Source organism: Catelliglobosispora koreensis DSM 44566, from assembly GCF_000379685.1.
GTDB lineage: Bacteria > Actinomycetota > Actinomycetes > Mycobacteriales > Micromonosporaceae > Catelliglobosispora > Catelliglobosispora koreensis.
In genome coordinates this window covers 703,989-761,659 of record NZ_KB903249.1, presented here as the reverse complement: position 1 = coordinate 761,659, position 57,671 = coordinate 703,989, and the positions used below count along the sequence as shown (strand labels likewise).

General features: G+C 63.3%; 45 protein-coding genes and 4 pseudogenes (2 of these 49 cut by a window edge). 24 read left to right on the top strand and 25 right to left on the bottom strand.

Annotated features, from left to right (window positions below):
- The 5 genes from A3E1_RS38740 to A3E1_RS46880 form a co-directional block, all read right to left on the bottom strand.
- Positions 1-41 carry the 5' end (the start) of a PrgI family protein gene (locus A3E1_RS38740; RefSeq protein ID WP_020519365.1) on the bottom strand. It extends 919 nt beyond the left edge of the window, so only the first 41 of its 960 coding nucleotides appear in the window; the start codon lies at positions 39-41; its stop codon lies off the left edge, out of view.
- Positions 42-156: 115 nt separating this feature from the next.
- Positions 157-1,119 carry a hypothetical protein gene (locus tag A3E1_RS38735; RefSeq protein WP_020519364.1) on the bottom strand — a complete coding sequence of 321 codons (963 nt, stop codon included), beginning with the start codon at positions 1,117-1,119 and terminating at the stop codon, positions 157-159.
- Positions 1,116-1,445, bottom strand: coding sequence for a pilin (locus A3E1_RS0103540; RefSeq protein WP_020519363.1), 330 nt, complete (start codon positions 1,443-1,445; stop codon positions 1,116-1,118). The genes A3E1_RS38735 and A3E1_RS0103540 overlap by 4 nt, the downstream gene beginning before the upstream one ends.
- A 320-nt stretch (positions 1,446-1,765) precedes the next feature.
- Positions 1,766-2,527, bottom strand: coding sequence for a hypothetical protein (locus A3E1_RS38730; RefSeq protein WP_157631284.1), 762 nt, complete (start codon positions 2,525-2,527; stop codon positions 1,766-1,768).
- Positions 2,528-2,773: 246 nt separating this feature from the next.
- On the bottom strand, positions 2,774-2,929 hold the full coding sequence (locus A3E1_RS46880) for a hypothetical protein (protein WP_020519361.1): 156 nt from the start codon (positions 2,927-2,929) through the stop codon (positions 2,774-2,776).
- 35 nt (positions 2,930-2,964) lie between these two features.
- On the opposite strand from A3E1_RS46880, the gene A3E1_RS44380 reads away from it, so the two are divergent.
- The 3 genes from A3E1_RS44380 (at position 2,965) to A3E1_RS38715 (ending at position 5,845) form a co-directional block, all read left to right on the top strand.
- Positions 2,965-3,828: a helix-turn-helix domain-containing protein gene (locus tag A3E1_RS44380; RefSeq protein ID WP_020519360.1), complete on the top strand. Its 864-nt coding sequence runs from the start codon at positions 2,965-2,967 to the stop codon at positions 3,826-3,828.
- Positions 3,829-4,433: 605 nt separating this feature from the next.
- Positions 4,434-5,444, top strand: coding sequence for a hypothetical protein (locus tag A3E1_RS44375; protein WP_157631283.1), 1,011 nt, complete (start codon positions 4,434-4,436; stop codon positions 5,442-5,444).
- The gene (locus A3E1_RS38715) at positions 5,441-5,845 is read left to right on the top strand and encodes a flavoprotein (protein WP_020519358.1); all 405 of its coding nucleotides are present in this window, start codon (positions 5,441-5,443) and stop codon (positions 5,843-5,845) included. Before A3E1_RS44375 ends, A3E1_RS38715 begins: the two co-directional genes overlap by 4 nt.
- Positions 5,846-6,583: 738 nt before the next feature.
- Here A3E1_RS38715 and A3E1_RS38710 read toward each other — a convergent pair.
- From A3E1_RS38710 to A3E1_RS0103500, 3 genes are read right to left on the bottom strand one after another with little or no spacing between them, the layout of a single operon-like run.
- Complete coding sequence (locus A3E1_RS38710) at positions 6,584-7,171, bottom strand: hypothetical protein (RefSeq protein WP_020519357.1); 588 nt, start codon at positions 7,169-7,171, stop codon at positions 6,584-6,586.
- A 3-nt stretch (positions 7,172-7,174) separates the two neighbouring features.
- Positions 7,175-8,845 carry a DEAD/DEAH box helicase family protein gene (locus A3E1_RS0103505; RefSeq protein WP_020519356.1) on the bottom strand — a complete coding sequence of 557 codons (1,671 nt, stop codon included), beginning with the start codon at positions 8,843-8,845 and terminating at the stop codon, positions 7,175-7,177.
- On the bottom strand, positions 8,845-11,202 hold the full coding sequence (locus tag A3E1_RS0103500) for an ATP-binding protein (RefSeq protein WP_020519355.1): 2,358 nt from the start codon (positions 11,200-11,202) through the stop codon (positions 8,845-8,847). The genes A3E1_RS0103505 and A3E1_RS0103500 overlap by 1 nt, the downstream gene beginning before the upstream one ends.
- A gap of 417 nt (positions 11,203-11,619) precedes the next feature.
- On the opposite strand from A3E1_RS0103500, the gene A3E1_RS44370 reads away from it, so the two are divergent.
- The 3 genes from A3E1_RS44370 to A3E1_RS0103485 are packed head-to-tail and all read left to right on the top strand — an operon-like array spanning position 11,620 to position 17,641.
- On the top strand, positions 11,620-12,843 hold the full coding sequence (locus A3E1_RS44370; protein WP_020519354.1) for a sigma-70 family RNA polymerase sigma factor: 1,224 nt from the start codon (positions 11,620-11,622) through the stop codon (positions 12,841-12,843).
- Positions 12,843-15,902, top strand: a complete 3,060-nt coding sequence (locus tag A3E1_RS0103490) for a helicase C-terminal domain-containing protein (RefSeq protein ID WP_020519353.1) — start codon at positions 12,843-12,845, stop codon at positions 15,900-15,902. Before A3E1_RS44370 ends, A3E1_RS0103490 begins: the two co-directional genes overlap by 1 nt.
- Before the next feature lie 14 nt (positions 15,903-15,916).
- A complete protein-coding gene (locus A3E1_RS0103485; RefSeq protein ID WP_020519352.1) occupies positions 15,917-17,641 on the top strand; it encodes a hypothetical protein in 1,725 nt (574 codons plus the stop codon).
- Here the strand turns inward: A3E1_RS0103485 and A3E1_RS0103480 are convergent.
- Together A3E1_RS0103480 and A3E1_RS0103475 are read right to left on the bottom strand one after the other, a co-directional pair.
- Positions 17,631-18,029 carry a very short patch repair endonuclease gene (locus A3E1_RS0103480; protein WP_026208046.1) on the bottom strand — a complete coding sequence of 133 codons (399 nt, stop codon included), beginning with the start codon at positions 18,027-18,029 and terminating at the stop codon, positions 17,631-17,633. The genes A3E1_RS0103485 and A3E1_RS0103480 overlap by 11 nt on opposite strands.
- Positions 18,030-18,080: 51 nt before the next feature.
- Complete coding sequence (locus A3E1_RS0103475; protein ID WP_020519350.1) at positions 18,081-19,370, bottom strand: DNA cytosine methyltransferase; 1,290 nt, start codon at positions 19,368-19,370, stop codon at positions 18,081-18,083.
- 547 nt (positions 19,371-19,917) lie between these two features.
- Here A3E1_RS0103475 and A3E1_RS0103470 point away from each other — a divergent pair.
- A complete protein-coding gene (locus A3E1_RS0103470) occupies positions 19,918-21,519 on the top strand; it encodes a hypothetical protein (RefSeq protein ID WP_020519349.1) in 1,602 nt (533 codons plus the stop codon).
- A gap of 212 nt (positions 21,520-21,731) precedes the next feature.
- Here the strand turns inward: A3E1_RS0103470 and A3E1_RS49055 are convergent.
- The 3 genes and pseudogenes from A3E1_RS49055 to A3E1_RS49045 form a co-directional block, all read right to left on the bottom strand.
- Positions 21,732-22,295: pseudogene (locus tag A3E1_RS49055) on the bottom strand (IS3 family transposase); the annotation flags it as partial.
- Between the two features lie 32 nt (positions 22,296-22,327).
- A pseudogene (locus tag A3E1_RS49050) lies at positions 22,328-22,474 on the bottom strand (IS3 family transposase); the annotation flags it as partial.
- 152 nt (positions 22,475-22,626) lie between these two features.
- Positions 22,627-22,923: a transposase gene (locus tag A3E1_RS49045; protein ID WP_026208045.1), complete on the bottom strand. Its 297-nt coding sequence runs from the start codon at positions 22,921-22,923 to the stop codon at positions 22,627-22,629.
- Between the two features lie 383 nt (positions 22,924-23,306).
- On the opposite strand from A3E1_RS49045, the gene A3E1_RS0103455 reads away from it, so the two are divergent.
- Positions 23,307-23,684, top strand: coding sequence for a hypothetical protein (locus tag A3E1_RS0103455; RefSeq protein ID WP_157631281.1), 378 nt, complete (start codon positions 23,307-23,309; stop codon positions 23,682-23,684).
- Complete coding sequence (locus A3E1_RS0103450) at positions 23,684-24,376, top strand: hypothetical protein (protein ID WP_020519345.1); 693 nt, start codon at positions 23,684-23,686, stop codon at positions 24,374-24,376. Before A3E1_RS0103455 ends, A3E1_RS0103450 begins: the two co-directional genes overlap by 1 nt.
- A gap of 390 nt (positions 24,377-24,766) precedes the next feature.
- On the opposite strand, the gene A3E1_RS0103445 is transcribed toward A3E1_RS0103450, so the two are convergent.
- Entirely contained in the window at positions 24,767-25,486 is a 720-nt protein-coding gene (locus A3E1_RS0103445; RefSeq protein WP_211215845.1) for a hypothetical protein, read from the bottom strand.
- A 1,027-nt stretch (positions 25,487-26,513) separates the two neighbouring features.
- Complete coding sequence (locus A3E1_RS49040) at positions 26,514-26,744, bottom strand: toll/interleukin-1 receptor domain-containing protein (protein ID WP_026208043.1); 231 nt, start codon at positions 26,742-26,744, stop codon at positions 26,514-26,516.
- A 183-nt stretch (positions 26,745-26,927) separates the two neighbouring features.
- Between A3E1_RS49040 and A3E1_RS0103435 the strand changes: the two genes are divergently transcribed.
- Positions 26,928-27,542, top strand: a complete 615-nt coding sequence (locus tag A3E1_RS0103435) for a hypothetical protein (RefSeq protein WP_020519342.1) — start codon at positions 26,928-26,930, stop codon at positions 27,540-27,542.
- A gap of 290 nt (positions 27,543-27,832) precedes the next feature.
- On the opposite strand, the gene A3E1_RS47655 is transcribed toward A3E1_RS0103435, so the two are convergent.
- Complete coding sequence (locus A3E1_RS47655) at positions 27,833-28,168, bottom strand: hypothetical protein (protein ID WP_169454361.1); 336 nt, start codon at positions 28,166-28,168, stop codon at positions 27,833-27,835.
- Between A3E1_RS47655 and A3E1_RS49035 the strand changes: the two are divergent.
- From A3E1_RS49035 to A3E1_RS0103410, 4 genes and pseudogenes are all read left to right on the top strand, one after another.
- A pseudogene (locus A3E1_RS49035) lies at positions 28,082-28,645 on the top strand (DUF4262 domain-containing protein); the annotation flags it as partial. The gene A3E1_RS47655 and the pseudogene A3E1_RS49035 overlap by 87 nt on opposite strands.
- Before the next feature lie 462 nt (positions 28,646-29,107).
- The gene (locus A3E1_RS48240) at positions 29,108-29,218 is read left to right on the top strand and encodes an LPXTG cell wall anchor domain-containing protein (RefSeq protein ID WP_245571071.1); all 111 of its coding nucleotides are present in this window, start codon (positions 29,108-29,110) and stop codon (positions 29,216-29,218) included.
- 771 nt (positions 29,219-29,989) lie between these two features.
- Positions 29,990-30,988 (top strand): hypothetical protein, encoded by a 999-nt coding sequence (locus tag A3E1_RS0103415; RefSeq protein ID WP_157631279.1) that lies wholly within the window; start codon positions 29,990-29,992, stop codon positions 30,986-30,988.
- Positions 30,989-31,180: 192 nt separating this feature from the next.
- On the top strand, positions 31,181-31,651 hold the full coding sequence (locus tag A3E1_RS0103410; RefSeq protein ID WP_020519337.1) for a GNAT family N-acetyltransferase: 471 nt from the start codon (positions 31,181-31,183) through the stop codon (positions 31,649-31,651).
- 671 nt (positions 31,652-32,322) lie between these two features.
- Here A3E1_RS0103410 and A3E1_RS0103405 read toward each other — a convergent pair.
- Genes A3E1_RS0103405 through A3E1_RS0103395 form a run of 3 tightly spaced genes read right to left on the bottom strand, consistent with a single transcriptional unit; the run spans position 32,323 to position 37,433 of the window.
- On the bottom strand, positions 32,323-35,643 hold the full coding sequence (locus A3E1_RS0103405) for a S8 family peptidase (protein WP_020519336.1): 3,321 nt from the start codon (positions 35,641-35,643) through the stop codon (positions 32,323-32,325).
- On the bottom strand, positions 35,577-36,851 hold the full coding sequence (locus A3E1_RS0103400; RefSeq protein WP_020519335.1) for a CU044_5270 family protein: 1,275 nt from the start codon (positions 36,849-36,851) through the stop codon (positions 35,577-35,579). The genes A3E1_RS0103405 and A3E1_RS0103400 overlap by 67 nt, the downstream gene beginning before the upstream one ends.
- Before the next feature lie 9 nt (positions 36,852-36,860).
- On the bottom strand, positions 36,861-37,433 hold the full coding sequence (locus tag A3E1_RS0103395; protein ID WP_157631278.1) for an RNA polymerase sigma factor: 573 nt from the start codon (positions 37,431-37,433) through the stop codon (positions 36,861-36,863).
- Between the two features lie 596 nt (positions 37,434-38,029).
- Between A3E1_RS0103395 and A3E1_RS48775 the strand changes: the two genes are divergently transcribed.
- Positions 38,030-38,152, top strand: coding sequence for a hypothetical protein (locus A3E1_RS48775; protein ID WP_281167356.1), 123 nt, complete (start codon positions 38,030-38,032; stop codon positions 38,150-38,152).
- 30 nt (positions 38,153-38,182) lie between these two features.
- Here A3E1_RS48775 and A3E1_RS46875 read toward each other — a convergent pair whose 3' ends face one another.
- From A3E1_RS46875 to A3E1_RS0103370, 3 genes are all read right to left on the bottom strand, one after another.
- Complete coding sequence (locus tag A3E1_RS46875) at positions 38,183-38,437, bottom strand: hypothetical protein (protein WP_157631277.1); 255 nt, start codon at positions 38,435-38,437, stop codon at positions 38,183-38,185.
- 665 nt (positions 38,438-39,102) lie between these two features.
- The gene (locus A3E1_RS0103375) at positions 39,103-40,464 is read right to left on the bottom strand and encodes a HAMP domain-containing sensor histidine kinase (RefSeq protein WP_020519330.1); all 1,362 of its coding nucleotides are present in this window, start codon (positions 40,462-40,464) and stop codon (positions 39,103-39,105) included.
- Positions 40,461-41,162 carry a response regulator transcription factor gene (locus tag A3E1_RS0103370; RefSeq protein WP_020519329.1) on the bottom strand — a complete coding sequence of 234 codons (702 nt, stop codon included), beginning with the start codon at positions 41,160-41,162 and terminating at the stop codon, positions 40,461-40,463. The genes A3E1_RS0103375 and A3E1_RS0103370 overlap by 4 nt, the downstream gene beginning before the upstream one ends.
- Before the next feature lie 267 nt (positions 41,163-41,429).
- On the opposite strand from A3E1_RS0103370, the gene A3E1_RS0103365 reads away from it, so the two are divergent.
- From A3E1_RS0103365 to A3E1_RS0103345, 4 genes are all read left to right on the top strand, one after another.
- On the top strand, positions 41,430-42,311 hold the full coding sequence (locus A3E1_RS0103365) for a polyphosphate polymerase domain-containing protein (protein WP_020519328.1): 882 nt from the start codon (positions 41,430-41,432) through the stop codon (positions 42,309-42,311).
- A 5-nt stretch (positions 42,312-42,316) separates the two neighbouring features.
- The gene (locus A3E1_RS0103360; protein ID WP_020519327.1) at positions 42,317-42,994 is read left to right on the top strand and encodes a DUF4956 domain-containing protein; all 678 of its coding nucleotides are present in this window, start codon (positions 42,317-42,319) and stop codon (positions 42,992-42,994) included.
- Positions 42,994-44,679, top strand: coding sequence for a CotH kinase family protein (locus tag A3E1_RS0103355; protein WP_020519326.1), 1,686 nt, complete (start codon positions 42,994-42,996; stop codon positions 44,677-44,679). The genes A3E1_RS0103360 and A3E1_RS0103355 overlap by 1 nt, the downstream gene beginning before the upstream one ends.
- 540 nt (positions 44,680-45,219) lie before the next feature.
- Positions 45,220-46,311, top strand: a complete 1,092-nt coding sequence (locus tag A3E1_RS0103345; RefSeq protein ID WP_040390487.1) for a winged helix DNA-binding domain-containing protein — start codon at positions 45,220-45,222, stop codon at positions 46,309-46,311.
- A 51-nt stretch (positions 46,312-46,362) separates the two neighbouring features.
- Here A3E1_RS0103345 and A3E1_RS38695 read toward each other — a convergent pair whose 3' ends face one another.
- Together A3E1_RS38695 and A3E1_RS0103330 are read right to left on the bottom strand one after the other, a co-directional pair.
- Complete coding sequence (locus tag A3E1_RS38695; RefSeq protein WP_211215843.1) at positions 46,363-48,732, bottom strand: DEAD/DEAH box helicase; 2,370 nt, start codon at positions 48,730-48,732, stop codon at positions 46,363-46,365.
- A gap of 161 nt (positions 48,733-48,893) precedes the next feature.
- Complete coding sequence (locus A3E1_RS0103330; RefSeq protein ID WP_020519321.1) at positions 48,894-49,886, bottom strand: aldo/keto reductase; 993 nt, start codon at positions 49,884-49,886, stop codon at positions 48,894-48,896.
- 681 nt (positions 49,887-50,567) lie between these two features.
- Here A3E1_RS0103330 and A3E1_RS48770 point away from each other — a divergent pair.
- The 5 genes and pseudogenes from A3E1_RS48770 (at position 50,568) to A3E1_RS44365 (ending at position 56,096) form a co-directional block, all read left to right on the top strand.
- Positions 50,568-50,699, top strand: a complete 132-nt coding sequence (locus A3E1_RS48770; protein ID WP_281167355.1) for a hypothetical protein — start codon at positions 50,568-50,570, stop codon at positions 50,697-50,699.
- 114 nt (positions 50,700-50,813) lie between these two features.
- Positions 50,814-52,130: a ricin-type beta-trefoil lectin domain protein gene (locus tag A3E1_RS0103320; protein ID WP_026208039.1), complete on the top strand. Its 1,317-nt coding sequence runs from the start codon at positions 50,814-50,816 to the stop codon at positions 52,128-52,130.
- Between the two features lie 185 nt (positions 52,131-52,315).
- Positions 52,316-53,182, top strand: coding sequence for a S1 family peptidase (locus A3E1_RS38690; protein ID WP_020519319.1), 867 nt, complete (start codon positions 52,316-52,318; stop codon positions 53,180-53,182).
- Positions 53,183-53,195: 13 nt separating this feature from the next.
- Positions 53,196-53,606: pseudogene (locus tag A3E1_RS0103310) on the top strand (carbohydrate binding domain-containing protein); the annotation flags it as partial.
- Positions 53,607-54,056: 450 nt separating this feature from the next.
- Positions 54,057-56,096, top strand: coding sequence for a NucA/NucB deoxyribonuclease domain-containing protein (locus tag A3E1_RS44365; RefSeq protein WP_157631276.1), 2,040 nt, complete (start codon positions 54,057-54,059; stop codon positions 56,094-56,096).
- Positions 56,097-56,281: 185 nt separating this feature from the next.
- Here the strand turns inward: A3E1_RS44365 and A3E1_RS0103300 are convergent, their stop codons facing one another.
- Positions 56,282-57,671, bottom strand: the 3' portion of a protein-coding gene (locus A3E1_RS0103300; RefSeq protein WP_020519316.1) for a copper resistance CopC/CopD family protein. Its footprint extends 359 nt past the window's final position; the window shows 1,390 of its 1,749 coding nt (coding positions 360-1,749); the start codon falls outside the window, past its right edge — the gene reads right to left on this strand; it ends in the stop codon at positions 56,282-56,284.

Here is a 57,671-nt window from a genome sequence, read left to right as displayed (position 1 = left end):
ACTGCATTCGCTGCGGCGGTCTCGCCGGGTTGCACTCCCATCGGTGATCACTCATCCTTTCCTTCGCTAGCAGTCAGCAGTCAGCGGAGCCTTGATGCGCCGGTGTGCATCGAACGACGACAGCGGTGGTGCCTGCAGCACTCGATGGGTGCGGGGCTAACGCCAGGCGCGGCTGGCCAGCATCTGGCGGTTACCTGCGGGAAGCCGCATCCGTGAGGGGATACGCGTCCACCGCATTGTTTGCTGCAGCAACATCACAGGGGCCATGCGCCGCCACGAGACGCTGCTGTGCATCACATAGCGGCTCATCAGCGACGGGATTTTCAGCACCGTCCACAGCAGACAGGCCACGATCAGAAGATTGAAGACCTCGTTGGCCGGCTGGCGTAGCCCCGGAGCGGGCAGCTGCGCCTGCGGGTCGAAGAACACCGACAGTCCAATATGGAGCACCACGGCTTGCGCGGTGGTGGTGCCGACGGTGCCCAGCAGCGCGCGCCACCACAGTTTCGCCGCCCCTTCGGTAAACGGCAGCCCATGCAATGCCAGCGCGACCGGCGCGATGCCAGCCAGCACCACTAGCAGGCCAAGGCGCACAATCCACTGCATCGCCATCGTGGCGACCTGAACGGCGACGAGCACACCAATGATGATCAGCAGGACCGCTGAGGCGCCAACGGTTTGCGTCTCACCCGACAGCAGCCCGGCGGTGATGCCGCGCAGCGTATTGAGTGGATTAGCCGACGTGACCTGCTGGGCGGTTAGCGCGGCCGTGACCGCGTTGGCGACAGAAATGATCGCTGAACACAGCGGCAACGCGAAGTTGGCGGCGATCAAACCCACTGCCAGGCGCGGGGCGAGATCGCCGATGGTGTAACGGATGTGCACGGTTTCTCGGGTCATCACCACGATCGCCGCTGTCAGGATCGCCAGCACATAAGAGGTGTTGACGACGGCGAGGCTGGTGCCGGCGAACATGCGCACTTGCGGCAGCCCGGTGACGTCCGGTGACATGAACACCGTCGCCGACAGCAACTCCCACAGCAGGTTCAGCGCCCCCGCCAGCATCCGGGCGATCCAGGCGACGATCGCTTCGATGAGCTCGTCGGCCAGGATGCTCATGGACTGACCCAGCCGGACACAATGCGCAGCAACACCGGTGCCAGCAGCGCCAGGCCGTAGCCGATCAGTGCCGAACGCAGTGCGGTTTTCGCCTTCTCAATCTGCATCGGATCCCCGCCAGCGGCCACGTACCGGACCGCCCCAGCGGTCAGGAACAAGGTGGCGATCGCCAGCAGGAGCCCGAGAACCCATTGGGTGATCCTGCCGATCACGGTGTCGAGGGTGACTGGTGGGGCGGGCTCGGCCAGCAGGGCCGCCGCCGCCGCCAGGGCTGAGCCGAACGTGTCGCCCAGCAGTGCCGCCCTGGTGAAAAGGTGGAATGTCATCGGTATCGCACCTCCTGCCCTCCGCATCGGAGGGATCTGGGAAACGTTGGAATCACCAGCAGCCACACACCTAAGGCACGCCTGGTGCGCGTGCGGCGGCGATGTGTGAGAAACCTGCGCGGTGGCGCAAAGTGTGAGCCGGCGCCGGCACGCGAGACGGCAGCGATCCATCAGCGCTTCGTATGGCTGCCCGCGATGTGAGCTGCCGGACAGCCCGGCGCTGGGGTGAGGGTTCCGGCGCCACGGCGGGGAACTTCCGCAGCCGCCGCAACCCTCACCTATAGGAAAGGCATGTGTTGGGTGCCCAACGCACCCAACAGCTACCCAACACGACCCAACACAGCCGCGTCTGGCAGCGCCGCATGGTGCAAGGCCCCGCTGGTGATCGCGTCACGCAGCCGGTGTTCGGCGCGGCGCCGCCACCGGACGGCAAGGTCCGGGTGGACCCCGGCCATCGCCGCCGCATGCGGTAGCGGGAGCTGTTCCAGGCGGGTCGCCCCAATGACATACGCCTCACGGGCATCGATCACCCGCGCCAAGACAGCACGTGCCAGAACCCAATCCGGGTGTCCCCACGGCCACACAGGTTCGGCTGGCCCGCCAGGTGACACCCGGACCTGCACGAAGTCCGCCGACGCCGGCACGGCTGCGTGGGCGTAGCGCCAGGCGGCATCCATCAGCCGCCCACACACCCGCCGTCGTGCAGGATCAAACCGGTCATCGTGCAGCCGGGCCAGAAAGCCCGCCAGGACTTCACCGTCCACATCGGCCTGTTCACCAGCACGGCCGCATCCCAGACGCACAGCCAGGCGCCGCAGCCCAGGCAACGCCATCCCTGCGGCCACCACCTTCGCTGCTCCCCCGCTACGGGCATGCTCGACGAGCACCCGCCACACCACATCGCGGACCTGCGATGAGGTCGCCGGATCAAGCAGCATCCGCCGCACCCGCTGCAACGTCCAGCCGCCAGGCAGATCGGGCCAGCACGCCGCCACTACCGGCGTCAGCCAGGACGGCAACGGACCCCGTACCCCATCAAACGCATGCCCCACCGCGTCCAGCGGCGACACCCCAGACCACACAACGTCCCCCTCTAGCCCGACATCCTGCGCACCACCTGATTGCGGTACGCGACGCCTGCTATTGGTTCGCCGCCACCCAACCCACGCGACCTCCGGCCACAGCACGGTGGCCTGGCCCAACACACCTGTTGGGCCAGGCCAAGCCAACCGTGACCCACGCACCCGGGTCCGCGGCCCACCCGGAACACGTTGGGCACAGATACAGGCCGTGTTGGGCCGTGTTGGGCCCGCCCGCAGTCCACCGTGTCACAACGGAGCTAAACCCGCGTCCACATCAGACGACAGCACACCCACGCCGTCCGCCGCTTCCCGCACATCGGCCCGGCGCGGCACGTATATGGAGCGTTGGGTCGTGTTGGCCAGCCGCCCGGCACCCAACACACCCAACACCAGGCCATTCACAGGCAACAAAATTCGCCTGCCTGAAAGGCCCCGCCGTGAGCATCCAAGCCATCACCTGGACCCTCAACAACGCCCCCAATGTCCCACCATCCCTCGTGGCCACCCTCCTGGCATTGGCCAGCCACGCCGACCCCAACGGCCAAAACGCCGCACCATCACAGGCCCGCCTGGCCCACTACACCCGCAAAACCAGCCGCACCATCCGCCGCGACCTGACCACCCTGCAACACCTCGGCCTCATTCGCCGCGGCGACCAAAACACCGTCGCCTACCTACCACCGGACCGGCGGCCCATCGTGTGGGACCTCGCCGTCGAACAAACCCGCCCCACCCCAGAACCCCACAACGGCAACCACCGCGCCAACCGCGGCACAGCCCGGCACCAGCAGACCGGCCACCGGCAGGACGCTTGCGCCCGCCCGGCCGCCCACTCCCCTTGGCACCACGCCACCGCCGGGCGCACACGCCCACCCGCACGCCACTACGCCACCAGCCCAAACAGCCCACGGGCGGACGCACACGCCCACCGAATCTTTACGGAGGAGGAAAAAACCACCAGCCCACACACCCACACCGCCGAACACATCCTGAGAACCCTCAGCCCCACGTGGCGCATCGGCGCACACACCGTCACCCAGCTCACCCCCGCCATCGCCGCGGCGCTGCGAAGCGGCTGGAGCCCCGAACAGCTACACCAGCACCTGTCGGCGAACATCGCAGGGATCCGCTGCCCGCAAGCCGTCCTGCGCGCCCGGGTCCATGACCTGCCACCCCCAAAACCCATCCGCCCCCACCACAGTCCACAAAGGACCGGCCGCTGCCGCGAGCACCCCACCGAAAACGCCAAACACTGCCGGGCATGCCGATCAGAAGCAATCGCCCGCCCAGACGATCGATGACGTGCACAGCAGCCAGCCCGAATCCGGTACCTCTGTTTGCGGCGAGGCCGCGGTAACGGCGATTGTCCTAACGCGGCACTGCACCTCAGAGCGTCGAATATCGGGATGCGACACCGGATGTGGTTGCTGCAACATGCAGATTCGTCCATGATGCGAAATGGCCGTCTAACATCGACGTTCGCTGGTGCAATCCTTCGGCAGGGGGTCAGATGGCAACGCCGAACGATCTACTGCGTACGGCTCGCTTGCGCATTAAATCGCCAAGCGGATCCGGCAGGGACATGTCGCGGCAGGAGCTGGCAGACCTTGCGAACAAGCACATCGCGACCAATAGCGGACGTCAGGGCGCGATAGACGCGGAACATATCGGCAAGCTGGAGCGAGGCGAGCATCGGTGGCCCAACATCCACCACCGCGCCGCGTTCCGCGCTGTCCTAGGGGCGCACAGCGATGCGGAACTCGGCTTCTACATCGATCGCCGGCCTAGACGGCCAGAATCTGCCGCACCTCTGCCATTTGTGTCGTCAGCGTCGGATTTGCAGCTGTGGGCACCTGATCTGCTCCGGCCGCATACTGGGGGCCATGGCTTCGGGGAAGGCGGCGATATGCAACGTAGGCGTTTCATCACGCACGCTGCCAATCTGGTTGTCGGTGGACAAGCCTGTGTCGGTGTCCTGCGGTTCCTGCATGACCATGCTCAACGACGAGCTGGGGACAGCCGGTCGCCGCTGTTGGTCTTGCAGCACGAAACCTACGAACTGAAACGGGCTTATCAAGCCAGCCAATATCAGGATCTGCTGGCCAGGTTGCCAATGCTCTTAACCCTGCGGCACGAGCTGGAAACCGAAGGTTCCCAGGCGTTGGCACAAGACTGGCAAGCCACAGGCGTGCATCTCTACCACCTGCTGGCCAGCGTATTGATCAAGCTGAACGATCCGGCGCTTGCCCTGTTGGCGGCCGAGCGAAGTGGGCTGCTGGCCCAACAGCAGGGTGACAGCCTCACGCCCGCCATCAGCGCCCGGATTCTCACTCATGCGTTTGCAGCCAGCGGTCACCATGAGGCCGCCGTGGTCGTCGCCCAGCGAGCCGCACAGCAGCTGGAGCAGGCATCCGTTTTCATGACCGACGACGGGCTGTCGGTCTACGGCGCTCTGCTGTTGAGGGCAGCTGTCGCCGCAGCCAGTGCCGGCGACCGGGCCACCGCCTATGAGCTGATGCGCGATGCGGCACGGGCCGCGACACTGCTTAGCCACGACAACGGCAACGCGCAGTGGACTGCATTCGACCGGACCAACGTGCTCCTGCACGAGGTCAACATCGCGCTGCGCCTAGGCGATCACCCGACAGCGCTGGCCATCGCCGACCGGATTGACCTGCGGGCGGTCCGGCTGCCTGAACGCGGCGCCTGCCTGCACATCGACGTGGCCAGCGCTAACGCTCATCTCGGACGATACGACCAAGCCCTGGCAGCCCTGGACACCGCACGCACCATAGCGCCGCAGGAGCTGCGGAACCGCAGCGCCCGCAGGGTCTTCACCCACCTGCAGTCATGCACCCGCGGCGCCATGCACGACCGGGTCCTGGCCGCCAGCCATCACGCTGGAGTACCCCGGTGACCGGCAGCAAGACCATGAGCATTGTTGTCACCGGTGCCGGACCTGCTAGCGATATCGGTCGGCTCGTCGCCGTCGCAGTCCGTCATGGCTGGAACACCAGTGTCCTGGCCACACCCAACGCTCAAGCCTTCATCGACGAGCCCATGATCGAACAACTGACCGGCGCGCCCGTGCGCTGGGACTACACCACTCGCCCGAACGGCTCCTCGCGGGCGGTCGGCCGCCCGGATGCGCTCATCGTCGCCCCGGCCACGTTCAACACCATCAACAAGATCGCGGCAGGGATTGCTGACAACTATGCGCTGACCATGATCGCGGAACAGATCGGCCAGGGAACGCCCACGCTGGAGGCAGGATTGGTTGAGCCCACCGACCAGCTCAGAACGCCCATTGGACAGTGAACCTCTCGGAAACCCGACTTAAGTGGCTGCAGCGACTGCTGTAAGTGCGCGTATTAGTTTGGAATCTAGACCTGGGACAGTGGTTTGTCTTATTCCAAGCCGCGTAAGCCGGGTGCGCATGGTCCCGCCAGGAGTCTTAGCCGAAGTACACAAAGGGGATAACGCAGTCGCCCTAAGGACTTTTATGGAGGCGTATTTGCGCGATTTTGAAGCTATGCGCGAGCTGGAACGAGCACCTGGCAGTAGGGGCATGTGGCGGTTCAACAGGAGCTGACTAGTGTTGGCATCGGCTAATCCACTTACCGTGACGTTGTGGAGTGAACATGAGCGAGATCCTGCCGAGATGCCACGGTTGTGGGGCGGCCGCGGGCGAGGTACATGATCGCGTCTGTGATGTGGCGCGCTGTCGGGCAACCGGCCTGCAGTGGGTTACCTGCGCTCATACTGCCGCCTCGTCCGTGCCGCATGAACGAGATGTCTGGACGGGCCGCTGGCCTGGCGAAGAGGATTGCGAACGGCTGGGCTGGTACGTGTGCTTGGAGCCGGGCAGGGGCTGGGTGCCCTGCGACGCGACGGATGCCGGGGCTGAGCCTGACTTGAATCGGCTTTTCGCGGAGGCTGTGTGGGACGCGCCGTCCGGCCATTGGGTGCCCAAATCATAGGAGACTAAATCGTCTTGTGTCGGATGTGAATGCCCGGTGAGTTCTCTCGTCGGCTTGGACGGCTTTGAGCGTGCGCTCAGCGTATTTGGCTAATCGGCCTGATCAGATGGGTAACGCCTATGCCGCAACGAGTGCCGAAGATCTCATGGCGACGGCGCATCGCTGGCTCGATGTCCGCGTCCGAGCGGAGGCACACGATGATTAATGGTGTTGTGCGGTTGTCGAGGCCCTCATTGAGAGCCGCCCAAAGTAGATCCTTGAAGAACTTCGGCTTTCCCCAGCAGACGTATCGAAGGCCACTTCCATTGGTAGCCATGCAGTGGGTGGGCCGGTCACCAACACTTCCAGCGACAATCGACCAGGAGCCGCCCAGGAGCCTGGGTAGGAATTCTTCGGCGGGCGTGTATCCGCGGGCCGTGAACTTGGCGAACCGGCCGAGGCCCTCCAAGGCGCGGCTGTACTCCTTGAGCGGTATTTCCTTGATCCAGCCATGAACGTCCGAGGTGTAGTCACCGAGGCGTCGGCCAATGTTTGTGTCGTCGGCCCACCGTTGGTATTGCTCGGCTTTGCGGTGATCTGGAAGGCGCTCCCATTCGAGCCTGTCGGCGTCGGCGTACAGGAGCTTGACGACCTCATCTCGCACACTGAGGGGAACCTGTTGCATCGCTTAGCCTTTCTGGATGGCTGTAACTTCGGGGAACTGGAGCCTGTGTTCGTCGTAGGCGGTCTCAAGACTTGCCGCGTCCAGTATCCACTCGTCCATAAGCGATTCAACGCGCTGGTCAGAGAATGTTATCGATGACTTTGCGTGCAAGGGCAATACTTCAACAGAGTCGGCTTCAAGGTCCCGGCGGAGCTTGAGGGTCGCGGCAATTCGACGCAGGTCGCTGACGAAGTCTAATACAACCACCGATGTCTTGCCGTCGCGTAGCCGAAGGCCTCGGCCGAGCTGCTGAACAAAGATCCGGCGACTGTGGGTTACCCTGGCGAAGCACAGGATGTTCACATCGGGAATATCGACACCTTCATTTAGAATGTCGACAGCCGTTAGCAATGGGACGCTGCCTGAACGAAATTCCAGGAGCCTGGTCTGGCGCTGGCGTGCGGTCAGCCCGGCATGAATCGCGCGGACGCTTCCCCAGGGTGAAGCTCCATTTAGGAGAGACGACATTCGTTCTGCGTGCTCGATTGTCCGGCAGAAGATTATGCCGCGTGGCCGGGTGACGTTTGACCACGCCACGGTTAGCTCGTCACGGATGGCGTCGTCGCGCTGGGGAAGGAACAGGCGAGCGTTGAGTTCGCTGAGGCTGTAACTATATTGGCTGGCGCTGCGGACCATGTCCCAGTCAATGTCATCGACGAACAACCGGTAGTCGACCTGAGCGAGGTAGCCGCGGCGCATGCCATCCTCTATGCCGAGGGTATAGCTGGCCTCACCGAAGTGCCGCGTGAGGTCGTAGCCGTCGCCGCGCCATGGTGTGGCTGTAACACCGAACTGCGCAGCCGCAGAGAGTATCGAAAGCAGCTCGGCGAACTGTCCGTCCTCGGCGATGTGGTGGGCCTCGTCCACCATGATCAGTTTGGGCCGATAGCCCGCCTTGGCCGCACTAAGCGCGGAGGCAACGGTTGCGCACGTAACCCCACTTAGATCGTCTGGCCTTTCGTCTCCTGTAACCAGGCGGGTCCGAATCGCTTTTGGAAGGTGCGGCCAAAGTGCTCGCTCAAGTTGGGCGACGAGATCCTTGGTGTGCGCGATCACGAGGATGTCGTCTACTGGGTACCTCTTGAGGTGCTGATCGATAACGTTGCCACCGACGACGGTCTTTCCCATTCCGGTGGCCAAGACAAGCAGAGCCCTGCCGTCCTTGCTGAGGCTTGATTGGAGGGCTCTGACGGCTGTCCGCTGGTAGTCGCGCAGGTCGCGGCTAGGGAGGCGGTCCGCAGCGCGATCGTAGGCGCGGCGCAGGACGTCCCCGGTCCAGAATTTGATGGGCGGTGCTAGTGCGGACAGCTCGCCCGCGCGTTTCCTAGCCGCCGGACCAGGCTGGCTAGTTGTGACGACCGCCGCCTCATTGGCTCGATAGAGCTCACGTGCGCGGGCGACCTCGTCGACAGCATCGGCGCCAATCGCGCCCCGAAGTTTCCATTTGCATTGCAGCACCCAGTCTTTGCCGTTGTGACGGCCGATGATGTCCCCACCTCCATCACCGGCGCCGTCGATCGTGGCGACGTCGGTGAATCCGAGGTGCCACAGCAACCGCTCGACTTGTCTCGGAAATTGCCGTGGCCCCAAGTCGCGCAGGTGAGGCAGGTCCATAAAGACCGTTTCGGGCAACATCATTCCGCCTCAGCGAGTTCGCGCTCAACCAGGTCGCAACTGAGCCGCACACGCAGAAGTTCGTCGACGTGAAGCTTCGGGGTGTGATCGGCCATCAGAGCGAGTTCCGAGACAAGGCTTGTAATGCGCGAGACCGCCAGGGCGCGCGCTGTGTCGTCGGTTAGCGCGGTGTGCTCGCGGGAGAAGACGCGGCCGTCGAGGAAGACATCGGGCCGCCGTTCGATGAGCCGGACAAGGGCCGCGGCCGGGATGTGGCGGACGAAGTCTCCGGTCTGGATTACGTCGTCCCAACTGATGCCAGAGGCTTGGCCAACGGCGAAGCGCCGCTGCGCCTCGTCTTGATCGCTGGGAGAAAGCAAATTCCAATAGCCGGTGGGCGATCCCTTGATCTCGCGGAGCATCTCATCGCGTATGCGGCTGAGGAGCTGACGTGACCGCTCGGAAAGTGCACCGGTTGTAATCCGGCGGTCTCGAGACGCTCGTGCCTTGATACGGTCGAGAACTACGGACATTGGCTGCTTGGCGCCGGAGGCGCGCGTGATGACGTACTCGGCCACGATCACTTGGACGAATTCCGCCAGATCTAGGCCATAGTCGGTCAGCATTTTATGGATGCCTGCCAGGAAGACCTCGAGCCGAGGTGCTCTCGTCATATGTGCGAAGGCCGGAACCAATCGCCCTACCGGGTCTTCGAGCTGATCGGCGCGGACAATGTAGACCGTGGCATCGACCTTTCCGAGGTCTTCGGCATCGAAACGGCCACCGATTCCCGGCATGACGGTTGAGTTCTCGCGGTAGACCCCCAAACGTTGCTCAAGGGTCAATGGCTGTGGCCCTGGACTGGCCGCGCTGCCTGAGGCCGATGTGGCGGGTGTGCCACTGGTTGTTGCCCCTGTTGGTTTCCAAGTGCCCGACGAGGATGACGCGCCATTCGCGCCGGGATCTGTTAAACCCATCTCGTCAAGGACGTCGGTCTCAGGCCTGGCAGACGGAACGGGCGTGCCCGCATCATGCTGCTTCGCCGCCTGGTACCAGACCTCATCGCTCTGATAGTCCGGATCCCCCTTTCGGAACTTTTCGACCCATTCGGTTACGCGATCACGTAGCGCGGTCTTGCCATCGCCCGGCAGCAGGTATTTGAGTCCGGGCTTATCTGTGCGAAAGCCGGCGTAAAGCTTGGCTAGCGGACTCTTGTTCTCGCCGAACCCGCGCCTTTCCGCGATCTTGGGGCGCAATGGTGCCTCGCCGCGGATGGTGCGAACGACTTTGCGCCATTCGACAGTGTCGTATTCGAACGCGTTCTTCTGGTAGTTGACGCCGACGTGGTCACAGTGAATCTCGCCGACGATCCGGCCTTCGTTGCGCGGGTTATCGACGGGATATTCCTTCTCGGGGTCCTCGTTGCCGCTCGGGTCGATCCAGTCGAAGATTCGCTGATCGCGCATGAGTATCTTGCGGCCGTTGCGAAGGAAATCGATGCCGAAGTCGCTAGTGTGCAGGTATCGCTGGACCCCAATCCAGCCCCAGATTCGCTGCTCTCTCAGCTCAAGTAGTCCACCGCTAGGGCAGAAGACACACTTCTCGTGATCACGCGATTGCCACTTCCCGCACACGAGGCAGGCCTTCATGAGATCGAGGCGGACATCGATCGGCTGGATCGCCTTGATCTCCACACCATCCCGCATGACAGAACGGTGCTCGCCCCACACACAAGGGCGCCTCGGCACGACGGACTTCCCGCTGACCGTGATGTCAAAGTCATGTTCGCGCAGCAAATAGCTGTACACATCGCCAAGTTTGTTACGGATCTGCTGGTGGTTTTGCGACAGCGCCTCGTGGCGTTCGCGCTTTAAGGAGCTAATGATCACAGTGGTGCCATGCTGTGCGGGGTCGTCCTTGGGCTCGTACGAAACCGGAACGTCGTATTTACCACCCGCTGCTAGTGCGGGAAGGTCAAGGGTGACGACAGTCCAATAAGGATCTCCTGTGCGAGTCGTTCGGACCTGCGTCCGCTGGCCCAGCCGAGCGGTGGCGATGTTGAACCCCATACCAAAAACGCCGAGTGAGCCGTGGGCTGCATTCGAGGTCCAGCCCGCACGGATGGCGTTGTTCAAAATGGACAGATCCATGCCCCGGCCGTTGTCTGACACCCACACTTCCGCACTGCGGTGATCGCTGTTTTTGCTGGGCAGCGAAACAGTGACGCTCGGCCTTTCGCCGACAATTCCCGATCCGAGAAAATCGTCGAATGAATTGTCAATTAGCTCGGCCAGACATTGCCACGGGCTGAATTCAATATCCCCGAGAACGGTCAGAATTCGGGGGTCCGGGGTGACGTCAATGGCGTCAGTTTGCATTCTCGCTCCCATCAGGCTGAGGTTCCACGCCGGCCGCTTCTGGCGATCTCCGCCACGTTGGCGGGGGTCGCTGATGCTGTCTTGGCGGGAGCGTAGCGGATGAGTGCGACAGTCTGAAAACCCCAAAGGAGCGGGAAAAACATGCTCGACCATGATCAGGGGGTTCGATATTTGCTGCCTGCGGCTGAGAAGTTATCATGCTCCACAGTGGACAGTCAAGCAATCGGATCAAATGAATATTGTTGTCACCAAGACGGGGTCAACCAGGGCGACACACTCCGTTCTCTCTTTGCGTGACAATTGTGAATCGCTATTGCGCATAACAATTTGAGACCGGGAAACTCGGAAACCGACTCTCCACGAGAGAGTGTTCTTTGGTGTCGAAACACCTATTTGAACGGTGATTGAGGTTTGGCAATGCGAGCTGACCTGGTAGCGCGATGCGTCGAGGTACTGTCCGAAGACGCCGAGCGCCTGGGTGAACTGACCTGGGCTCAAGTCGTGGCGGTCACGTCACGGCGCGAGCTTGACGCCGGTGAGACCAGCGCGGTGTTCCTTGGCCTCGCTGAGGCCGGTATTGAGGTGGAAACACCTGATCGGGACTCAGGAAACGACACGCTAGAGCCAGCCGCGCTGCGGAGTCTGAATTCCCAGCTGCCCCAGGCGATGCGTGATCACCGCATCCTGACCGCCGATGAGGAGGTCGGTTTCGGCCGACGGATCCAGCTGGGACTGCGGGCGCGTGAGCGGCTTAGTGAACTTTCAGTCCCCGATGAGAATCTGGTGCGGCTTGCCAGCGATGGCGACGATGCGCGAAACGAGCTCATTAGGTTCAACGTGCGGCTTGTCATCAACATCGCACGCCGACACCTGCATTTCGCCGGGGAGCTGGACTTTGAGGACCTCGTGCAGGAGGGCTTCACCGGGCTCAACCGCGCGGCCGAGAAGTTCGATCCGGCCTTAGGCTACAAGTTTTCCACCTATGCCACGTGGTGGATCCGTCAAAGCATCGACCGGGCGATCGCAAACATCGGCCACTCGATCCGCCTGCCGGTTCATGTGTGGGAGAAGGTGCGGCAGATCCACATACATATTCGCGACTTCGAACGCCGCAATGGCCGGGCCCCGGCCCTGGCCGAGATCGGTGCCGCGCTGTTGATGGACACCGGGCACATCCAGGGGCTACTTGATACATCCGCACCGCTGGTCCGGCTGGATACCCCCATTGGAGAGGCAGGCGAGTCAAGCCTAGCCGACTACCTACTTGTCGAACGCGGGCCTGGGCCCGAAGCACAGGTCGTAGAACAGTCATTAATGGACGATCTCAGCGATGCGCTTCGCGAACGTCTGGATGAGCGCTCATTGCATGTCATCGCGATGCGGTTCGGCTTCCTGGACGGTGAGGCTCATACCCTCGATGAGATTGGCCAGGTACACAACGTGACACGCGAACGCGTCCGCCAGATCGAGGGCAAAGTCCTCGGCATTCTTGCCAGCGACAAACGCGTGCTGGGTATAGCCCAGAGCCTGGGTTACGGACTACCGCGGCCCGGCGTGCCGTATCAACGAGCCCAACTCGGGACAGCCCGCAACACCGTGCCCCTGCCCGAATCCGTGACCGCGACTGCCGGAGTTTCTTGATGACCATCGACTACAAAGAACGGTTCGTCGCCTTTCTCGACGAGCGGGTAACGAGTGCCGGAACCGGCACGCACGAAACCACCCTCGCTGTTGATCCGTCAGGTGTGTTTTGGCTGGGCCGGCTCGCCCCGGAGGCCGACGCCATGACCGACACCAAACGCGAACGCCGTATGGACCCATGCTCAGTTGGCATGCGGCTTCGCCCAGCCGCGCCCGGACCCTGGCGATTCGGTGTGAAAATCCGCGCTTGTGGCTGGAACCAGGCCGCTGCGGCATCCAAAAAAGACGGCGTCGAAGAGCGATGGGAAAAGAGCGAACTCGCTGCGGTGACCGTGGCCATCAACACCCCCGAGGCAGGCGGCTCCGCTGATTTCGGCCACACAGAGATAACCGCGGCGCTCCGGCAAGCTGGAATAACGTCGGCAACAGCCCATATCGCCGTGACCGACGAGTCGTGGCGGGGTGCCCCAGAGCTTGTGGTGGCGCTGGTAAACACGACCGATGCAGGCAAGATACCGAAAGGAGAACGGTACCTGTTTGAGGTGCAGCTGACAGTGGTTGGTCTGGAAACAACACCGTTTCTGCTCGAGTCATTGCCTGATAGCTTCCGCTACCGCAGGGAAATGCTGGCTCTAGGCATCAACTGCGGGGTGGAACTAGTACCCGGCTCTGGCCTAGTAACGAGGGACACCATCGTTGTCGACACACCACGGCCGGTCTTCGCCTTCGACGGCACCGCACCGGAGAACATTGACCTCTCCTTCGCTGGGCTCACCAGCGACCCATTGCCGCGGCTGCGGGCGCTGGTCGACGCCTATGCCGTTTGGGGCGAACAGGCCTGGGCCGAGGAAACACTCGCCGAGCGCGCCAGCCTGGAATCGTGGAGCCGGGAAATGGTCGAAGAGGCCAGGCAAGGCCGGGAGGCATACCTCGAGGAGCTGGACCGGCTCGGCCGCGGGCTCAAGGCGCTTGAAGACAACCCTCGGCTGCTCCACGCGTACCGGCTAATGAATCAGGCGATCGGCATGTCGGCGCAACGACGCAACTACAGCCACTGGCGGCCCTTCCAGGTGGGCTTCCTTCTCGGAGTGCTACCCAGCATGGTCGACGGACATCGGGACTGGGACACCGTCGAGATCGTCTGGTTCGCCACCGGTGGTGGGAAGACCGAGACCTACCTTGGCCTGCTTGTGCTTGCCGTCTTCTACGATCGCCTACGCGGAAAGCACGCAGGCATCACCGCCTGGTCCAGATTCCCCCTGCGTCTGCTGTCGCTTCAGCAAACCCAGAGGTTCGCCGACGCGCTTGCCGCCGCCGAGCTAGTCCGCCGACGTCACAAAGTCGGCGGCGACCCCATCGCAATGGGCTATTACGTGGGAGCCACCAGCACACCCAATGAGATTCCACCGGAAAAGACCCCCCACAACGACATCGATGTCGAAGACGACACGATGCCAACCAAATACCAAGTGCTCATGCGCTGCCCATTCTGCGGCTCGGAAAACATCACGATGCGGTTTAACCGCAGGCTATGGAAGCTTGAACACATCTGCGGAGCCACAGACTGCCCACTGACCGGCGAAGCACTGCCCATTTACATCGTGGACGCGGAGATCTACCGCTTCCTCCCCAGCGTTGTCATCGGCACCCTGGACAAAGCGGCGCTGATCTCGATGCAGGCCGCGATGCGCGGATTCGTGCACGCACCAGCGGGACGCTGCAGAACCGCAGGTCACGGCTTCACCTACGCTAAGCGCACAACTAGGCCAACCGGTTGCCTCGTCCCCGGCTGCAAAGAGATCAGCGAACCGATTCCCGCCGCCGACAAAGCGATCTTCGCCCCGTCGTACCGTCTGCAGGATGAGCTCCATCTGCTCCGCGACTCGCTGGGAGCCGTCGACTCGCACTACGAGGCAATGCTTGATGACCTGCAGCGCAAGAACACCAATATCGCACCGGCAAAGATCATCGCTTCCTCGGCGACGCTGACCGGCTACGACCGGCAGACCCGGGTCCTTTATGGACGCATCGGTCGCGTCTTCCCTGTTCAGGGACCACGTGCCGGTGAAAGCTTCTGGAGTGCGCGTACGCCAGCGCTGCTGCGCCGCTATGTCGCGGTTTGGCCGCGGGGCGTGACGCTGGAATGGGTATCCGACCGGACAATTACCGTGCTGCAGCAGACGATCCGGGAACTGCTCAGCGACCCGGCCGGCGTTTGTGCCCGGGCAGATATCGATCCGTCACATGCCGTCGAGCTGATCGGCCTGTACGGTACAAACGTCATCTACGGAAATACCGTTAAGGATGTCGAGGCCGCCCGAAGGTCGATGAACACCCAAGTTCCAGTTGAACCCCTAAACGCCGTCTCTCTTCTCGGGCAAACACCTTTTCAGGAGATCCGCGACGCGATCGAGCACCTCGACAAGCCGCCGACGGAGTTCGGCGACCGGATTCATGTCGTGGCCGCGTCCTCGATGTTCTCCCACGGTGTTGACATCGACAGGCTCAACGTCATGACTGTGCTCGGTGTGCCTCTCACGACGGCTGAGTTCATTCAGACAACAGCACGTGTTGGCCGCACACACCCGGGCCTTGTCTATGTCGTGCACAAGATCGGCCGCGAACGGGATGCGAGTGTTTACAGCCACTTCCGGCCATTTATCGAGCATGGCGACCGCCTTGTAGAGCCAATCCCGGTGACCCGATCCAGCCGCCGGGTCCTTGAGCTCACAAGTGCGGCGGCTATCGAGGCAAGGCGCCTGTTCTTCCACGAGCCGCGATCGGCCAAGCAGCGTCTTACCACGGTCGACCTGATACGCGAGCATCATCGGACCACAGTGACGACAGTCGATGACGAAGCGAAGGCACTACACGAAATGCTGGGCATCCGGGAGGAGGAACATCTCCTAGAGACGGATCTCCGCAAGTTGATCGAGATGTACTTCATCCGGCTGCAGGATTTGGGATCCGGTTCGCGATGGCCGCAGCAGCTGCTGCACCGCGAGCCGATGACCTCATTGCGTGATGTCGAAACCCAAATCCCCATTAGTGACGACTGACCGGAGAGCCAAGAATGAAGGATAAGCGCAGTGGCACACAGGTCCTCTTCGGATTCTTGCCCGAGCAAACAGCTGACTTGCAAGGCCGTATCTGGAAGACGGTCGACTGGCGCGACCCCAAGAAGGTAGATGTCGATGAGACCGCGATCCGGCGGCGTTTGGAAGAGGAGATATACGGCTGGAACAAGGACCGGAGTGCGATCGCGACGTTGAACGCGGTAGATCTCGAAGTGGTGGAGATCAACGGCGGTCGCGGTGTCAAAGTTGAGCGCTTTCCAAACGTGTTCGTCTGCCGCTCATCGAATTGCCGGCGCGTCGAGAACCGCGACGACCGCGACTGCCGTTGTGGCCAGAAACGCTGGGAACAAGTGCATTTCGTTGGCTATCACGAATGTGGTCGCCTTGAACAGCCATTGGTTCCGCGGTGCCAGCAGCATGACCAAGTACGGATGGACTTTCAGCCGACTATCGACGCGAGCAAAATCCGCTTCATCTGTCCGGTGTGCTCAAAGCTTTTGCGCCAAGGGTTCGGGTTCCGCCGATGTCCGTGCGGGCGCAAGTGGGATGGCCGCGAAAGCGAGTTCATGGCGTACAACGTGCACCGTTCTACCAGCGTCTATACGCCGCAGAGCTTTGTCCTGATCAATCCCGGCACCAGCAAGAAGCTGGCCGAGATCACGGAGTCCGGTGGTCCCAGGCGGGCGTTGACATGGGTGCTCGGGGGAATGGCCGAACGGCATCCCAGTGGGCGTATGCATACAGCTGGATCTCTTGTGGACCAATTGGTGGCCACCGGGATCGAAAGGTCAATTGCCGAGCAGATGGCAAGCGTCGCGTCCGGCGCCGGCCAGCTTGCCGGCGAGGACGATCTGGGCTTAATGGCAACCGCTCCTGTCGAGCGGATCCACGAGGCCGAGCGTGCCGCTGTCGACATCGCGGTGGCTACATTCGAAGGCCGGTCACGTATCGCTGAACTTGACAGGCACGGAGTCCCAGAACAGATCCGGCGCACCTATCGCGACGACTACCCAGCGGCTGTCGCCCGAGCAGGGCTTGACACTGTCGAGCTCGCTGACCGTTTCCCTGTCATGCGTGCCGTTTACGGCTTCACCCGCGGCGGGTCAACGCCCGGACAGGTCAACCTCAACCTCTTCTCCAGCAAGAAGGGACGGCGTGTCTTCGCTGATCCTCAGCAATCAGAAGCGCTAATGTTCCGGCTCGACCCGCTCCGGGTCGGACGGTGGATGCGGGCCCGCGGCCACGCCATCCCGGAGACGGCTGATAAGAAGGCGGCCCGTGCGGCCCTGGCCGCTAACATCAGCCTGCCGAACCGTTTTGACGATCCGTCAATCGTGAATCCTGGGGTCGATCTACTAACACTTATTCACTCATACGCGCACAGGGTGATCCGGCAGCTATCCGTTTTCGCCGGGGTCGACAGGGAGAGCCTCGGGGAATACTTGCTACCGACGCATGGTGTCTTCTTCGTGTTTGCGGCAGCTCGGGGCGATTTCGTGCTCGGAGGGCTTCAGGCGGTCTTCGAAAATGACCTCCACACGTTTCTTCACGCGGTGGTTAACGCGGAGCACCGGTGCCCGCTGGACCCGGCCTGCGAACGCAACGGAGGGGCATGCGTAGCATGCACACATCTGGGAGAGCCTGTGTGCGGCCATTTCAACAACTACCTTGGCCGTGACGCGCTTTTTGGGCCGGCGGGCTACTTCGCACTCAACTCATAGGTTGCCGTGATGCGGGACGCCTGGCGAGGACGGCTTCCCGCACCCGCAACGCGGCGTCTTCGAGGTTCTCGTGCTCCCAGATACGGATGACGTGCCAGCCCGTCTCCCTGAGCCGTTCATCTGTAGCGGCATCGCGCAGACGTGTCTGGGCAAGCTTTTCCGCCCAGAATTGCGCATTGACCCGTGCAGGCCGATGGTGCTCCGCGCATCCGTGCCAGAAACACCCGTCGAGGAACACCGCGACTTGCGACCGGGCGAAGACCAAGTCTGCTGTACGTCGGATTGTCGAGATTGGACGGATGCCGACTCTGTACCGCAACCCCAAGGCGTGCACGGCACGCCGTAGCCTGAGCTCCGGCCGAGTATCTCTGCCTTTGTTGGCCCGCATAACATTCCGGACCGCAACAGACGATGCCTCCGGCCGGATCGCGTTCACAGCCTACTTCTTACGGCTTCGTGTCTTGCCTTTAGTCTCAGACAAAAGGCTCACCTCCGCTGCGGTACCGGCAGCCTTCGCCAGGTCATCAGCCACCGATTTCGCAACTGCTTCGGCGAGACGCACAGGGACCGCATTGCCGAGCTGTCGCATCTGCGGGCCACGGCTGCCATCCAAGCGCCAGTCGTCCGGGAAGGTCATTAGCCGGGCGACCTCACGCACCGTCAAGTAACGCACCGGTTTGCCAGGAAACTTAATCGCACCTTCTCCGCCAGCGACGCCGTGCACTCCGGCTTTCACTGTCTTTGATGGACGGTCAGGGTCACTGGGCTGATGACCGCGGTAAACACGGGCGCCTGGCCAGCCAACATGGTGAAGGAAGCCCGGTGTTTCTTCGCGGTTTAGTTTGGGCTCAGGCAACGGCTTACCGCCGTTGGAATATCCGCTGATAGCGTCTCGGACGGTGAACCATGGCTGTCGCTGGTCCTCAATCGCGGCCTCGATACCGAATCCTCGGCGACGTTTGATATTGTGGCGTTCCCAGTAGGCACCAGTCGCCTGATCGTGGAGAAGCGCGGCCTCACTGTGTGTTGGGTCCGGAGCGGCCCATTCCTCTAATCCGAGGTCTGCCCGGTAGGCGACAACGAATACACGCTTCCGGTATTGCGGGACGCCGTAATCAGCGGCGTTGAGTAAAACCGCTTTGACCACATACCGTTCCGTTGGATCGCTGTTTTTTCTGCGAAGCGCGTCTTGCAAACGCTTGTCATGGTCATACCATTCCTCGCCCGATACGCGCTTTTCGAACGGTGCGCGCAGCTCGCGGAGGATGTACTCGAAATACGGTGCGAAGGATGGACGCATCAGGCCAGCAACATTCTCGGCAATGACCGCCTTCGGCCGGGTTTTCTGTATAACCTTAAACAGCTCCGGCCAAAGATTCCGTTCGTCGCCGATCTTCTCCGACATCCTGTCGAAGTCAGTAGCGGCGTCACGCTTGGATGAACCACCGATACTCCAAGGCTGACATGGCACCCCGCCCGCGATGACGTCCACCTCCCCGTGCCAGTGGCTGAAGTCGACCTCCTGGATCCCACATGCCTTGAGCGGCCAGCGACCCAATGGGAGATGGCCGGCGTCAGCCGGGACAGCCTTGTTAAGCAGAAGTGACGCACAAGCTCTTGGATGGTTCTCGACCGCTAGCAGATGCTCGAAACCCGCTTCCGACATTCCAAGGGCGAGGCCGCCGCCGCCAGTGAAGAGCTCAATGCTGGTCCACCGGTTGGCCGACACGCCGGACCCTCCTATTCGTACTGGTGTCCGCAGGTAATTCCAAGAACATACCCGGACATCCATTTTCGGCAACAACTGTGGGACCTGACATCACAGGACCGTTTGGATATTAATGGTGTCACTCCGGGGCAAAACCGTTGGGTATGCCTACCGCCCCGCTCGGTATCTTCGCACGCCGCGATCGACAGCGGGAGCTAACCAAACCCTTAGGTCGGTCCGCCCTGGCCAATCTGCCCGGCGGCTGCGCCCGAGTCATTGTTTGCCCAGCGAAAGAATGGTCAGCACAGAATCTTGAAGGGTTTCGGACGCTCGTGCGATTTCGACGGCTTTCTGCTCAAGGTCCGGGTCGAGGCGTGCCCATGACCGATGGGGCACTCGACGCCGAGGACCTGAACGTGGTGAACCCGGCGGTGCGGAGTTTCTCAACGAGCCCGCTCGGGACTAACGGTCAGGCGACTCGGGAATCGCGCAGAACGTGGAGTGAGTCGATATAGCTGCGGCGGCGCTTATCGAGGCGGAGACTGGACGTAGCAATGCCGGGAGAAATATGAAGTCGCCGGACAAAGTAGCGCCTGCCGCAGAGCGCTTTGAGGAACACACGCATGCGAAGTTCGAGCCTGCGGACGGTTATGTGATCGTACACGGGCTCTTGAGGCTTCAAGAGCCGGTGCCGCTGGCACTCGACGCTATCTACGAAATCGATGCGCGCCGCGATACCCGATTCGAGTATCCCCAAATTGTCGGTTTAGAAGCAGTGGTTCCGATCGCGCGCTCGGAGAGGCTCCCCCAGCCGCTCTATCCCGGAACCATGCGCACTCGGATAGTCACAGCCAGAACGATTCATCCCGGTCTCGTTGCAAGCAAGGAGACCGAAGACCTTGCTCTAGCCCTGTGGGGTGGACGGTCGGCACCGTCACGTCGGCGCAGACGGACCTGGGCAAGAAAAGCCGGCCCAAAGAGCACGTGGCCGACTGCCTACCTTGAAATTTCTGCCCGCTGGTCTGTGACCATTGGCTGTACTCGCTGTATTCAGGTATCAACCGACAAAACAGCAATGGCTGCGGTCGACGTCGCGAATATGACCGGGCGTGCGGGATCGTTCGCCTTCCCCATCCCCGTGGACCCTCTGCCTTCTGCTTTGTTCCGGGAACAATATTCGTTCGGGATAGATATTTTCGATCTCCACGACGCCCTCGTTGAGGCGCGGCCAGTAGCCCGGATGCGGACCTTCGATCCGCGCCTTGCGGTCCTCGAAGGCATAAAGGAGAGAGATGCTGAAGACGGGCGACGGCACAGAGAGTTCGGAGCTGCGGAGATCGAAGACCTGTTCTTTGCTATAGGAGCGATGCAAAACGCCGAAGAGATGGCGGCAGCCGTGAGTTTTGTCGGTGACGCCTCTCGAAGCCTATATGTAGATGACAACCCATCGACGAGCGTTCTGCTTTCCGGGCAGGCGTGCGAAAACATGCTGACCTTAATTCTGCTCCATATTTGTTGGTGGGAACGCATATCTTGGATGGACGCAGGGGAACGTTGGCGGACAAGCATCCATCGGCGGCTCCAAGAGCATTACACCGAGTTCGCCGCAAATTGGAAGCTCGAACTCGAACAGCCGGGCCCGATGCAAGATTGGAGGCGCCTTGTCGCTGACAAGCGTAACCGCATAGCAGGTGGTCGCAGGGCAACCTACTCAGAGGCTGAGGCGGCTTTGACTGCCACCAGACGCCTGAACAAGTATCTAAGAAACTTGGCGAGCACGGCACCAGCAAAAGAGCGATTTCCGGCCCTCGCACGGGTTCTCGGTGGCCCGATGACCTCACCCCCAATACTCGACCAAATGGCTGCTCACAAGGAGTACGACCGTGTGACCGGTGATCCGATACGGTCCCTCAAATATTATGTAGCGCTGGCGAATAGGCATCGTGCAACCCTGTTGCGTAACCCTATAGAGCCGAGTGCAAACCATTCTGAGCTCCTGGTGACCCTGAACGCAGAGGACGATCGCGTTGATTGGTGGGCATATGACCCGGAGTGCCACTTCGTTTCGTCGGCCGCAGTTCCCAACCTGAGCCCGGAGCAGCTCTCAAACCTACTAGCTAGGAAACGATCACAGATGCGCCCGGAGCGTTTGGCCGAGACGTTGCTATGAAGTCAGACTTTCAACCAGAAGTGATTTCCCAGGATCGATGGGAGGACGCGCTAGAGGCGCTGCCCCATCTAGAAACTGAACGACCTATTCCTTAGGGGCGGCCAGAGAATGGGATTTTTGGGAGTCACCCGAGGCGGCAATGCGATCGGGTTTGTTCGAATTAGGCGTTCATATATGCACTGAGGTTTACCCCGCGGAGTGGACACACGGTTTCATGCGGCTAGCGCCAGCATAGTGGTTGATGGACGGTGGTTTTCGTATGCGGCTGGGCTGAGGTAACCCAGGGTTGAGTGCCGTCTTTCGTTGTTGTAGAAGGCAATCCAGGCGAACACGTCCAGGCGGGCGCGCTGCGAGGTAGCCCATCTGGGGCCGTGGGGCAATTCCCGTTTCAGGGCGGCGAACCAGCTCTCGGCGACCGCGTTGTCGGTGCTTGACCCGACCGCTCCCATCGAGCGGCGGATCCCATACGCGGCACAGGCTTTCGCGAATTTCTCCGAGGTATGTTGCGACCCGTGGTCCGCATGGAAAATGACACCCTCGACGTCACCGCCGCGGGCGGCGACCGCGTGGCGCAATGCGGCGACGACCAGATCGGCGCGCACGTGATCAGCCATCGAATAGCCGATCAGTCGGCGTGAGTACAGGTCGATCACGGTGGCCAGGAACATCCATGACCTGCCCACCCGCAGATAGGTGATGTCGCCACACCACTTGGCGTTGGGCCTGCTGGCGGTGAAGTCCCGGCCCAGCAGGTCAGTGCTGGTGCGGCCCTCCGGTCGGCGATCGTGGTCCGCATACGCCGCCGCAGATGCAGGCCAGCGATGCCATGTCGGCGCATCAGCCGGGCAACCCGTTTGCGGTTGATCGCCCGGCCCTGGCTGCGCGGCCCGGCATGGATCCTAGGCACTCCATACGTGCCACCAGAGGCGGCATGTTCAGCGCGGATCACAGCCACCACCTCGGCGTCAGCGGCTGCTTTCTGCTGCCGCACAGCAGTTCCGGCCAGCCACTTGTAATACGCTGACCGGTGTACCCCGAGTACCTGGCATAGCCGCTGCACACCGAAAGCCTTGCGGTGCTTAGAGATGAAGGCCCAGCGGCAGGCGTCTACTTCATCTCCCTGGCGAAAAACTGGGCTGCCTTACGCAAAATCTCGCGCTCCAGCTGCCACTCACGCTCTGCTTTACGCAGGCGCTGCAGCTCGGAGCGTTCATCACCACTGAGGCCAGCGTTCGGGCCGGTCAGCGAGTCAGCCTCATCAGCGGCCTTAATCCACTGACGCAGCGTCTCGTGATTCACGCCGATCCGGTCAGCGATCACCTTGACACTACTGCGATCCGAGGCGCGGTACAACGCCACGGCGTCTTGCCTGAACTCGTCGGAATACCTCGACGGACGTCCCACCTGGACATTCCCTTCCTGGACCAACAGATCCAAGTTTGGGTGTGTCCACTCGCCGGGTCAAACCTCAGCCAGCGCGGGTTTGGTTAATCCGTAGCTGATGGTGGATGGCTGGGGATTGCGGCCATCGTTTGTCGTAACGGAACGCCGTGAACTTGTACCTGGCGGACTTGGCGCAGCGCGCTGGCAGCGGTGAACTCACCTGTCGCCTTACCGACAACGTGAGTACCTTTCGAGTATGGCGTCACCCTATCGAGGGATTTAACTGTCCCCCGTGTCGCACCCGGCTTCTACCGTCAGCGGCGATCTACTCAGGCTCCGTCATCGCAGCGATCCGCCTGCTGATGCGGCAACAAAGAAAGGCACCCCTGTAGATGTTGGATGAAATGACGACAGCGATCATCACCGGTGCGGCGGGCAACATTGCCGCGAATTTGGTCAGCGGGCACGTGGATTCACTAAGGCAGTGGATCGGCAAGGCCTTCGGCAGCGGCTCGGACATGCCACTTCAGGCGCTTCAGGACGACCTCGCGGCGCTGCGTGCACAACTGCGGTCCGATCGCGACGTCCAGGTCAGGTGGGTGATGCTGCTGACCAGGTTGCTGCACACCAGCCCAAACGCCCGTCCCTTCATCGAAGAGATGGCCCGCCAGCCGGCAGCGTCAAACCTTCACATCGGATCGCAGACCAACAATGGCTCCGGAACCTTCGTAGGCGGTAACAACTATGGCCCGATCACCGTCCCGTCCAGCCAGGGGGCCTGATGACCCTCACCCAAATCGCCGGCGACGACAGCGAACCCGGCCCCAGGCAGCAGCACAACCACGGCCCCGGCGTTTTCATCGCCGGAAACAACCACGGCCCGATCCACGCGCTCGACAAAGAAACCAAGGCGCTGCTGAAAAAGGTTTCCAGCCAGACACCCGAACTGGCCTCCAAACTCGGCCACCTGCTTGAAAAAGGTGTCATCTCCCGCGACGAGCTTCATGCCCTAGAACGCGTTGCCTGGAGCATCAACGAGGACGTCGCACGATCACTGCTGTTCGCAGGACGGAACATCAACGAAGACGTGGCGCGGATGTTGAGCCATGCAGCCGAGGGCATCAACGACGAGGTCGCGGCCTCGCTGTCAGCTTCGGCCGCGCAGATCGAGAAGCAAGTTTCCTTGTTCGGCGAGACAACATACTCCCTTAGCCACGCTGCGGACAATGCCGAAAGCGCCGCACGCAGGTTAGAGGCCTCACTTGCGGCAACCGGGCGCCTACTAGCGAACGATCAGAACACCGGCCTGGTCAGCAATCTGGAAGCGATCTCGATGCATCTCGGTTTTCAGCTCGAACTGGCTAGCCGCATCATCCAGACCGAGCAGACATGGTGGTCCAGACTCAAAACAAACCTGATCTGGTTCTTAGCCGGAACGCTGGCTATCGCGTCCATATACATCGCAACCCACTAGGACCCAGGCCTGCGCCATCGCTGCCCAGGGGCCGCTGGCGCAGGCCTGCAGGAATTGCTGTTGGAATACTAGCTGGTCTGGCAGCCGAGGAATTGCACGAGTTCTGCGGGCTGTGGTGGCTTGCAAGCATCGGTCTCTTTGCGTGCTATGTCGCCTGGCCTGCCGCTGTTGCTCCCGCCGTATAGCCACCAAGCGGATCCGTTCCATTTCAGCACCACGAACTTTGGGGAAGAACGAAACGAGTCACCGCATGCAAATACGTAGAGCTGTAACGGGCTCGATGGCGGCTGGCTTGAAGATACTTCGCGCTAACCCTGGCTCACCTAGCGTGACCTTCATGCGGCAAGGCAGCACACAGCTGCTTCTGAGACAATGGTGGTCTCTACACGCTTATGGGTAAAGGCTTTTGGTGCTTGCGACTGCTTCTGCGAGGGTGGATGACACCAGGAGCTGATCGAGCAGGACCCACAGGCGGCTAGCCCGGTACTGGGCACCGTTTGGTATTGGCTCGTGCGGGGGCAGCTGTGGACCCAGACGGTATATCGCGTGTGGCCTTGCCGTGTCAGCGGTCACAGGGATGTCTGGCCATCGATCGCTGAGGCTGCCGATAACATCGGCGTGCATGACTCGGTGAATCGCGCGGACAGCTGAACCCCAGCGAAACGCCAGAAAGTTGGGTGGATCGGCCGGCCAGCCGCTGGTGCCGTACGGATGGAAGTAGATCTTTTCCTCGGTGACGAACTGGCGGAATGTCCGGGAGCCTCCGTCACCCGGCCGGTCACTGCTCACAGAGACGCAGTAGGTCCAGCTATCTGCCACAGACTTGATTCTGATCACCCTCCTGAGATAGGTGCGGAATTCCCTGAGCCATTGGTGTTGTGTGCCAAGCGATTCCGCTTTAACGGCGTCAATGTCCGCCAGCACATCACGCCAAGCCAGGTGGACCACCGGAACCCCGTCGACCTGCGATGGAAGCTGCACCTGTGCCAACGCCTGGCTCGCCTGAGACAACGTAACCAAAGCCCCACCGCCCCACGCCCGCACCCGCCCGGCATATTTGCCCAGCTGCCCAACCGTTGGCAACAGCCAGGCACGTTTGGCCTCTACCACTATTAGGTTCCCTGGCCACGAAACCTCTAGATCGGTCCGTCCCTGTGGCCCGCGGACCTCCAATGCGACACCCACGTCAGACCGATCCGGACTGGCTACAGCTGGGCACGCACGCATCAGGAAGGCAGAAAGCAACGCCGGGCAGCGATTCAGCGTGAACCCCAGCGCCGCAGTCAGATCATTCTCGGCATCACCAAGAAGATCGAAAACCGATCCAACCTTCACTCCATGACGCCTCAAGCCCCCCATCACCCACCTGCCAGCGAAGTAGGCAACAGCGAACCCTTCAGCGGCACGGGCCTCAGCAGATGTAGTCCCGGCACATGACCTACCTTTCCCCATTTGCACCAGAGACGGATACAGCCATCTGTCCAATACCGAGCACGGACCACGGACCGTCTGAGGCCCGAAAGGAATGCCCTGCATTCGCAGCCCGGACAGAAAGGTCTGCCCTTAAGGACAAGCCCACCTTTGAGGCCAGGTTGCCGCTGCTGGTATCTCGTGCGCCGCCATCGGTTATGGAGGCCAGCCAGCGCTGGTACGAGCGCCATCGACACGAGCCCAGGAGCAAGATGATCCACGTTGTCCACTTTGGCCCCTCCGCTCTTAGGCAAGGTCGTGGGCTTGGACGATGCGGCAGCCGGGACTTTGGGGAGGCGTCATGTCGCAACCGGCGTCGTCCACCGCGGTAGCGACTTGGCGCCCGCAGCATGGACCTTCAATACGAGCCAGTCCTGGCCGCTGGCACGTGGCAGCCAAGGGAGCAGTTCCTTAACCGGTTCGACGAGAGTGTGACAGGGCCGTGCTCCTCGCCCGGCCAGTGTTTCCACTCCTTTTCGCTGGCCGTCCGCTTGCCTATCTGCAAGACGTCTGGCAATACCGTGTCCTGGCTCTGCAGTCCGCAGCCCTCAGACATCGAAAGCTCAGATTCTGTACGAACTGCTGACAGCAGTTCGTACCGGAGGAAAGTCCTTACTGCTCATATCATCCGGATTCGCCTGCCAACGCAGGCAACCATTGCGACGTCTCAGCCGCCGGGGACATCAGCACAGCCATACCGAAACTTTGCCTCTATAGCGGCCTCGATCATACGTTCCCAATTGGCGCCGACATCAATCCGCTGGTCGAACCAGACTCGGACCCCTGCGCCCTCAATCCGTTGGGCGACAAGCTCCGTCACCTCATGGTCAACGTGGGCGTAAGAGATGAAGAAATGACTCGCCACGACGAAGACACTAGCTACTGCGGGCAACCGCATCGCGTTGACTTTGCCAGGCACGGTCTTGCATCCCAGGTGATGGTGTTCCACTTAGTCCGAATTAGACAGACTGAACTCTGACCATCACGGTACGCTCTCCAATGTAGCAGCAGGTCTGTACGGCGATGGATCTCTCGCACTTGAGGCCGGTGATGGGACGCCGAAGGAAAGGACGGGCAAACAATGGTCGTACCAAAGGCCGAAGGCTACTGGACGAAACATGGGCGCTTCACCGATGCCGCAATTTTTGTTCTCCCCGTCCATGTGGACCGGATGGAAGAACTTGACGCCCTAGATGGCGGTACGCCGCCAGATTCCTCCTGGATAGATCCCGATATCGCCGAAGTCGTACAGGAGATACATCAAGATGGCGCCCATTTCTGCCCGGTTCCGGCGGGCCGGGGGGCATCCGGCGTAGCTGTCGGGCTGGAGATCCTCGGCGTGGTAGCAGATGCGGGCGGCGCAATAGCCTTCCTGGTTGGCGCGGCAGCCCTGACAAAACGGATCTGGACAAAGCTTCAGAGCACCAAGCGAGGAATCATCAGCTTATCGAGCGGTGCAGCAGCGTTACTGGCGCTTCACGACGCAGCCAGCCGTCTCACTTCAGCGAACGTTCGGCTCGTTAGCTTCGGCGCTGTCGACCAGGGGTGCGGGCCGTCTTACTCAGAATTCGACCTCTATTGGGCCGTGATAGAAGTCGCCGACTTCGAGGTCATCGAGTTTTACCTCATCACAGACCAAGGGAACGTCACGTTCGCGGGACGGGCTGCACGTCCAGTCAGCCCGCATGACCGATGAGCAAATCAACGGCAGCGCGCTCGGCCGACGCTCCAAAAAATGGTTCGTTTGGATCGGCCTGATCACCGGGGATCAGGGCTAGGCAATCCCATTCCAATTAGGACACACGGCCAGCAGAAACGATGAGCGAGGCTAGTCCGCGGTATCTGTCAACGACGCTAGTGCAGCAGGCATTGGCATGACCGCCGCGGTGTTCGGTCTCGCCGTCGCGGCGAAGGGCGGCTGGTGGTGAAGCCAGAGCAGGCCCGAAAGCTGTCGGGGCATGTGCCAATGGTGCGGCAGGCCAAGATTCACGGTATGCGTGCCGATGCACTGATCTCCCACGTTAACTGGAAGCTGATCGTTGGTTCGCCTGCAAGCAGATTGTCGACCTCATGACGGCCCACACCGGTAAACCGGTGCGCACCAACGGCTGCGACTAACGGCACCTGACAGCGGCCAGCAAGTCCGGCATACTTCTTAACCTTCTCATCGACGGCATCCGTCAAACGACTAGCGTGCACCGGCCCGGCGATCTCGCTTGGCGCGGCCAGCTGAGCATGCAACGGTCTTGCCGAGCCCAGCGGAAAGCCAAACCGGTCGGCAAGCACTACAAACCTGGAGCCGCAGCTGCTGACCGACGTCACGTGGGCCGATCCCAGAAGCGCAGCCTTGACGTCGCGTGCAATCCGCTTAGCGGTTGCTCCATCCCGGTGGCCGCAGCCGAACTTTCCCATTGCCTTGGATGGCAAGCACGACACCGACCGGTATCGCCGCGATGCGCTGCTCAAGGTCGTGCCACGCGCGGATCCTGCCACTGCATGGTTTGCCGCGGGCCGGTCGAAGGTGGTTCCTGGGCGAGCCGCGATGAGCGAACCGCCCAGTGCATTGCCGAATACGGCTGGAATGTGATTGGAATTTTCAGCGATACGACGCCAGGGTGGGCCTACTCCGTTGGCTTGTGGCATTCGCTCGGCAGCCCAGAGGTAGCGGTGTTCGGGCTTGACCACCAACATGGGATGGACGTGGTGAACGCTGTCGGCTGCGACATCCGCGACGGCAACGAACTCATACCCGACCAACGCCGTCACACCGTCGCCGGTGGGCCGATCGTTGTCGTCCGGCCCGTGCATTCGACCGGCGCCACCCTGCAAGGCCGCGCCCTGGCACAAACCGAAGCCGTCACACTGGACACCAACACCATCACCGAACCGATATGCATCGCACCATCACCTACCGCGAGCCCAACAGGTTCCCCGACCGGTAGCCCAACAGGCAGTCCCACCGGTTCGCCGACAGGAAGCCCAACTGGCAGTCCAACGGGCAGTCCCACAGGTTCCCCGACCGGCAGCCCCACAGGTTCGCCAACAGGAAGCCCAACTGGTTCCCCGACCGGCAGCCCAACAGGAAGCCCAACTGGCAGTCCCACCGGTTCGCCAACAGGAAGCCCAACTGGCAGTCCAACGGGCAGTCCCACAGGTTCCCCGACCGGCAGCCCCACAGGTTCGCCAACAGGAAGCCCGACCGGCAGCCCAACAGGAGGCACGGGAAGCCCGACCGGTGGCCCTGGTCAAGGAGCGGCAGAATTGCCTACAACAGGTAGCCGGCTCCTGCCCAGTCTGCTAACCGCAGGGACCATCCTCGTCATCCTGGGCGGCGCCATGCTCATCGTCCTGCGCCGGACACGCAAATCCTGATCGGTGACCCATTAATCATCCGACGGACCAGGCCACGGTCGGCATAAGACCGTAGCGAAAGGACACGCCCGCGCGGGAAGTTCCGCGCGGGCGTGCTCCGTCTAAAAGTCGCCACCCGGTACCGGCCCCCTGCGGCGGCTGGGAGCGCCCTAGTGGTCTTGAAGACCACTCATACAACAGGACATGGCCTGGCAATCTATGGGCCGAGATTCGGCTCTCTCCGTTCATTGTCCGAAGACGACAGTGCTTGCCTCATAAAGCCTGGGTGATGGCTCGCGGGGAGCCCCGGCGCACGCTTCCAATCCTGTGGAACGTCGTTCAGGCGTTTCGTGTGGGTCATTCGGCTCACGTACGCAACGGAAGGCCCCTCTATGTGTAGCCACCCGAGACTACGACCAATATGACTGTCCGGGTTTAACAGGATGCCTGATTTCTGGCACGTCTGTCCGATGCAGATCCGCGTCGCAGGTACGGCGGATCTACTTCCTCATCAATAACCTGGTCGCGGTCGTCCTCTCAGCGGTCGTGACGACGCTGCTCGTCGCCTCGACGTCCGCCGATGTACCTGGACCGGGGTGGGCAGACTGTGGTCATCCTGACGGTCGCGATGGTGCGTGCGGCGAACCTGAGCGATTTTCCTGCTCTACCGCCGCACCCAGCGCTGCCCGCATTGGATGCAGGCCGAACTCACCGTCAGCATGGGCGATGACTGATGGGCTGAAAACCATTGTCTAGTGACGAGAGTGCGCGCAGTCTCTATCATCCACATTGATGCGAAAATCGTTCAGGGTCTGGTGGGCCAGGCTCTCCCGGGCGTTTGGCCTACGGTCGCTGCTAGTGGTGGTGATATTCGGGGTGCCAACGGCACTGGCGTTGTCCTACGCGGCCACCTCATCCGACTATTCGCAGAACCTCGCGCTAAATCTCGGATCGGAACTGATCGGCTCGTTTCTGATCCTCTTCGCTTTGACCCCAATGCTGCGCCGTGCCCAACGTGGACAGGTCGTCGAGCATCGGCGGATGAACTACGACTGGTTCAACGACCGGCTTTTCGGTGCGCGGAAGCGGGCAAAGATCCTGCACACGTTCTCACGCATCTTCGGGCCACCCTTCGACAGCGACTTCTTCAAGGCCGTGGATGCGCTGATCCGTGCCAAGGGGCAGGTGCAGATCCTGCTCATGCATCCGGACTCCCCGGCGGCTGGGCAGCGCACCGAAGAATTGCGGGGCCGCTGGGACGTCGCGAAAGAGATCCGGGCGAACCTGTTGCGCCTCAACCAGTACCAGCAGCAAAGAGGTCTTGAAGGCCTTGAGGTCAGGCTCTATGACGAGTCGCCGGCGGTGACCCTCTACCAGTGGGACGACCAGGGCCTCATCGCGTTCCTGCCAATCGGCGGACTGTCCGGCGACACCATCCAGCTGGAGATCTCCATGGAGTCCGGGCTGGGCGGTTTTGCGGCCAGACAGTTCGACGAGCTGTGGCAGGTCAGTTCGTCGTTCGCCGATTATCAGCTAATGCCGGTCACGGTGGGCGCCAAGACGTACCGGCCACGCTTCGTCATTCTCGACAGCACCAGCTACTTGGCCGATGGCCGTCTGATCGCAGACCTCGCCCGAGGCGGCGAATCCACCGTGCAGGCGGGCGGCCAAGTTTTGCGGGCCGAGGTGGTGCCAGGCGAGTCCACTTTGGAGGCTGAACTCAATCGGCTGTCCCAGGAAAAATACGGCCGCAAGGAAGACGCGTTCGTCGCCCTCGTACCGCTGCCGTAGTCGAGCGATCGGCAGGCTGGCCTGCGATAACTTTCGGAGCGGGCGACGGGAATCGAACCCACGCAATCAGTTTGGAAGCACACGGCTATCGTTCCAGGTCATCTTGTCCGGGACTGAATCCAGCTTTCGGAGCATCTGCCGTCTCGCTTCCACATTTCGCGTCAAACGAGACCCGCATGGCACGATCTTGGCATGACCACGCTCACCTTGGTACCAGTCGATGGCGGCAACTGGCGTGCCGTCGCCGGGCTGACCGTCGCCCCGCACCAGCGCGAGTGGGTCGCCGAACCCACCTACTACCTAGCACTTTGCCACTACAGCGAAGTGGGCTGGCAGCCGCTCGCGGTCTTGCTGAACAGTAACGTCACCGGCTTCCTCATGTGGGCGGCCGACCCGGCCGACGGGTCGGCCTGGCTGGGCGGCATCATCATCGACGCGGCCAGCCAGGGCAAAGGCATCGGCCGCGAAGCCGTACGCGCCACCGTCGCGATGCTAGCCGCCGAGCATGGCTTCACCAGCTTCGCCCTTTCCTACGAGCCGGCCAACGAAGCCGCCCGCCGCTGCTACGCCGCCCTGGGCTTCACCGAAACCGGCGAAACCGAAGACACTGAACTCGTCGCCCGCCTCCAACTCCCGCCCAACACTCCACCCCCGGCCTCGTAGTTCTTCAGCCCCACGAGAATTTGGGGCATCCGGCGCGATTAGTCGTGCGTTGCAGTGTTAGCAGCCGAATGCTCGTTGAAGGTCCGGGGTAGATGACATCAGACTGAACGTTGCTGTCCACAGGTCGCGCGGGTTGTTGTACTCGTATGCTCTGCCACTGTTGAAGGTCGCACCGATGTAGCAGGCGCTGCGACAACAGAATTCACATACCCAGGGAGACACCGACATCTCGGCCGGCTGAACCGATCAGGAGGACTTATCCGTTGCATCTTCTTGGAAGTCCTGCCGCTGCACTTATTTCGGTGAGGCTTCTAGCAGTCACCACCCGGCCCGAAGCCATCAGCAATCCTCCGGCGGCTACAGCCGGGATGCGATCCTTGCCTCGCTCGGTCAGCAGCTCGCTCATCGCGCCTATCACGTTGCGCCGCTTACGTTGCGCGTCCGGCTTCGGGGCGGCCGCTACCAGGCATGTGCATCACCTTTCGCGGCATCGCGCCGCATAAGGATTGGCCGCAGCCAAGCACACGATCTCCTCCGGGGTCCGCAGGCGGGGTTTCGGCTGCCGGGGCAGGTTTCCGCCTGGGTGCTGCAGTTTACACACCGCCAGGCTGCGGTTGACACAGCGAGTGTCCAGCCGGTGCCGGGCACCGGCTGGACCGCCCGATGAGCGATCAGCGTAGACCGTAGGCCCGCACAATCTCCAGCCTCGCGGTAATGCCACGGTCGGTGGACGCTGTCGCCCGTAGTGAGACGAACTTCGCGCCCGTTGGGTGCGCGACGGTGACCCTGCGGTCCGTCCCGCTGCCGGTAACCTTTGCTGGATACCAGGTTTGGCCGTCGTCGAAGGAGACGTCGACGGTCAGCGTGGTCACCTGGCCGGCGTCGGCACCGGGTGCCTGGCTGACCGACACCGGGAACGTCATCAGCCGTCCCGCTGGTGCCAGGTTGTGTTCATCGAGGGCCGGCCGGAAACCGATGGCCAGCAAGGGCAGGACCTCATTGTCCACTTTGGACGAGGTGAAGGTCCATGCCGCCGACAGCCGGGTCGACAGCGACGACACGGTGCGCGTGGCGGTGGCCTCCACACGGTATGCGCCGGGATCGTCCGGGACGGGGAACCAATCAGCCTGGTACGGCGACTCGCCGATGAGTGTGCCGTCCTTGTAGAGCGCCAGCCGCATCGTGTCGGTCACGCTTACGCCTGCCTGGCCACCTGGGCCGCTGCCGAACAGCGGTACCCCGGCATACAGCCAGGTTCCGGATCTGGCCAGATAGGGCACGAACTCAGAGTGGTCAATCAGCGTCGGGGCGAACACGGCAGCGTTCCACCGTCGCTGTGTCTCGCCGCGCCGGTAGGTGACGGGGGCGGAGTAGTAGCCGATGTCTGGGTCGCTGTCGGCTGGTCCCTGGCCGCCGTGCCATAGCCCCACCGCGGCTTGCGTGTTCAGGCCTGCAGTGACGAGCTGGGTGATAGTGCCGGGCACCGCGAGCGGTCCGACCGAGTTGAGCCATGCCTGCTGGTCCGGTCCGCTCTTGGCGATGCGGTGGGTGATGCGGGCCAGTTCGCTGTCGCGTATGCGCGGTGTCAGACTGGCCGGGACGCTGCCACCGTGTGTCCAGCTCAGCTGGTAGGCGTACGGGGAGCCGGTAAAGCCACCGTTGCCGTCGGAGCGGCCTGCCGAGGCGATCTGCTGATAGGTGAACTGGCCGGCCGGCGCCGATGTGCTCGACGGAATGACCGTGAGCCGCTCCGGTGACCCGATCGTCTCGTCGCTGTCGACTTGCCCGGCGACGGTACGGAAGAACCCGATCAGGCACGCCCCAGCGAGTTTGGCGTCTGGCCGGTCCAGCCGGAACCCGATCTGTTTGGCCTTACGCGCGTCGACCACCAGGGTGCGGGGCCCGTTCACGACGTAGGCAGGTTCGGCTGCCAGCGCGTGGGAGAACTGGTCATTCCCGGCTGGTGTGCTGACATGTGCGATCACGAAGTAGGTGCCTTTAGGTACCCGGATCGTTGGGGCGCCGTCGGCCACGATCGCGTGGTAGTAGCCGGTGTCGACGTTTTTGAAGGTGGCGCCCAGCTCGTAGGGTTTGCCGCCGGACGGGCCGAACCCGGTGACCCTCACGTCGTAGCTTTCCACCTCCCGGGTCAGTGTTACGGGGGTATGTATCGCCGTTTCGCCAGCCGTACCAACGATCGCGCCCTCGTAGAGGCCGTCCGGTGCGTCCACTTGGGTGTCCGCGGTCAGCCGTGCCGTCGCCGTGCCGTGTGCGGGTACCACGAGTTCGGCTGGTGTCACCGTGAACATGCCTGCGGGCGCGTCGCCTGCTGGACCGCGCATCCGTGGTGACAACGCCACGGTGACCGGTGTGTCCCCGTCGTTGTGGTAGGTCAGGGTGGTGTTGATCGGCTGGTCGTCGCCGTGCGGCCACTGCGCGATACCGGCGTCCACACTGGACGGTGTGGTGAAAAGCGGCTGCTGTACAGCCCGGCCCACATCGATGCGCCCGGCGCCCTGAGTGTGGACGCTGACCCCGTCGGTCGCGGTGGCGCTTGCCATCAGGACACCTTTGAGCTGCTCGGCCCGCCAGCCTGGATGCTGCCCGGCCAGCAGCGCCGCCGCGCCGGACACGTGTGGCGTGGCCATCGAGGTACCCGACAGCGCCACGTAGTGCCCGTCGACCACGGGAAGCTGGGTTGCGATCTGCGATCCGGGTGCCAGCGCGGAAACGACGCCGACTCCGGGCGCCATGACGTCAGGCTTAATCCCCGCGCGTTCGCGGCTCGGCCCACGGCTTGAAAAGCTGGCCGGCGCGTCATGGCGGTCCACCGCCCCGACGGTCAGGGCCAGCTCGGCGGTACCCGGGCTGTTGATACTGCCCTCACCGGGCCCGCTGTTGCCCGCCGCGACAACGAAAAGCGCGCCCGTCTGCCGGGTGAGCCGGTCGACGGTGGCGGCTATCGGGTCGTCGCCGCTCGTGGCGAACGCGCCAAGGCTCATGGACACGATCCGCGCTCCCTGCGCGGCGGCCCACTCCATACCGGCGATTAGCCACGACTCGTAGCCGAAGCCGCGGTCGTCGAGGACCTTGGCGTTGAGCAGCGTCGCTTCCGGTGCCACGCCTTTGTATTTGCCGCCGGATGCGGCTCCGTCGCCGGTGACGATGCCCGCGACATGGGTGCCGTGGCCAACCAGATCGCGGGTGCCGGAGGTACTGCCCGTGAAGTCCCGCTCGCCAACGACAGCGCCGGCCAGATCGGGATGCGTGGTGTCGATACCGGTATCGAGCACCGCGACCGTGACGCCCGCGCCGGTGTGCCCCGCCTGCCATGCGGCCGGGGCGCCGATTTGCGGCACGGTGCGGTCGAGTTGGGCGGTGACCTTGCCATCGAGCCAGACCCGGGTCACCCCGCCGGTGAGGGCGCCTGCGGTTGCGGCCGGGCGAATGGCGGACCAAAATCTTGTCGCGTCACGCTTTTCCAGCATGACCGCGGCGCCGTCGATGCTTGGCAGCGCCCGCCCGGCCCTCAGCCCGGTGGCGGCGCCAGAAACCAGCAATGGCAACGTATTGCGGCTGCGGTCGTCGTAGCCGTAGTCCAGGAGCAACGACACGTCGAACAGCCGCTGATCGACCAGTTTCGCGGCCAGCAACGCCTCGGCGTCGGCCGGAACAACGTAATGATGGCCGTGGCGGGTACGGTGCTTGAATCCCATGGCAAGGCGGCCTTTGCCCGGCTCAACGGTGACCACCCGCAGGCCAGTACCGGATGGCTGGACCAGAACCCGGTCACCCGTGACGAGAGTGACCCACCGCGCGAGCGGATCGCCAGCCGGCACGGCAGCCCCCACCGGGGTGACACTGGCCGCCAGCGAGCCCGCCGCGACCACAGCAACCATCGTGCACGCCCACAGGCGCCGAAGCCCTAGCATGCCGGCCTCGCCACCCAGCCGGGAGAAAGCGGCATCGCCGGCGGCTCGTCGTCGGTCCACCGGACACTCTCGACAAGCTCATACGCCACAACGGATCCCGCCGGCACCCAGCTCATGTAATCGGCCGGGCGCAGCGCCCGGTCCTGACGGCCCAGAACCGCGCCGGTGTCCGGATCGAACAGCAGGCTTACCTCCATGGGGCCGCCGGAGTCCGCCCTCTGCTCCTCGACGGTGTCATTGCGGTCGACAGAAACAGCGACGCCTGAGCGTCCTTTCGCATCGGTCACCGTGCCCAGCGAACGGATTCCCGGCACCCCCGCAAGCACCCGGAACGCGGCGGCGCGAACAGCTGGGGTGACAGGTGTTCCGAGAACCAGGGTCAGTACCGCGTCGAACAGGGACTCGCCGGTTTCCACGGGGTTACCTCGTGGCAGATTCTGCTTTTCGATGATGCCGAGCAGCCATGCCCGCAACGCGTCCGGGTCTGATGGCAAGGCGCGGATCTGTTCTGCGGTCAGGTTTTCGCCGACGACCGTGAACAACGGGAAGTACGGCGGCCGGGAGCTCGGCCTGACCTGCACGCTGCCGTTTGGCCCGCTCGCGGAAGGCGGGCTGTCCAGTGAGATGCGCACGCCGGTTTCGGGCCCGCCCGGCGCAGCGGTGTAAACCCGGCTCGGGTCACAATCGCCGGCCGGCCAACTCGCCGGCGAGCCGGCGGCACGCCAGGCGGCTTTGTCCTTATCGGACGCTGGCTCAGCACCCGCCCACCGGGACACGAGGACGTAGTCCTTGCCCGGCACGAGTGGCTTCCAGCTCGACTGCGTACGGCGGGTCATGATGGCATAGCGGTTGTCGTTGGGGCCAACAGGAAACAGCGATCCGAGCTCCACAGTGGACACCCAATAGGTGCGTGCCCCGGGGGCCTGCTGCTGTTGCGCCTGCTCGGCGGCGACAAGTAGCAGCTGGGGAGCGTTCGTGCTGTCCCAGGTGCGGGCCTTCGACGAAGGTACCGATGGTGAAGTAACTTGGTTCGGCGCGCCACTGTTCAGGCTGAGCGCCACCACGGTGATGACGACCAGCACGGTTGCCAAGGCTGGCACGAGGATCGGCGCGCGCAGGCGCAATGTCCACCGAGTCCGGGCGGGCCGGGTGGTTTCGGTTGCCTGGGCCGCGGCCAGCTGAATCAGGGCCGCCCGGGACCGCGCGATCATCTCCGGTGAGGGTGGGGCGGCCGGTCGCGCTCCGGCGAGCAGTTCGAGTTCATCCATGATGATCAGTCACCTTTGGTTGGTGGGGTCGAAGTCGTTTAGTGCGGCCCGCAGCCGGCGCCGCGCCCGGTGCATCCGGGAACCGACCGTGCCGACGGGGATGCCAAGTGCCGCAGCGGTTTCGTCGTGGGAAAGTTCGCCCCACACGATGAGGAGCAGCGCGTCGCGGTCGCCTGGCGAGAGGTCAGCGAGGGCTGCCACGAGCGCGTCGCGGGCCGCTCCCGCGAGGATCCGGGAATCGGCCCGTTCCTCATCGCTGGTATAGACGGGCTCAGCCGCAGCGCGGGCATGCGCGCGGTAGCCGCGCTCCTCCGCGCGATGGTGTCCCCGGATCTGATTGGTCGCGATCCCGTACAGCCACGCACGCACCGAGCCACGCGCCGGGTCAAACCGGTTCCGCTCGCGGAACGCGATGAGAAAAGTCTCGGCTGCCACATCGTCGCTCGCTGCTCCCCCGAGGCGCCGCGCCACGTACATGTGCAACGGCGTGAAGTAACGTTCGAACAACACAGCGAAACGCTCAGGATCGGCGCGCGATCGCGCGAGCACCTCAGCGTCGTCGACATCCGTCACCGTTTCCATCCAGCTCCCTTCCTTGGCCATGTCCCTGTTCACCGCTTATTGACCTAAAGGGATGTCGATCTTCACGACTACCGACAGCGCGGCCCCGGTTGCCGGGCTTGGACAGCTCGTTGATGAAGATTTTGGCCCACTGTGACCAGCCATAGCCCTGGCCGTGATCGGTCACTTAGGCCGCGCGCCTCATCCGGTACCGGAGAAGCGGCTGGCGAACCCATCTCTTTGAACAGCCGGAACCGATCTTCCGTGCCGCACTGCTCCGTCCGGACACCTCGGGCTTCCCTGTGCTGAAGCTGAGTCGAGACGACCGCAGCGAAGGTGGCAATCAAACCACCGAGTGCGGTCGAGAAAAGTGACTCCCACAACGGCATGCAGATATCCCACAGTGGGGATGATCGAAGCGAAGGAATGTACAGATTGGGCGGAGCCGGGGTCACTCAATGATTACGTTCTGACACAACAACGCGGAGTCACGGCCGGGCCGGGTGGCAATGAACCGACTTACGGTCCCGGCAACAGGGCAGACGCTCTGGGCCGGCAGACGGATCGTAGAGCAGCGGGCCCACCCGACCGCCTCAGCCCGGGCTCACTTTGCAATCGTGCGGATTGAGGAGGCGATCGCCCGGCTCGTGGCTGAGGCGCCACCGCTCAGCAAGCAGCAGCGGGTGCGGCTGGCAGAAATCTTCGCAGAGGCGCGCCGGGATCACCGCCCACAGCGATAGCTGACGCGGGTGCCGCATGGGACTTGACGTTTAGCTGCCGCCACGGCTGGCGCGGGCACTGGGCAGCTTCAGGTGGGTACCGCCCGGAAACAGGCTGTCGTGCAAGGGATATTGCGCGTTTGGGTTCGGCAGCTCAAAGATCCAGCACGGCTCCGGTTTCCACGGCGCCCACCGGTGCAGGACGTAGACCGCTGACACCCGGGTGTTGTTGCTACGGTTGCCGGTGCGGGAGGTAAAGAATCCTGCGTTGCCGTAGACGGTTACCAGACGTCGTCGATATCGCAAGTTAGGTCGTGATTGGACACGACGACCACGAATGGGCGGTCCTGCAGGTCACTGGAAAAGCCTGCTGGCCTGAACAGGCTGGCCACCGAGTCCGACCCTACGAATTCGCCGCTTGTGCAGAGTCGGAAGTCGGTGGGCATGGTGGCGCAGGTTTCCTCATAGGCCACGCGGTAGCGCTGGCTGAGCATTGAGTGCACGTAAAGTTCATCGATTGCCGACTGATGCGTGATGTCGTCAGTGTTACGCAGCCTGGCGAGTAGGGCACCGCCGCGGTCTGGGAACGCCGCATACCAGCTGTTGATCCAGTCACGGGCTAGCCGTATCTCGTCAATGTCCCGGCGCAGGTAAGCGTCGACCTGTGGTTCGAGTGAGCCCAGCGGTGCCAGCTTCGGATGCCGGGCGGCGCGAACACCAGCTCCTGGTTCATTCCCGAAACGTTACGCGCGACATACCCATACGCACCATCGATATTGGACCACCGGGACTGCTGGCGGTTGAGTGGATAGCGGAGTCATCAGTAATGTTTCGTACGAGCCCCGGCTGGACCCGGCAGCGCTGTTGAGATCAGCCTTTCGCGCTACCGAGGTCTTGGACGCCGGGTGGCCTTCGCGGCTCGCCCGTCAAACCGGCCAGGCCATTCCCCCCGACGCGAAGTGCGCCTCATGTCAGCGGGCGGCGCCTGTGATGGTGAGCCGGAATTCGTTGCCTCCGCCGGGTCTGGGGTGGACGGTGATGGTGCCTTGGTGGGTGGTGGCGGCTTGGTGGGCGATGGCTAGGCCGAGGCCGCTGCCGGGGATGGCGCGTGCGGTGTCGAGTCGGTGGAAGCGCTGGAAGATCCGTGTACGTTCATTTTCGGGGATGACGGGGTTTTGGTCCAGGACACTGAGTTGTGCGGTGCCGTCACGGTGTTTTGACAGATGGATGTCGATGGTCTGTTTTTCTGGCCCGAATTTGGCGGCGTTGTCGAGCAGGTTCACGATGGCACGCTGCAGGGTGCCGGGACGAGCCTGGATCGTCACCGCTGCTGGCGCGTGGAGCCGGAAAACCGTTTGCGGGAAATGGGTTTCGGCTAGCCCGATGGCTGATGCCGTAAGTTCGGATAGTTCGGTTTGGGTGGCTGGTTCTTCGACGGTTTCCGAGCGGGCGAGGTCGACGAGGCTGGCGACGAGGTCTGCTAGTTCGGTGCTTTGCAGGTTGAGGTCGGCCAGTAGCGCGGTTTTGTCGTTGTCTGCCAGGCGGTTTCCGGCGTGGATGAGCAGCTCGATGTTCGTGCGCATGCTGGCCATTGGGGTACGCAGTTCGTGGGCCGCGTCTTCGATGAGATCTCGTTGCTGCCGCTGGGCATCGCCAAGGCGGCTGAGCATGTTGTTGAAAGCTTGGGCGAGGGTGGCGATTTCGTCGTCACCGGTGACGGGTATGGGCTCGCTGAGGTCGCGGGTTTCGGCGATGCGGGTGGCCGCGGTGGTGAGCTGGCTGACTGGCCGGAGCCCGGCACGTGCTATCAGCCGGCCCGCGAGTCCGGCGATGATTGCCGCGCCAGCGATGAGGCCGGCGACGATCATCGCGAGACGGCGTAGGGTCGCGTCTGCGCTTTGCAGCGATTTGGCCAGCTGGACGGTTTGGCCGTCGCTGCCTTTGACGGTCAGGATTCTGAACCGGCCTTCATCGGTGCTGGTGGTGTAGCTGACTTGGCTGCGCTGGCCGTCTGCGACGGCTTGGTCGGCTGCGGTCCACGGCAGCGGCGCGGTGTCTCTGGGGATATTGGCGCTGCCGCCGCCCGGGAACTTGATTTGCATGCGTAGGTCTTGAGGTGCTTCAAGTGGGCTGGGCGGGATCTGGGCAGCTGCCGTTGGTGACAGGTCCCGGATGGGGCCGCGTGCCATGTGCTGTAGTTCGCGGTCTGCTTGGGAGGTAAGGGTTTCGCGGAGCGCGAGCAGGGCCAGGACACCGACGGCGATGGCGACGAGGGTTACGGCTGCGGCGGCGATTAGGGTGAGCCGACCGCTGATGGAACGCCTTCGGGTCACGGGCGTGGTTCTCCCTCGCGCAGCATGAAACCCACACCGCGAATAGTGTGCAGCAGTTTGGGCTGGTCGCCGGTTTCGAGTTTGCGGCGCAGGTATCCGATGTAGACGTCGAGGCTGTTGGATGACTGGCCTAGGTCGAAGCCCCACACGCTTTCGAACAGTTCCGTGCGGCTCAGAACCCGGCCTTTGTTTTCCATCAGGGTTTGCAAGAGCCCGAATTCGGTACGCGTGAGCTCTACCGGCACACCGCCACGGCTGACTTCACGGGTTCGCAGATTGACGGTGAGGTCGGCGGCGCGCAGCACGCCACCGGTTTCGGTCAAAGGCCCGGCGCGGCGCAGCAGGGCGCGGACCCGCGCGAGCAACTCCTGTAAAGCGAAGGGTTTGACAAGGTAGTCGTCGGCTCCGGCGTCGAGCCCGGCGACCCGGTCGGTCACGGCGTCACGGGCGGTGAGCATGAGCACGGGGGTGTGGTTGGCGGCGGCCCGTAACTGGCGGCATGCCGCGAGCCCGTCGAGCACGGGCATGCTCACGTCGAGCAGCAGCAGATCCGGCTGGGTCTGCGTGGTCTTTGCCAGCGCTTGGGCCCCGTTGGCGGCCAGTTCGACCGTGTAGCCCTCGAACCGTAGCGCCCGTTCCAGCGCCTGGCGTACCGCTGGATCGTCGTCAGCGACCAGCAGCCGGTTGCCTGTTGTCATGAACCCACGATAGGAACGTGCTCATTCATGCTGGCACTTTTCTTACTGAGTTCTTAACGAGCCGCCTGCCGCCCGCCAAGCTGAAGGTATGTCCATGTTTATCAGCAGCTGTCGTTCTTAGGCGTTTCTTAATGTATTCACGGCTGGCTTTAAGAATCGGCCCTCAGGCTGTAGCCGTTCACCTTCCGGCCACCCCTGGTTAAGTCGCCGTTCACTGCTAGAAATGCTGTGACGCGGCCGGGGACTGAGAGAGAAATGGTACGCGGCATGCGATGGCGTTCCCCAGCAGCAGCCAGCCAAAGCGAAGGAGGTGAAAGCCTCCCCGAAGCGGCTAGCGACCGCGGTGGTCACGCGCTGCGGGCCCCCAGCCCGCTGCACGCGTTCAACCGCTACGAGATCAAATATCTGGTACCCACGCTGCGGCTGCCGCAGTTGCGTGGCCAGTTGCAGGCGCGGCTGGACCGTGACAGCTTCTGCCCCGAAGACGGCTACGGCGTGTGGAGCGTCTACTACGACACCCGGCAGTTGCGCTTCTACTGGGAAAAGATCGAAGGACTGCGGTTCCGGCGCAAACTGCGCCTACGCCACTACGGCGACCGGTTCAGCATCGGCGAAGACACCACCGTGTATGTCGAGATCAAGCAGCGGGTCAACCGCGTAACGCAGAAACGCCGCATCGGCCTGCCCTACGCCGCCGCCCGGCAGCTGTGCGACGGCAGGCAAACCGTTGACCACCAGCCGGGTCAGGCTGGTTTCGTCAGCGAAATCCTCGGTTTGGTCAGCGGACTCGACTTGCGGCCGGTAGCGATGACCGGCTACCAGCGTGAGGCCTACGTCGGCCGGGACGCCGAAGTCGGCCTGCGCGTGACCCTAGATCACCGCGTACGTGGCCGCGACCGCGACTTTCACCTCGGCGCTGACGCGGAAAACCGGCTGATCATCCCGGCGCGGATGTCAGTGCTTGAGGTCAAGGCCAACGACCGGGTGCCGTACTGGCTCACCGATCTGGCCGCTGCGGCCGACCTTTCGGTGGTGCGGGTTTCCAAGTACTGCCAAAGCGTCGAAGCGTTCGGCAAAGCACCACGCTCCATCTTTCACGTCCCCGACGACATCCCTGCCGCCTCACCGGCACCGAGCACGAAGGCCTGACGACCATGAACTTTGAACTGCAAGACCTCACCGGCACCTTCAGTGTCACCGACATCGTCCTGTCGATGGTGCTGGCGTTCCTGCTCAGCGCCGCTATCGGCTGGGTCTACCGGGCCACCCACCGCAACGTGTCCTACAGCCAGTCCTACGTGCAGACACTGGTCATCCTCGGCATGCTCGTCTCACTGATCATGCTGGTCGTCGGATCCAACATCGCCCGTGCTTTCGCGCTCGTCGGTGCGCTGTCAGTAGTGCGTTTCCGCAACGCCATCAAGGAAACCCGCGACGTCGGGTTCATCTTCCTCGTCATGGCCGTCGGCATGGCTGTCGGCACCCGCTTCTATCTCCTGGCCGGTGTCGCGACGGTAGCGATCTGCCTGGTCATCTTCGTCATGTTCCGGTTCAACTGGTTCCGCCTGTCGGTGCAGCGCCAGGTCGTCAAAGTCCAGGTACCACCGGAGGGCACCTACACCGCCGCCATCTCCGACGTGCTCATCCGGTACACCACAGAGTTCGAAATGGTGAGCATGGAATCCATCCGCGGCGGTGCGCTCACTGAGCTCATGTACACGGTGCGGCTCAAGAAAGGCAGCGAACCGGGCGACCTCATCACCGCGTTTGGTGAGCTGACCTCCGGACAGCGCGTCACCGTGCTAACCGGCTATGACCAGACGGACCTGTGATGACCAGTCAGCAAGAGGAAGGCGGCCGTGCCCCGGCCGCCCGCCTCAAACACTGCATCCCCGTACGCGTACGCCACTACTGGAAACTCCTAGCCACCTGCGTAGCCGCCAGCGCCGCGCTCGTGCTGCTCGCCGGGAACGTGCGCGTCACCCCACTGGTGACCAGCCAGGCGGCCGGAAACGAGGATGAGGTTACCCTCAATATCGAAGGCACCACGGACCTTTTCGACTCCGCCATCGCCCATACCGTTGGCATCAGCTACAACGAAGCCGATTACCAGCGCATGTTCGACGAGTACATGAAAACCGGCGAGAAGGAATATGTGCGCGTCGATATCACGATTGACGGCACGCTCATCAAAGACGCCGGAATCCGCCTGAAAGGCAACTCCACCCTCGGCACCGTCACCCACAAAGGACAGACCAAGTCCTTCCGCGACGGCGCCGGCGGGCCGGGCGGTGGACAGCGGCCCCAAGGTGGACAGCGACCGCAAGGCGGGCAAGGACTTCCGCAGATGCCGGCAGGCGGATTCCCCGCAATGCCCGGCGCGGGCCAGGATCCAGGCACCGCACCAGGAGGCGGAATGCCTGGCGGCGGCATGGGCGGACTCGGTGGTGCGAGCAGCCTCGACAGTTCACGGCCAGAAGAACTTCCCTGGCTGATCAGCTTCGACGAATTCGACAAAGGCCGCCGGTACCAGGGGCACAGCGAAATCGCCATGCGTATCTCCGGCATGGGCGGCGGCAGCACTGTCGTCAATGAGGCCGTCTCCCTTGACGTCATTGATGCCGCAGGGATGCCCGGTCAGGAGTACGCCTACACGTCATTCCAGATCAATGACAGGCCGACCAAAGCCAGACTGCTCGTCGAGCACCCCGACGAAAATTTTGCCAGCACTCTCGGCAATGGCGTGCTCTACAAATCTGAGGCGACCAGCCAGTTCACCTACCAAGGTGAAGACCCCACGAATTACGGGGACGACTTCAAGCAGATCAACGGCAAAGGCAGCCACGACCTCAAACCCGTCATCGATCTGCTGAAATGGGTAAACGAAGCCTCCGACGCCGAATTCAACGCCCATCTGGCCGACCACGTCGATGTCAGCTCGTTCGCCTCCTATGTGGCACTGCAGAACCTGCTGCTCAACTTCGACGACATGTCCGGACCCGGCCGCAACTACTACCTGTTCTACGACCTCGACACCAAAAAGTTCAGTGTCATCAGCTGGGACCACAACCTCACCTTCAGCGGCAACGCCACCGCAGGACCCAACGACACCATGAGCATGGGCGGCAGAGGAGGCCCAGGCGGATTCCAGCCACCGCAAGGCATGCAACTGCCTGAAGGCTTCACCCCGCCGGGCGGAGATCCCGGCGCGGGCAACGGCCAAGCCGGGCGCGGCCCAGGCGGCGGGATGGGTGGCATGGGCGGCAACAAGCTCAAAGAACGGTTCCTCGCCTCCACCGCATTCAAAGAGATCTACAACCAGGCCTATCGCGACCTGTATCAGAAGATTTATGCCAGCGGTGCCGCGCTCAGCGCCCTAGACGGCATTACCGCCACCCTGGGCAAGGTCGCCGGTGCCGACGCTAGTGCGGTCAGCACCGACACCGCACGGCTACGCACCCTTATCGAGCAGCGCACCACCGCGCTGGCACAAAACGACGTCATCAAAGCGAAATAGCGTTACCCGGGCTAGGCCCTTTCCTCCTGCCGGTCCAGCTCCAGCGGCCCGGGAGCCGGTCGCCGCGCTGCAAGCCGGAAGCTAGGCGGCGCAAGCCTTTGCGGTGCCGGGACGCTGCAGAACGGTCCCGGCACTGCAGTGAGGCTCAACGCCGACATAGTGCCGGCCGTTGTTGATCCGCAGCCGCTAGCGTGCACGACCCCGCGGGCAGCCTCGTGTCCCGTCATCCCACGACCCAGAAAGATAAGCGGCGATCGTGGGCCCGCATCTCCTGGAGTTCCGGAAACAACCTGAGGCGGTCGAATGGCGGGAAAGTAGCGAGGATGTGGAGGAGTGTGCCTGCGTGGCGGAGGGGTGACTTTGCGCCGAGGTTCGGGCATCCGTTGCGTATCTGACCAAGCGATATCACCTCATGTCGGTTCTCGTACCCGTACAACCAGGTATCCGCATCATGCCTGCGCGACATCGTGGCCAAGTCCATTTCGGACGCATCGCTTGCCTGGCGCGGCCGTGGCCAGCTGGCGTGACAGGATCATCAGCATGCTCACCGACCGTGGCCTCAACCGGGCACTGCTCGCCCGGCAACTGCTGCTGACCCGGTCGCCTGCGGACCCGCTCACCGCGATCGGCCGGGTTGCCGGGCTTCAGGCGCAGTCACCGAACCCGCCCTACTTTGGGCTGTGGTCTCGCTTGGGCAAGTTCGCCCTCGCGGACCTCACCGAGCTGATCGAGACCCGGCAGGTCGTTCGCATAGCGCTGATGCGCGGCACCATGCAGCTCGTAGCCGCACGCGACGCACCGGGCCTGCGCCACGTCGTACAGCCCGCGCTCCACCGCGCACTGCTGGTAACGCATGGCGAGCGGCTACGCGGAGTGGACTTGGCCGAGGTCGCCCGGATGACGCGGGAGCTGCTCGAGGACACCCCCCGAACTATCGCCGACCTCGGCAAAGAGCTAGCCACCCGCTGGCCGGCAGTCCCGGTGGCGTCGCTGACCGCTGCGGCCCGGACAGAGGTTGCGCTGGTCCCGGTGCCACCGGGCGGTGTCTGGGGAGCCGTGGGCCAGCCCGCCTGGACGACACTGTCTGCTTGGCTCAACCACCCGGACCCGGTGCCGTCCAGCGTGACCGACCTCGTGGAGTGGTACCTGTCGGCCTACGGCCCAGCCACCCTCGCCGACGTGCAGGCATGGTCAGGTCTGCCAGAAAGCGAGATCGCCAAGAGCGCCGGCCGGAACCTCATCCGCCTGCGCGGTGAAGAAGGCGCCGAGCTTTTCGACCTCCCCGGCGCGTTGCTGCCTGACGAGGACGAGCCCGCGCCCGTCCGGTACCTGGCCGAGTTCGACAACGTGCTCCAGGCGCACGACGACCGGTTGCGCATCATGTATGACGACGATCGCAAGACCATCTTCGCCACCCCTGGTGTCGTGCCGGGGGTCGTGCTGGTCGACGGATTCACCCAGGGCACTTGGAAGATCACCAGGTCGGGTCAGTCGGCCTACATTGTGGTGCGGCCATTCGCCCAGATCCCCACCCGTGACGTTGAGGAGCTGACGCAGGAAGGACTGCGGCTGTTGGCGTTCGCCGCGCCGGACGCATCGACTCACGACGTGCGCTTCAACTCCCGATCGTGACTTCCCTTACGAGGGGATGACATGCGGTGAGGCTGGTGGCAGATCGAGCCGTCAGGATCGTGCGTTGACCGCTGCCTGCATGGCGTGCACGTCCTTCGGGCCGGCAGGGTGGGACAGCCGGCGTTGTTCCTGCGCCACGATCGTGCGGGCGAGCTGGACCTCAGAAATGTCGACGGCGCCGGCAGATGCTTCGGCGATCGCGCTGTGCCGCACGTATGCGTCGAAAAGCTGGGCTTTGGAACCGAGAATTTCGAGCATCCGCTGGTCGACCGAGTCGGCGATCAGGAGGCGGTGCACCTGCACCGACCGCACTTGTCCCATCCGGTGCGCGCGGGCTATCGCCTGCGCTTCGGTGGAGGGCTTCACTTGCGGTTCGCACAGAATCACGACGGAGGCGGCCTGGATGTTGAGGCCGACGCCGGCCGCCTCGATTTGGCACACGAGTACTGCGGCGGTCGGCGATGTGGTGAACCGGTCGACGATCCGCTGGCGTTCCACGGTCGGCGTGGAACCGGTGATAGGCCCGCAGGCGCGTGGGCTGAGGGCCGCGCACACGGTCTCCAGCACGTCGCGGAAGTACGAGAACACCACGACCTTTCGCCCGTTGGCCATCGCCTCGGCCGTGATCTCCAGTAGCCGGCCGAGCTTGGCCGAGTCGCGAGGGTCGCTGACCGCGAACGCCGCGCGGCGCATGGCCATGAAGTTGCCCTCGCTCACCGCCGCCTCGTAGGCCGCACCGTCCTCGGCGCCGAACTCTTCCCATTCGTCGACCTGGACGAGTTCCGGCAGCTCGGTCAGAACGTCCTGCTGGTTGCGCCGAAGGTAGACGGGTGCTGCCACCCGCCGGAACGCCTCGGCGCCACTCACACCGTGCTGGGCCTCCATTGTGGACGCGATCTCCGGCCTCAGGTGACCCACCAATGCCACGAACTCGTCGACCCGGTTCTCCAGGGCCGTGCCGGTGAGGAAAAGGACCCGTTCTGATGCGGCGGCGATCTCGCTGACGGCCTGCGATCGCCGGGCATTCGGGTTCTTCACATAGTGCGCCTCGTCAACGACGAGCAGGGATGGCCTGGTCGGCGTACCGGTGAGGGTGCCAAGCGAACCGAATGTCGTGACCGCGACACCGCCCTGGTCATGCCAGCGGGCAGCCGCCCGGGCACGGTCGCTGCCGTGCAGGGCAACCACCGGCAACGTTGAGTGCGCTGCGACCTCACGGGTCCAGTTGATGAGCACACTGGCTGGACACACCACGAGGAAATGGGTAGCGCCGGCCGCGGCGAGGTGCGCCATCGTCGCGATCGATTGGACCGTCTTGCCCAGGCCCATCTCGTCACCCAGGATGACGCGCCGTTGCACCAGAACGAACCGGGCACCGAACGACTGATAACCACGTAACCGCAGGCTGTCCGACAGGCGGGACGTGTCAAGTCGCTGTGCGTTGATCCGCTCCACGATGTCGGCTGGCAAATGGCCCTCGGCCGCGGCGACGTCGCCGCCGAGATCGACGACCTGAGCGAGCAGGCCGTAGTAGGCGGCAGACCGCTGCTCGAAATCCCGCCACACCTCGGCCGCGGTGGGGACCTTGACGGCAAGGACGTCCCGCGACGCGCGCAGCAGGCCGCTCGACGCGGCCTCCTGCATCAGTGCCTGTACCCGTTGCGCGGCAACGTCCGCGGCCTGCTTGCGGCCGGCGCCCATGAACAGACGCCGCATTTTGCCAGCGCCGGCGTCCTGCGCCTGCGGGCGGTGCTCGGCCAACTCTCGGGCGAGCTGCGCGCCCTGCTTCTGGTGTGCCTCCCCTGCGTGGCGCACCGCGGCCCAGACCGCGAGGGCCTGCAGCAGCCGGGTGGTCTGCGCGTCGGACGGGTCGAGGTCGATACGGAACTGAAGCGAATCCCGCACCTCCTGGCGGACCTGCTGTGCCGCCTCGACCACCTTCGTGGCCTCGTCCTCCCCGATGTCGCACGCGGACGCGAGCTGTGCCGCTCCGGCGCGCAGGACGTCGGCAACCGTGAAAAAGCCCTTCTCCGGCAACGTGTCCAGCCGCAACTGGCCGTCGCTCACGTCTCGAATGGACTCGATGGACAGCTTCTCCGTCTGCGCCGACACCTGCCGCTCGCGGACCGCGTCGAAAGCCGCCACGGCCTCGGTGCGCGCGGCGTCGACGACCTTGACCATCTCTTCGGCGTGAACCTGGGCTTTCTCGGCCCTGGCCAGCATGACCCTCGTCGAACGGCGACTATTACGCGATGCTGGCGGTACCTCGGTCACGCTCACCATCGACCTGCCCAGCACCTCGCGCACATCACCCGACCGTACCCGAAGGTCGGCACCACAAATCCGCAAGACGGCTGCCGGGGATCCCGTCTTCCGGTAGTCGCCACAACCATCGGCGCTGCCCTGCTTCTGGCGGATCATCTGTCCAATGCCGACGCCACGGCGGCGCCCGTCTTTAGTTGCCGTGATTCTCGGCGTTGTTGCCTTCGTGCAGCAGCGCCCGCCCGCGCGCTGTCGACCTGATCACCACCGTGATAGGTGCTACAAGCTGCACCGGACGCTTGCACAGCACCTGCAACCATCTACCAGCGGGTGTGGACGATGGCGCGAATGCGGCGGTCGTACAACTCCTCGATCGCTAGCAGGGTCTCACCGGGTAGGTCCGGGCCAGCTGCGGCCGCCGCGTTGCCTTCGGCCTGCTCAATGTTGCGCGCACCGGGTATCACACAGGTCACGCCGGGCTGCTGAATCACCCAGCGCAATGCCGTGTGAGCCGGTGTCATTCCTTCAGGGGCCAGCGATCTGAAATCGGCCGCCGCATCTAGGCCGGTCTCATAGTCGACACCCGAAAACGTCTCCCCGACGTCGAACATTTCGCCGTGGCGGTTGTACGTCCGGTGGTCGTTACCCGGAAAGACTGTGTTGCGGTCGTATCTGCCCGATAGAAGGCCAGAAGCTAGCGGCACTCGTGCGATGATGCCGACACCGGCCTCCTTGGCCGCAGGCAATACCAGCTCCAGCGGCTTTCGCCGAAACGCGTTGAGAATAATTTGGACACTGACAACACCCGGTCGCGCGATCGCGGCCAGCGCCTCATCACAGGTCTCAACACTCACACCGTAAGCCTTTACGCGGTCCTCGGCGACCAGAACGTCGAGGTCGTCGAAGGTACGGTCAAGATGGAACACGGCAGTCGGCGGGCAATGCAGCTGCACCAAATCGAGAGTGTCCACGCCGAGGTTCGCACGGGAACGGTCGGTCCACGCACGGAAATTATCCAGCGTGAACTCGGCCGGGTTCTGTGGTCCGCGACGGCCCATCTTGGTCGCCACCACTATCTTCTCCCTCGAGGACGGCTCCATGCCGCGAAGGAATGCACCAATGATCCGTTCGCTGCGGCCATCGCCATACACATCGGCTGTATCGATGAAGCTCACACCCGACGCTACCGAAGACTTAAGAATCCCCATCGCATCGTCCTCATCGACCACACCCCAGTCGGCGCCTAACTGCCACGTACCAAGCCCAATGACCGAAGCTTCCTGGCCCCACCGCCCGAACACACGCCGTTGCATTGGCGCATCTTAGCCCTGCTTGACCCGGGCATGAACTCTCCAAATGGGATGAGTTCCCGGATGCGCGTTATGGCTTCCACGTCAGCGCAGCTTGGGCCGTTCTGCGATAGCCACCTATCGCGTCATCCCATGTCTGGGAACTACAGGCGCAAATGCTCTAGCGGCCAGCTATACCCGGCATGGATTTTGGCTCATCGATCGTTGCCTCTAGACGCCGTGGCCCGTAACGCGTTATAAAGACATCCCATGACATCGTGCTAATGCTCCGCAGGAGACCGGGCCTCCCACGGAGCATTGAACGCCGGCGCGCTGAGGCGCCCGTTCACACATCCTGAAGGGGTATTCAGAATGTCTTCCTCCCCAGCCCGGACCTTGCGCGGCAGCCTGCCCTGCGATCCGGCTGTTCGCATCCGCCGCCGTGGTTTGCTGCCCGCGGCAGGCTTACTGGAGCCGGCCGCGATACGGCTATGTGCAGATCGCCAACGTCACCACCTGGCTCGTTCTCGACAGCGGCGGGAACGCGAAGCAATGCCCGGCCCACAGCAGCACGAACCGGCATCGGCAACTCGCCGACCTCGGCGGCTGGTGCTCGATTGCCAACCGCGCCAACGCAATGGTGGCCGATAGCTGGGGCAACACCGCTAACGGCGCACCGTGCTGGCGGCTGGCGGCTGGCCTGCAATGGCGGCAGCAACCGGCAGTGGCGGCTCAGCAGCATGGGCAAACGTCCGCTACCAAATCATCAACCGTGGCACCGGGACCGCGCTTGATGGCATGGGCAACACGACGGCGGGCTCCACCGCGTCGATGTGAGCGCCAACCGTCACACCCAACAACCAATGGACCTCACCGCAGTCTGATTTCAAAGGAGATACATCCGTGATACCCGTCCCTCGTCGTGTCCAAAATAGACACCTCAGATGGCTATTGGCAGCGATAGCATCCATCACCACCGCAGCCGTGGGGGTGCTCGTCGCCACGACGGTAAACATCCCCGCGGCGTCCGCGGCGTCCACCGCTGGCTGCGGCAAGGCACCGCTGGCCAGCGGTCAGCGCACTGTCCAGAGCGGCGGCAGTACCCGCAGCTACATATTGCGAGTCCCCGATTCCTATGACATGAACCGTGCCTACCGGCTGATCTTCGCCTTCCATTGGCGGGGCGGCACCATGCAGGACGTCGACTCCGGTGGATCCAGCGGCTATGCCTGGTCCTACTACGGCCAAAGGGCACTGGAGAACACCACCACGATCTTCGTCGCGCCACAGGGCTTCGGCAACGGCTGGGCCAACTCTGGCGGGCAAGACGTCACCTTCGTCGACAACATGATCGCGCAGCTCGACGCGGGATTGTGCATTGACACGACACAGCGTTTCGCCATGGGCTTTAGCTACGGCGGCGGTATGAGCTACGCGCTGGCCTGTGCACGGCCAGCGGTCTTCCGCGCGGTCGCTGTCTACTCCGGAGCGCAGCTGTCCGGGTGCAGCGGCGGTACCCAGGCCATTGGCTACCTTGGGTTCCACGGCCTAAGGGACGGCGTTCTCAACATCTCCAGTGGACGGGCACTGCGAGACACGTTCGTCAGGAACAACGGCTGCCCCGCCCAGAACGCGACAGAACCAGCGCAGGGAAGCCTCACCCACACGGTCTACACCTACTCGGGCTGCCGCGCGGGCTATCCGGTGGTGTGGGCAACGTTCGATGCGGGCCACACGCCCGGACCATGGGATGGCTCTCCGGGCGAGACGAACCCGCACGAAAGGTCTTGGACCATTGGTGTGGCGCGTAGTTTCTTCGCTCAGTTCGGGCCGGGAACGCCACCGACGACCCCACCACCATCAAGCCCGACGCCCAGCCCGCAGAACCTTACTATCAAGGGCCAGGCCTCGAATCGCTGTCTCGACGTGCCTGGGGCGAGCACTACCAACGGCACGCAGATTCAGTTGTGGGACTGCCACGGTAATAGCAACCAGCGCTGGACCTACACGGCCAGCAAGCAGCTCCAGGTGTACGGCAGCAAATGCCTGGACGCCTCCGGCCAGGGCACGGCTAACGGCACCAAGGCCGTCATCTGGGACTGCAACGGACAAGCAAACCAGCAATGGAACCTCAACGCCAACGGCACCATCACCGGTGTCCAATCCGGACTGTGCCTGGACGCCAGCGGCTACGGCACCGCCAACGGAACACTGATCCACCTGTGGGCCTGCCACGGCGGCACCAACCAGCAGTGGCTTCGTCAGTGAACGAATAGTACGCGCACCGCTGTCCGCGATGTCGCTGGCGCTGGCATTCGCTGCCGCGCCAGCGCATCCGGCGGCTTTGGATCAAGCGGTTGGTTCCGGTCGTCATCCTTGAGCTGCGCTCAGCGCCTGTGTGACCGTCCGAAACGGCAATACTAACGCCATAGATATACATGTATCGTTCCCACATGTCTTCGTTACTTGTTGCGCTATTACTGATCGTCACGGCTGCCGTCGCCCCGGCGAGACAAGCGGCCGTGGATCCAGGCCAGCTGCGCGCCCAGCTGGCTGCGGCCGCGCCGGGCGGGAGCACGTTGCGTATTGACCACGCGGCAGGCAAAGTCGTTGCCACGCTTGGTGCCCAGCCGTCCGAAGAGTTCCTTTCCCTCGCCGCGGCACATCCGGGCAGGGTGAGCTGGCACATCGGATCTGGAGTGCGGCCGCTTATCACGGCTCGCGGAGGATGGGGCCTGACAAATCCTTTCGCCGCACCATGTACCGCCGGTTTCGCGATGAAGGCAGTCAACGGATTCAATTACATTGTGACGGCTGGCCACTGTGTCGCCGATGGGATGGGGACGCAGTGGAATCTGGCGGGATATCTCCTGGGCCCGGGCCACTTCCACAGTTTTCCCGGCAATGATTATGGCGTCATCATGGTCGCCTACAACTCGCCTGTGACAACGCATCCGACCCTCATTAACTACAACGGCAGCGGCGTGCGGGTGCTGGGCACCAACACTCCAACCATAGGCCAGCGTTTGTGTAAGTCAGGCAATGTCAGCGGCGTGACCTGTGGAACGGTGCTGGCCCTTGACGTCACCGTCACCTATCACACCGGCGAGGTCGTGAATGGGCTCATCGAGACCGCGATTTGCGCCAGCCCAGGAGACTCGGGCAGTCCGCTGTTCCGCGATCCGGGTGACCGGCGCCTCATTGGGATGGGAGTCCTATCTGGCGGCAACGGGGTGCGCTGCGGCGATCCCGGAGTCCGTACCTATTACAACCCGCTGACCGAAATCATGGCCGCCTACGGGCTTTCCCTCATCAAGTAGAAGCGGGGATGCCGAAGGTGGCACGACAGGTTGGGCCGCGTTCGGCGAAACGTTATCGTCCAACACCAGCGTGGTGCATAGCGGCACACGGTCACTGATGCTGTCTGGACGCACGGCTTCGTGGAATGGCCCCAGACAAGACGTCACCTCGAAACTGACCCACGGCAAGAGCTACACCACAAGCGTCTGGGTGCGCACGCAAAGTGGAACACCCAGCGCGAAAGCAACACTGGCCCTGACCGCAAACGGCACCACGACCCACCTGTCGCTGACCCCGGCAACCACAGTGAATTCTGGTGGCTGGACACAGCTTTCCGGCACCGCAACGGTGTCCTGGAGCGGGACGCTGTCTGGCGCCGCCTTCTACGTCGAGACGACGTCGGGCACCGACACCTTCTACATCGACGACGCCTCGCTCCAGTAAATCCTGAACCTGTAGGTGGATTCCATCCCGGGGATCCACCTACAGCTCACGATCGCCTCGTAAAGACCGTGGTTACGGCGTCTTCAGACCTCAACCAGGATCTACGAAGTGAAGCTCGCGGGCGATCCGCGGAACGGTGAATCCCTCGGCCCACCATATATACAACTCAAGACGCCGGCCGATCGTGCGTACGGCCAGACAGGTGAGGGCGATCCACGCAACCCGACATCGGCGCTGGCTTAAAGCTTCCACCGAGCGGGCTAGTCTCGGCGTTGTCATTTCATCCCGGTGTCCATTCAGAACGGTGCACTGCCGCCCGGGACGTAAAGGAAAAACCTGTATTCCCTCCAGTGAATAGATGTTGCTACACCCGGTGCGGGCCGCTGACGATGTCGGCGGCCCGCACCTTTCGGTCGCGGGTCATCCCGATATCTCAGGATAGGACTGCACTTGAAAACTCGGGCTTTGTGGCGATCCCGGTGGGCCGCCACTGTGGCCGCCATCGTCGCGTTCGCGGCCACCACCGTAGGTGTCCAAATAGGAACGCAAGAACCGGCGGCTGCCGTCGACCTTCTCGAGTACTGCGACCAGCACCCTGGCAACTGGTGGGGTTACCGCTACGAGGCGTGCGCGGAGCAGGACGTGTACATCGTCCTCATCAACGCGCAAACCCTGCAGCAGACCGGCACGGTCACCTTTCACATCACCAGGCGCCTATGGCTCAACGACGGCCTGATGCGCTTCGCCGAAACAGTGACAGTGTCGCGTAAGAGCTACACCAACTCAGGCAGCACCGTTTTGCACGATGTGGACATGGGCTGCTCAGGGCAGTGCATTGTGGACAGTGCGGACGCGGTCGGCCTCACCCCGCCGGGCATCACCTCCAGCGGCACGTGGTACTACCGCAGCACCCTGGGAGCGAACTGGCACACCACGTTGCACACCAACATGTCCCTGGAGATCTCAGCACCAAACACGATCCCGGATTCGGTCACCTGGCGCTCACCCGACGTCCGCTGCGACACACTGACCTACATCCAGGGTGAAGGCTGCGTATTCCCGTGGGCGATCCCGATCGCTTCCTGGAGCACAGGACAGGGCTTTGATGACATCATCAATCACATCGCTTATGCCCAGGGCGTGCGAGGTCTGCCGGGGCGGCCGGGAACAACCCCGCTGCACCGCACCACCGATCCGCTGACCCAAACCGCCAACCGCAATATCGCCTGCCCCAGCAGTTTCCCCACCGGGACAGGGCAAAGCTGCGACGAATACCCCTTCGCCTCCACCTCCGAAGGTGCGGCCAGTGGCATCGGGTACAGCGCACGGGCGGTCGACGCCGTACAGAACTACACCCACGGCGGGCATTTGAGCACCTTCCTGGCCAGGCAACGGGTCATCCATGGCGACGCCTACTGGGTCACGGTCTCCGGCGCGACCATTGTCTCCAGCTACCCAATCGGCGGTGGCAGCGGCAGCGGCGGTGGCGGCAGCTCCGGCGGGACGGTCAGCAAAGCCGAGCCCGCGCTGGTACGCGACAACGGCGACTCGACGATGAAGATCTGGCGCTGGAAATCTGATGGCAGTTCGTTCGACCGGACGAACGACCTTCAGTCAGGTGCGTTCCGTCTGTCCCAAGTGGAGAACCGTGTGGCCAGTGGTGACGTCGACGGCGATGGCGACGACGACATCGTCATGGCGTACCAGAACAATGACGGCACGTTCTCCTTCCACGTGTTCAAGAACGGCAATTCGTGGGCCGGGATCTGGTACACCAGCGGGCCGTTTAGCCTCGGCCCGGTCGACGGGCGCCTGGTGGTGGGCGACTTCGGCGGTGACAACAAAGAAGAACCAGCGCTGGTACGCGACAACGGCGACGGGACGATGAAGATCTGGCGCTGGACGTCAGACGGAAACTCGTTCAACCAGAGCACTCACTATCAGTCCGGGCCATTCCACCTCGGCAACGTTGCCGATCGCGTAGCCGCCGGTGACGCTGACGGCGATGGCAAGGACGACATCGTTATGGCCTACCAGAAACCCGATGGGACGTTTGGCTTCTACGTGTTCAAGAGTGGCTTGTCCGCAAGTGTGTGGTACACCAGCGGCCAATTCCACCTCGGGCCCGTGGGTAACCGTATGGTCATGGGCGACTTCGGGGGCGACAGCAAAGAAGAACCAGCGCTGGTACGCGACAACGGCGACGGGACGATGAAGATCTGGCGCTGGACCTCCGACGGCAACTCCTTCAACGGTGCGGCCGACTACGATTCCGGCTCGTTCCACCTGTCCGCTGTCGAAGACCGGGTCGCCGCCGGCGACGTCGACGGTGACGGCAAGGACGACATCGTTATGGCGTACCAGAAATCAGATGGCACCTTCTCGTTCCACGTGTTCGACGCTGGCGCCAGCTGGGCTGGAGTCTGGTACACCAGTGGCCAGTACCACCTCGGCCCTGTGGCTGGCCGCATCACGGTCGGCCGCTGGTAGCAGGTCTTCCAGCAGGTTCCTCGGCGAGGCGAACGCGGCTTTGGTGTGACCCCGTAGTCTTCGTCCTCGCCGAGGCGTGACCCCACACTCCGAACTCCCCTGGCGACATCCGCTAAGCCGCCGGAGGTCATCATCCAAATGTCCAAACAGGACAACGACCCCCAGGCCTCAACCTCCGGCGATCGTCAAGAAAACTCGAGCGGCAGGCGCAGCGTGGTCTGGTCCACTTCGGATACACGTATGGTGACCGCCGCCTCCCACTTGCCGGCGATAGGAAACGTCGCGGTGCCGAAGAAGTGGCCATCGCCGGCCGCCTGTACCGGTACGGGAATTGGCCCGAGGTCTTTGGCGGGCAACGAAAGCGTGACTTTGACATCCGGCACCGCCATCGGCCGGCTGTCCCGGTCCAGCACGCTGACGTGCACACCGGTAGCACCCACACGGCGCGGCTGCACTTCGAACGCCAGCAGTCCCCTGCCGGCGGGCCCACCGGCGTCGAACGCCACCAACCCGGGCGGCACCGGCGTGCCGGTCTGGGCGGCCGGAGTGGGTGGGCCCACTTGCGCCGCGGCGTAGGCGCTGTGCGCCGGTTCGCTGTTGACAAGCGCGGCGGAGATCCCGAGCACTGCCAATGCCAGCAACACCTCACGCGTTATGCCGCGCCGGAAGTAGTACAGCTGGTGCGGGTCCGGCCCGGAGTGGCGATCGGCGTAGTGCTTTTTCACCGAGGCGCGTGCGGCGGCGGCCAGCGCCAGGATGACCAGCACCGCCGCGACTTTCAGCAGCAGCAGGCGCCCATATGGCGTAGTCAGTAGGGCGGGCATGGTGCGTACCTGCCGCCATGCCTGGAAAACGCCGGTGGCGATCAGCGCCGCAACACTGGCCGCCGCCGCACTGGAAAAGCGCGGCACGGCGGCCCGCATCGAGGCCACGTCTCGAGTGGGTAGCAGGGCAAGCGCGAGCACCACGAGGCCGCCAAGCCAAACGGCCATACCGGTGAGATGGACGACGTCGGATACCAGCGCGGCCCCGGAAAGCGTGCCTGTGGCGCTGTGTCCGGCCGCACCCCACGTGATAGCAAGCACGGCGCCCGTCACGAGCACTGCCACAGACAGGACCACGCTTGTGCGCGGGTTCAAGGCGCGAGCTTGGGCCAGCCACCGCAGCCCGTACCAGATAACAGGTCCGAGCATGAGCAGGAGCGCGAGCCGCACGCCGAGTGCGGTGCCGAGGCGTGTATTGGCGGTCTCGGCGATCAGCTGACCGTCCAGTGTTCTGCTCAAGGAGGTACCCGTGAGGTAAGGGCCATACATCAGCCCGGAGGCGACCACGGCCGCGACCGAAGCGGCCCATCCGCTCCACAGCAGCCGGCGAGCCATGGGCTTGCGTGCGCCCCCGGGCCATGCGTACACGAGGAAGAAGGCCGTGCCGACAAGCAGTGCCAGAGCGGCGAAGCCGAACCAGCGGGTTATCCCGTACGCCGTTGCACCGCTATCGGGCGGGGGCGCGGGAACCGTTACCGGTGCCGCCGCGCCCGGTACCCCGATGTTGAACGTCAGTGCGCCCGAGACCGGG

Excerpts from the sequence above, each read along its gene's own strand:
- A3E1_RS38735 (WP_020519364.1), bottom strand. The coding sequence starts at position 1,119 with ATGAGCATCCTGGCCGACGAGCTCATCGAAGCGATCGTCGCCTGGATC.
- A3E1_RS0103540 (WP_020519363.1), bottom strand. The coding sequence starts at position 1,445 with ATGACATTCCACCTTTTCACCAGGGCGGCACTGCTGGGCGACACGTTC.
- A3E1_RS44375 (WP_157631283.1), top strand. The coding sequence starts at position 4,434 with ATGCAACGTAGGCGTTTCATCACGCACGCTGCCAATCTGGTTGTCGGT.
- A3E1_RS38710 (WP_020519357.1), bottom strand. The coding sequence starts at position 7,171 with ATGCAACAGGTTCCCCTCAGTGTGCGAGATGAGGTCGTCAAGCTCCTG.
- A3E1_RS0103505 (WP_020519356.1), bottom strand. The coding sequence starts at position 8,845 with ATGTTGCCCGAAACGGTCTTTATGGACCTGCCTCACCTGCGCGACTTG.
- A3E1_RS0103500 (WP_020519355.1), bottom strand. The coding sequence starts at position 11,202 with ATGCAAACTGACGCCATTGACGTCACCCCGGACCCCCGAATTCTGACC.
- A3E1_RS44370 (WP_020519354.1), top strand. The coding sequence starts at position 11,620 with ATGCGAGCTGACCTGGTAGCGCGATGCGTCGAGGTACTGTCCGAAGAC.
- A3E1_RS0103490 (WP_020519353.1), top strand. The coding sequence starts at position 12,843 with ATGACCATCGACTACAAAGAACGGTTCGTCGCCTTTCTCGACGAGCGG.
- A3E1_RS0103485 (WP_020519352.1), top strand. The coding sequence starts at position 15,917 with ATGAAGGATAAGCGCAGTGGCACACAGGTCCTCTTCGGATTCTTGCCC.
- A3E1_RS0103480 (WP_026208046.1), bottom strand. The coding sequence starts at position 18,029 with ATGCGGGCCAACAAAGGCAGAGATACTCGGCCGGAGCTCAGGCTACGG.
- A3E1_RS0103470 (WP_020519349.1), top strand. The coding sequence starts at position 19,918 with ATGAAGTCGCCGGACAAAGTAGCGCCTGCCGCAGAGCGCTTTGAGGAA.
- A3E1_RS0103455 (WP_157631281.1), top strand. The coding sequence starts at position 23,307 with ATGACGACAGCGATCATCACCGGTGCGGCGGGCAACATTGCCGCGAAT.
- A3E1_RS0103450 (WP_020519345.1), top strand. The coding sequence starts at position 23,684 with ATGACCCTCACCCAAATCGCCGGCGACGACAGCGAACCCGGCCCCAGG.
- A3E1_RS49040 (WP_026208043.1), bottom strand. The coding sequence starts at position 26,744 with ATGCGGTTGCCCGCAGTAGCTAGTGTCTTCGTCGTGGCGAGTCATTTC.
- A3E1_RS0103435 (WP_020519342.1), top strand. The coding sequence starts at position 26,928 with ATGGTCGTACCAAAGGCCGAAGGCTACTGGACGAAACATGGGCGCTTC.
- A3E1_RS0103415 (WP_157631279.1), top strand. The coding sequence starts at position 29,990 with ATGCGAAAATCGTTCAGGGTCTGGTGGGCCAGGCTCTCCCGGGCGTTT.
- A3E1_RS0103410 (WP_020519337.1), top strand. The coding sequence starts at position 31,181 with ATGACCACGCTCACCTTGGTACCAGTCGATGGCGGCAACTGGCGTGCC.
- A3E1_RS0103400 (WP_020519335.1), bottom strand. The coding sequence starts at position 36,851 with ATGGATGAACTCGAACTGCTCGCCGGAGCGCGACCGGCCGCCCCACCC.
- A3E1_RS0103395 (WP_157631278.1), bottom strand. The coding sequence starts at position 37,433 with ATGGAAACGGTGACGGATGTCGACGACGCTGAGGTGCTCGCGCGATCG.
- A3E1_RS0103370 (WP_020519329.1), bottom strand. The coding sequence starts at position 41,162 with ATGACAACAGGCAACCGGCTGCTGGTCGCTGACGACGATCCAGCGGTA.
- A3E1_RS0103365 (WP_020519328.1), top strand. The coding sequence starts at position 41,430 with ATGCGATGGCGTTCCCCAGCAGCAGCCAGCCAAAGCGAAGGAGGTGAA.
- A3E1_RS0103360 (WP_020519327.1), top strand. The coding sequence starts at position 42,317 with ATGAACTTTGAACTGCAAGACCTCACCGGCACCTTCAGTGTCACCGAC.
- A3E1_RS0103355 (WP_020519326.1), top strand. The coding sequence starts at position 42,994 with ATGACCAGTCAGCAAGAGGAAGGCGGCCGTGCCCCGGCCGCCCGCCTC.
- A3E1_RS0103345 (WP_040390487.1), top strand. The coding sequence starts at position 45,220 with ATGCTCACCGACCGTGGCCTCAACCGGGCACTGCTCGCCCGGCAACTG.
- A3E1_RS38695 (WP_211215843.1), bottom strand. The coding sequence starts at position 48,732 with ATGATCCGCCAGAAGCAGGGCAGCGCCGATGGTTGTGGCGACTACCGG.
- A3E1_RS0103330 (WP_020519321.1), bottom strand. The coding sequence starts at position 49,886 with ATGCAACGGCGTGTGTTCGGGCGGTGGGGCCAGGAAGCTTCGGTCATT.
- A3E1_RS48770 (WP_281167355.1), top strand. The coding sequence starts at position 50,568 with ATGGCGGCAGCAACCGGCAGTGGCGGCTCAGCAGCATGGGCAAACGTC.
- A3E1_RS38690 (WP_020519319.1), top strand. The coding sequence starts at position 52,316 with ATGTCTTCGTTACTTGTTGCGCTATTACTGATCGTCACGGCTGCCGTC.